The organism is Pseudomonas sp. GD03862, assembly GCF_029840855.1.
GTDB lineage: Bacteria > Pseudomonadota > Gammaproteobacteria > Pseudomonadales > Pseudomonadaceae > Aquipseudomonas > Aquipseudomonas alloputida.
Window position 1 is genome coordinate 1 of the sequence record NZ_JAOCDI010000039.1, and the last position, 54,259, is coordinate 54,259.

At 59.7% G+C, this 54,259-nt stretch carries 42 protein-coding genes, 4 pseudogenes and 1 riboswitch; of the genes and pseudogenes, 29 read left to right on the forward strand and 17 right to left on the reverse strand.

Annotation, left to right across the window (positions count from 1 at the left end; translation table 11 throughout):
• The 4 genes and pseudogenes from N5D53_RS21370 to N5D53_RS21385 all read left to right on the forward strand — a co-directional run.
• A partial coding sequence (locus N5D53_RS21370) for a LysR family transcriptional regulator (RefSeq protein WP_279840751.1) occupies positions 1-814 on the forward strand: 814 nt, incomplete at its 5' end.
• Positions 815-904: 90 nt separating this feature from the next.
• Positions 905-1,715 (forward strand): annotated as a pseudogene (locus N5D53_RS21375) (alpha/beta hydrolase).
• Positions 1,716-1,798: 83 nt separating this feature from the next.
• Positions 1,799-3,235 carry an alanine/glycine:cation symporter family protein gene (locus tag N5D53_RS21380; protein ID WP_279840752.1) on the forward strand — a complete coding sequence of 479 codons (1,437 nt, stop codon included), beginning with the start codon at positions 1,799-1,801 and terminating at the stop codon, positions 3,233-3,235.
• 64 nt (positions 3,236-3,299) lie between these two features.
• Positions 3,300-3,557, forward strand: coding sequence for a hypothetical protein (locus N5D53_RS21385; protein ID WP_279840754.1), 258 nt, complete (start codon positions 3,300-3,302; stop codon positions 3,555-3,557).
• Positions 3,558-3,752: 195 nt separating this feature from the next.
• Here the strand turns inward: N5D53_RS21385 and N5D53_RS21390 are convergent, their stop codons facing one another.
• Positions 3,753-4,382 (reverse strand): nitroreductase, encoded by a 630-nt coding sequence (locus N5D53_RS21390; protein WP_279840755.1) that lies wholly within the window; start codon positions 4,380-4,382, stop codon positions 3,753-3,755.
• A gap of 18 nt (positions 4,383-4,400) precedes the next feature.
• Here N5D53_RS21390 and N5D53_RS21395 point away from each other — a divergent pair.
• Positions 4,401-5,177 (forward strand): annotated as a pseudogene (locus tag N5D53_RS21395) (MFS transporter); the annotation flags it as partial.
• 90 nt (positions 5,178-5,267) lie between these two features.
• Here N5D53_RS21395 and atzF read toward each other — a convergent pair.
• The 7 genes from atzF to N5D53_RS21430 all read right to left on the reverse strand — a co-directional run bounded on the left by atzF (position 5,268) and on the right by N5D53_RS21430 (position 14,873).
• Entirely contained in the window at positions 5,268-7,031 is a 1,764-nt protein-coding gene (gene atzF, locus N5D53_RS21400; protein ID WP_104887659.1) for an allophanate hydrolase, read from the reverse strand.
• Positions 7,028-10,636 (reverse strand): urea carboxylase, encoded by a 3,609-nt coding sequence (gene uca / locus N5D53_RS21405; RefSeq protein WP_279840758.1) that lies wholly within the window; start codon positions 10,634-10,636, stop codon positions 7,028-7,030. The genes atzF and uca overlap by 4 nt, the downstream gene beginning before the upstream one ends.
• Positions 10,637-10,838: 202 nt before the next feature.
• Positions 10,839-11,465 carry an urea amidolyase associated protein UAAP2 gene (locus N5D53_RS21410; RefSeq protein ID WP_064492079.1) on the reverse strand — a complete coding sequence of 209 codons (627 nt, stop codon included), beginning with the start codon at positions 11,463-11,465 and terminating at the stop codon, positions 10,839-10,841.
• 9 nt (positions 11,466-11,474) lie between these two features.
• Entirely contained in the window at positions 11,475-12,188 is a 714-nt protein-coding gene (locus N5D53_RS21415; protein WP_064492080.1) for an urea amidolyase associated protein UAAP1, read from the reverse strand.
• Positions 12,185-12,979 carry an ABC transporter ATP-binding protein gene (locus N5D53_RS21420; protein ID WP_020193057.1) on the reverse strand — a complete coding sequence of 265 codons (795 nt, stop codon included), beginning with the start codon at positions 12,977-12,979 and terminating at the stop codon, positions 12,185-12,187. Before N5D53_RS21420 ends, N5D53_RS21415 begins: the two co-directional genes overlap by 4 nt.
• Entirely contained in the window at positions 12,976-13,791 is an 816-nt protein-coding gene (locus N5D53_RS21425) for an ABC transporter permease (protein ID WP_064492081.1), read from the reverse strand. Before N5D53_RS21425 ends, N5D53_RS21420 begins: the two co-directional genes overlap by 4 nt.
• Before the next feature lie 14 nt (positions 13,792-13,805).
• Positions 13,806-14,873 (reverse strand): putative urea ABC transporter substrate-binding protein, encoded by a 1,068-nt coding sequence (locus N5D53_RS21430; protein WP_198747008.1) that lies wholly within the window; start codon positions 14,871-14,873, stop codon positions 13,806-13,808.
• 62 nt (positions 14,874-14,935) lie between these two features.
• Positions 14,936-15,036, reverse strand: a riboswitch (guanidine-I (ykkC/yxkD leader).
• 330 nt (positions 15,037-15,366) lie between these two features.
• Here N5D53_RS21430 and N5D53_RS21435 point away from each other — a divergent pair.
• Positions 15,367-15,768 carry an ACT domain-containing protein gene (locus N5D53_RS21435; protein ID WP_064492083.1) on the forward strand — a complete coding sequence of 134 codons (402 nt, stop codon included), beginning with the start codon at positions 15,367-15,369 and terminating at the stop codon, positions 15,766-15,768.
• Between the two features lie 45 nt (positions 15,769-15,813).
• Here the strand turns inward: N5D53_RS21435 and N5D53_RS21440 are convergent, their stop codons facing one another.
• Positions 15,814-17,265 carry a TolC family protein gene (locus N5D53_RS21440; RefSeq protein WP_274141598.1) on the reverse strand — a complete coding sequence of 484 codons (1,452 nt, stop codon included), beginning with the start codon at positions 17,263-17,265 and terminating at the stop codon, positions 15,814-15,816.
• Between the two features lie 83 nt (positions 17,266-17,348).
• Between N5D53_RS21440 and N5D53_RS21445 the strand changes: the two genes are divergently transcribed.
• From N5D53_RS21445 to N5D53_RS21465, 5 genes are all read left to right on the forward strand, one after another.
• Entirely contained in the window at positions 17,349-17,963 is a 615-nt protein-coding gene (locus N5D53_RS21445) for a TetR/AcrR family transcriptional regulator (protein ID WP_010954179.1), read from the forward strand.
• Between the two features lie 77 nt (positions 17,964-18,040).
• A complete protein-coding gene (locus N5D53_RS21450; protein ID WP_274141599.1) occupies positions 18,041-19,144 on the forward strand; it encodes an efflux RND transporter periplasmic adaptor subunit in 1,104 nt (367 codons plus the stop codon).
• Positions 19,141-22,233 (forward strand): efflux RND transporter permease subunit, encoded by a 3,093-nt coding sequence (locus N5D53_RS21455; protein WP_274141600.1) that lies wholly within the window; start codon positions 19,141-19,143, stop codon positions 22,231-22,233. Before N5D53_RS21450 ends, N5D53_RS21455 begins: the two co-directional genes overlap by 4 nt.
• 72 nt (positions 22,234-22,305) lie before the next feature.
• Positions 22,306-23,598, forward strand: a complete 1,293-nt coding sequence (fabF, locus tag N5D53_RS21460) for a beta-ketoacyl-ACP synthase II (RefSeq protein ID WP_064492099.1) — start codon at positions 22,306-22,308, stop codon at positions 23,596-23,598.
• Positions 23,595-24,833 carry a multidrug effflux MFS transporter gene (locus N5D53_RS21465; RefSeq protein ID WP_279840762.1) on the forward strand — a complete coding sequence of 413 codons (1,239 nt, stop codon included), beginning with the start codon at positions 23,595-23,597 and terminating at the stop codon, positions 24,831-24,833. The genes fabF and N5D53_RS21465 overlap by 4 nt, the downstream gene beginning before the upstream one ends.
• 152 nt (positions 24,834-24,985) lie before the next feature.
• On the opposite strand, the gene N5D53_RS21470 is transcribed toward N5D53_RS21465, so the two are convergent.
• A complete protein-coding gene (locus tag N5D53_RS21470; RefSeq protein ID WP_064492088.1) occupies positions 24,986-25,969 on the reverse strand; it encodes a TerC family protein in 984 nt (327 codons plus the stop codon).
• Positions 25,970-26,771: 802 nt separating this feature from the next.
• On the opposite strand from N5D53_RS21470, the gene N5D53_RS21475 reads away from it, so the two are divergent.
• The 4 genes from N5D53_RS21475 (at position 26,772) to N5D53_RS21490 (ending at position 30,984) form a co-directional block, all read left to right on the forward strand.
• On the forward strand, positions 26,772-27,152 hold the full coding sequence (locus N5D53_RS21475; protein ID WP_010954186.1) for a hypothetical protein: 381 nt from the start codon (positions 26,772-26,774) through the stop codon (positions 27,150-27,152).
• Between the two features lie 111 nt (positions 27,153-27,263).
• Positions 27,264-27,791: a (2Fe-2S)-binding protein gene (locus N5D53_RS21480; protein WP_010954187.1), complete on the forward strand. Its 528-nt coding sequence runs from the start codon at positions 27,264-27,266 to the stop codon at positions 27,789-27,791.
• Positions 27,788-28,789, forward strand: a complete 1,002-nt coding sequence (locus tag N5D53_RS21485; protein WP_190869214.1) for a xanthine dehydrogenase family protein subunit M — start codon at positions 27,788-27,790, stop codon at positions 28,787-28,789. Before N5D53_RS21480 ends, N5D53_RS21485 begins: the two co-directional genes overlap by 4 nt.
• Positions 28,786-30,984, forward strand: a complete 2,199-nt coding sequence (locus tag N5D53_RS21490; RefSeq protein ID WP_279840766.1) for a xanthine dehydrogenase family protein molybdopterin-binding subunit — start codon at positions 28,786-28,788, stop codon at positions 30,982-30,984. The genes N5D53_RS21485 and N5D53_RS21490 overlap by 4 nt, the downstream gene beginning before the upstream one ends.
• 115 nt (positions 30,985-31,099) lie before the next feature.
• Here the strand turns inward: N5D53_RS21490 and N5D53_RS21495 are convergent.
• Together N5D53_RS21495 and N5D53_RS21500 are read right to left on the reverse strand one after the other, a co-directional pair.
• Positions 31,100-31,363, reverse strand: a pseudogene (locus tag N5D53_RS21495) (cation-transporting P-type ATPase); the annotation flags it as partial.
• A 16-nt stretch (positions 31,364-31,379) separates the two neighbouring features.
• The gene (locus tag N5D53_RS21500) at positions 31,380-32,162 is read right to left on the reverse strand and encodes an N-acetylmuramoyl-L-alanine amidase (RefSeq protein ID WP_158682561.1); all 783 of its coding nucleotides are present in this window, start codon (positions 32,160-32,162) and stop codon (positions 31,380-31,382) included.
• A gap of 129 nt (positions 32,163-32,291) precedes the next feature.
• On the opposite strand from N5D53_RS21500, the gene N5D53_RS21505 reads away from it, so the two are divergent.
• The 5 genes from N5D53_RS21505 to N5D53_RS21525 all read left to right on the forward strand — a co-directional run bounded on the left by N5D53_RS21505 (position 32,292) and on the right by N5D53_RS21525 (position 38,090).
• Complete coding sequence (locus tag N5D53_RS21505; RefSeq protein WP_104961614.1) at positions 32,292-32,693, forward strand: Fur family transcriptional regulator; 402 nt, start codon at positions 32,292-32,294, stop codon at positions 32,691-32,693.
• Between the two features lie 46 nt (positions 32,694-32,739).
• The gene (zigA, locus tag N5D53_RS21510) at positions 32,740-33,957 is read left to right on the forward strand and encodes a zinc metallochaperone GTPase ZigA (protein WP_104961613.1); all 1,218 of its coding nucleotides are present in this window, start codon (positions 32,740-32,742) and stop codon (positions 33,955-33,957) included.
• 50 nt (positions 33,958-34,007) lie between these two features.
• Positions 34,008-34,952, forward strand: coding sequence for a GTP cyclohydrolase FolE2 (folE2, locus tag N5D53_RS21515; protein ID WP_104961612.1), 945 nt, complete (start codon positions 34,008-34,010; stop codon positions 34,950-34,952).
• Between the two features lie 310 nt (positions 34,953-35,262).
• Complete coding sequence (locus tag N5D53_RS21520) at positions 35,263-37,353, forward strand: TonB-dependent siderophore receptor (protein WP_279840772.1); 2,091 nt, start codon at positions 35,263-35,265, stop codon at positions 37,351-37,353.
• A 14-nt stretch (positions 37,354-37,367) separates the two neighbouring features.
• Positions 37,368-38,090: a DUF4198 domain-containing protein gene (locus tag N5D53_RS21525; protein ID WP_104887674.1), complete on the forward strand. Its 723-nt coding sequence runs from the start codon at positions 37,368-37,370 to the stop codon at positions 38,088-38,090.
• A 42-nt stretch (positions 38,091-38,132) separates the two neighbouring features.
• Here N5D53_RS21525 and N5D53_RS21530 read toward each other — a convergent pair whose 3' ends face one another.
• The 3 genes from N5D53_RS21530 to N5D53_RS21540 form a co-directional block, all read right to left on the reverse strand.
• Positions 38,133-38,291: a hypothetical protein gene (locus tag N5D53_RS21530; protein ID WP_162497224.1), complete on the reverse strand. Its 159-nt coding sequence runs from the start codon at positions 38,289-38,291 to the stop codon at positions 38,133-38,135.
• 1 nt (position 38,292) lies between these two features.
• Positions 38,293-39,609: a cation:dicarboxylase symporter family transporter gene (locus tag N5D53_RS21535; RefSeq protein WP_190869212.1), complete on the reverse strand. Its 1,317-nt coding sequence runs from the start codon at positions 39,607-39,609 to the stop codon at positions 38,293-38,295.
• Between the two features lie 158 nt (positions 39,610-39,767).
• Positions 39,768-40,181: a VOC family protein gene (locus N5D53_RS21540; RefSeq protein ID WP_190869211.1), complete on the reverse strand. Its 414-nt coding sequence runs from the start codon at positions 40,179-40,181 to the stop codon at positions 39,768-39,770.
• Between the two features lie 101 nt (positions 40,182-40,282).
• Here N5D53_RS21540 and N5D53_RS21545 point away from each other — a divergent pair, with 101 nt between their 5' ends.
• The 8 genes and pseudogenes from N5D53_RS21545 (at position 40,283) to N5D53_RS21580 (ending at position 49,655) form a co-directional block, all read left to right on the forward strand.
• Complete coding sequence (locus N5D53_RS21545) at positions 40,283-41,155, forward strand: LysR family transcriptional regulator (protein WP_104961610.1); 873 nt, start codon at positions 40,283-40,285, stop codon at positions 41,153-41,155.
• A gap of 31 nt (positions 41,156-41,186) precedes the next feature.
• Positions 41,187-42,470: a DUF2254 domain-containing protein gene (locus N5D53_RS21550; protein ID WP_190869210.1), complete on the forward strand. Its 1,284-nt coding sequence runs from the start codon at positions 41,187-41,189 to the stop codon at positions 42,468-42,470.
• A 128-nt stretch (positions 42,471-42,598) separates the two neighbouring features.
• The gene (locus N5D53_RS21555; RefSeq protein ID WP_104961608.1) at positions 42,599-42,988 is read left to right on the forward strand and encodes a DUF2946 family protein; all 390 of its coding nucleotides are present in this window, start codon (positions 42,599-42,601) and stop codon (positions 42,986-42,988) included.
• Positions 42,989-43,059: 71 nt separating this feature from the next.
• The gene (locus N5D53_RS21560) at positions 43,060-45,213 is read left to right on the forward strand and encodes a TonB-dependent receptor (protein WP_190869209.1); all 2,154 of its coding nucleotides are present in this window, start codon (positions 43,060-43,062) and stop codon (positions 45,211-45,213) included.
• 5 nt (positions 45,214-45,218) lie between these two features.
• Positions 45,219-45,380 (forward strand): annotated as a pseudogene (locus N5D53_RS21565) (PepSY domain-containing protein); the annotation flags it as partial.
• 209 nt (positions 45,381-45,589) lie between these two features.
• Positions 45,590-45,997 carry a DUF2946 family protein gene (locus N5D53_RS21570; RefSeq protein ID WP_104961606.1) on the forward strand — a complete coding sequence of 136 codons (408 nt, stop codon included), beginning with the start codon at positions 45,590-45,592 and terminating at the stop codon, positions 45,995-45,997.
• 81 nt (positions 45,998-46,078) lie between these two features.
• The gene (locus N5D53_RS21575; protein ID WP_190869208.1) at positions 46,079-48,130 is read left to right on the forward strand and encodes a TonB-dependent receptor; all 2,052 of its coding nucleotides are present in this window, start codon (positions 46,079-46,081) and stop codon (positions 48,128-48,130) included.
• A 466-nt stretch (positions 48,131-48,596) separates the two neighbouring features.
• Positions 48,597-49,655: a GGDEF domain-containing protein gene (locus tag N5D53_RS21580; RefSeq protein WP_104962874.1), complete on the forward strand. Its 1,059-nt coding sequence runs from the start codon at positions 48,597-48,599 to the stop codon at positions 49,653-49,655.
• Between the two features lie 14 nt (positions 49,656-49,669).
• On the opposite strand, the gene mhpT is transcribed toward N5D53_RS21580, so the two are convergent.
• Complete coding sequence (mhpT, locus tag N5D53_RS21585) at positions 49,670-50,911, reverse strand: 3-(3-hydroxy-phenyl)propionate transporter MhpT (protein ID WP_020191847.1); 1,242 nt, start codon at positions 50,909-50,911, stop codon at positions 49,670-49,672.
• A gap of 34 nt (positions 50,912-50,945) precedes the next feature.
• Positions 50,946-52,337 carry an alginate export family protein gene (locus tag N5D53_RS21590; protein ID WP_119713572.1) on the reverse strand — a complete coding sequence of 464 codons (1,392 nt, stop codon included), beginning with the start codon at positions 52,335-52,337 and terminating at the stop codon, positions 50,946-50,948.
• A gap of 262 nt (positions 52,338-52,599) precedes the next feature.
• On the opposite strand from N5D53_RS21590, the gene N5D53_RS21595 reads away from it, so the two are divergent.
• A partial coding sequence (locus tag N5D53_RS21595; protein ID WP_279840779.1) for an arylsulfatase occupies positions 52,600-54,259 on the forward strand: 1,660 nt, incomplete at its 3' end.

The window sequence follows — 54,259 nt, forward strand, 5'->3', positions numbered from 1 at the left end:
GGGTATGTCGCAACCGCCGTTGACCGAGCAGATCCAGGCGCTCGAACAGTCGCTACGCGTTCAACTTTTTACCCGTTCTCGCCGCGGTGCACAGCTGACCGCCGCCGGCGCCGCGATTCTTCCCGCGGTCCGGAAATTCGCTGATCAACTGGAGCGACTAGAGTTGGCGGTTCACGAAGCCGTCGCAGGCCATGCCGGCGTGGTGACCATCGGAGCGATTACATCGGCCATGATCGACGTGCTACCCCCGTTGATCGAGCGCTTCAAGCAGAATCATCCCTTGATTACGGTATCGGTTCGGGAGATAGATAGCGCGGAAGCCATACCCGCACTGGAGGCGGGTGATATCGACATTGCATTCGCACGCCTGGAAGGGAATCTCGGTCGACATATTCAATCATTGCCGTTGTCCGAAGATAGGCTGGCTGTCGCACTACCCAAAGACCATCCCTTAGCTGCAAGGGAGTCAATCTCTCTACAATCCCTCGCGGACGAAACCCTGGTCATGGCATCACGGGATGTGAGTCCTGTGTACTTCGACTACCTGGTTGGGCAGTGCAAAGCCAGCGGCTTCGCACCGCGCATCGTCCACCAGGTGCGGTCCGTATCGTCACAAGTCGCCTTTGTCAGTTGCGGTCAGGGCATCGCACTGGTACCGACGTCTATGGGTAAACTCGCGCCGGAGAACGTCGTCATCCGCCCTCTGCATCCCGAAGTAAAAGTGGTGATCACGGCCATGGCCTGGCATAGCGAACACAAAAATTCATTGGTGGAGGCAATGATCGACCATGCAAGACAAGATTTACTGTCATAGGCCGGGCGTATGACAGGGTTCGTGGCTTCGTATTTTACAAATCATTTAGCTCGTTCAAGATTGGGGACTCTGTTATAGGAGTTTGTATCCGTGTCCCATGCAGCTCGCTTCACGTACGAGAAAATCCCACTGAGCATCGATGGTGTGCAGCTCGATCTGGCTGTGATACACCGCACCGGGCCAAAAACGCCCATCCTGTTCCTCCACGGATTCGGTTCTACAAAAGAGGACTACGCCGATATCACCCTGCAGGCGTCTTTCGAAGGACACCCCTTCATCGCCTATGATGCGCCAGGCTGCGGTGAAACAGAGTGTGCCGACCTCTCGCGCATCAACATCCCATTCCTGGTGAAAACCGCGCACGCCGTGCTCAAACATTTCGGGATCGACAAGTTTCATCTGGTAGGCCATTCCATGGGGGGGGCTGACCGGCTTGGTATTGGCTCACGAAGAGCCTGATCGCATTCAAAGCTTTGTTGATATCGAAGGCAACATCGCCCCTGAGGATTGTTTCCTCAGTCGACAGATCCACGATCATGACCGTGATGACGACGCGGGCTTCTTCCGTGATTTTATCAATCGCACTCGGTTGGCTTCGGATCCTGCAAGTGCACTCTATGCCGCCAGCCTCGCACATAAAGTACGGACCGGCGCTGTGCGTGGCATTTTCGAATCGATGGTCAATTTGTCCGACAACGCTCAGTTGATGGACAAGTTTCTCGCACTACCATTCCCGCGCCAGTATATGTATGGGGTAACCAACTCACACCTCTCCTATCTCGACCATATCGCTGCACAAGGCGTGGAACTGGCGTGCATCCCTGATTGCGGTCACTTCCCGATGTATTCGAATCCCGCCCTGATGTGGAAGTACATCAAGGCTTTGCAAGACCGCGCCTGAGCGGTTCATGTGTTTACCACGCGGCTAAGTTAGCCGCGTGAAGCTCGCACTACCCCCAGTAATAATAACAATGAGGTTGCGCCATGCTCGAAGCCATCAATGGTTTTCTTTCGGGAAAGCTGCTCATCGTCCTGGTCGTCGGACTAGGTACTTATTTCACCATCAAGACACGCTTTGTGCAGCTTCGGTACTTCCTGCACATGTTTAAAGTTTTCAAAGACAGCCTCACCAGCAGCTCAGCGCAAATCAGCTCGTTTCAAGCGCTCATGTTAAGCCTCGCGGGTCGGGTGGGTGCAGGCAACATTGCCGGCGTTGGGGTTGCTGTAACAATGGGGGGTCCGGGTGCTGTTTTCTGGATGTGGGTCACAGCCCTGGTTGGAATGGCGACCACCCTTATGGAATGTAGCTTGGCCCAGTTGTACAAGCGTAAAGATGCCAGCGGCCAATTCTATGGCGGACCCTCCTTCTACATTGAATACGGGCTGAACAAGCGATGGCTCGGCGTACTGATGGCAATTTTGCTCATCGTCACCTTTGGCTTTTCATTCAACGGTCTGCAATCGCATGCCGTAACCCACTCCCTGCAAAATGCCTTCGGCATTGATCCTACTCATTCGGGCGTCGTCCTGGCAGTCGTGCTGGGGCTGGTGTTTGTAGGCGGTATCAAGCGTATCGCGAAGGTGGCAGACCTGTTGGTACCGGTGAAGACGCTAGCCTACGTAGCGGTAACACTCTACGTGATTGTTTTGCAGTTCGATCACGTGCCAATGATGCTGCTGACCATCATCAAAAGCGCCTTCGGCCTGGACCAGGCTTTCGGCGGCCTCATTGGCAGCGCCATCGTGATGGGAGTCAAACGCGGCGTGTTTGCCAATGAAGCCGGCCTGGGCAGTGCACCAAACGTGGCGGCAGTGGCCGATGTCAGACACCCAATTTCTCAAGGTGTGGTACAGGCGTTTAGCGTGTTCTTCGACACGTTCGTCATTTGTACCTGCACTGCTCTGCTGATCCTGCTGTCCGGCTTCTACACTGCTGGCTTTGCCGGTGACGGTCTCATTCTGACCCAGAACTCACTAGCTGCGGTTGTGGGCGACTGGGGGCGCATTTTCATTAGCGCTGCACTGGCATTGTTCGTGTTTACCTCGATCCTCTACAACTACTACCTCGGCGAGAACAACCTGAAGTTTATCCTTGGTGAAAGCCGCAAAGTCCTTCTGGGCTACCGCGCCGTCGTGCTAGCACTCATCCTCTGGGGCTCGATGGAAGACCTATCAACCGTATTCGCGTTTGCCGACATCACCATGACCCTTTCCGCCTTGGTAAACCTGATCGCCCTGACGCTACTGTGCAAGATTGGCCTCAGGCTGCTCGCAGACTACGACAAGCAACGTAAAGCGGGTGTTACCGAACCAGTCCTGACCGCTAGTGCTTTTCAGGATGTGAATATCGACCAGGGTATCTGGGCTGAACAGCCCCCAGCCCCCGTAGATAACCCAGCAGTTGTGGTTAGCCACCGATAAATCTGGCTGTGGCGATGGGGTCCCTTAAGAGACCCCATCGCTTGCATAACTTAGGAGGTTCAACATGAATGCGAGCCCGCTACCTACTCCGCAGATCTGCTTTCCCGGAGGGAACTATCTGCACTTCGACGTCACCGCGAAAAATTTCAACTTGCCGATTCAGGAGCGGCTCACGCGGATCAAAACAAAGGTCTTGAAAACAAACAAGGGTATTGAGGACATCCACCTCGGCCTGAACCACATGACGATCCTTTACAACCCCTATTTGATTTCCCCGATCAGCTTGGCTAACGATCTGCGGAAACACTGGCTTGTCACGTGATCACCGAAGATAACTCCGGCTCAAATTGTTCTAATGGCAGAATAAAGCTTATAGAGCGTACAATCACCCGTTAGCGCGTGCTCGATTTAAACTGGAAAATCCTCAGCGCTGTTGAGATATTGATCGCATCAGAAAAGTAACCTGCACTCGAAAGCGACGCCCGGAAAGAAGATCGGATGTCGAGAGGAGCCGATCTTAACCGTGGAAGGTTACGCTTTGCGAAATCGGAATTCGACCTACGGTAATGTCATTGGCAACTGCAGCTCGGTCCGCATAGCCGAAAGAAATACCAAAAAGCATTTTCATATCCGAGTCGATGCCCAGCACCTCGCGAACAGTATCGGCGTACATTCCCAAAAGCGTTTGCGGGATACCTGCCAGCCCATGAGCAGTCAATGACAACAAGAATGTCTGGCCGTACATGCCTAGGTCGCTGGCCACCCGAACGCTGTCCCCTAGCGCAGGCATGAACAGTAAGGCCACATGTGGCGCGCCGAAGAAACTCAGGTTCTGACGCATAGCTTTAGCACGGCCGTCGTTGTCTTCACGAGTGACATGGATGGCATCGTAACGCGCTTTAGCACTGGATTGAGCTCGCTTCGCATAGACTTCAGGGTATTCAGACATATCAAAGTAGTAGTCCGGCGTGAATTGGCCGGCATCATCTGCAGCCGACAATGCCATTGCAAGCTCGTCACGTTTAGCGCCAGACACTACGTGGACCTGCCACGGCTGAGTGTTGCAGTTGGAGGGTGCCTGCTGGGCGTCCTCTAGCACCGCCTGGATCAGTTCGGAAGGAAGCGCCTGCGGCAGGAACTCGCGCATGGATCGACGATGACGTACTACATGCTCGAAGGGATACCTGCAGTACTGCTTGGCATCGCCTGCCTGTTCGTGCTCACCGACCGCCCAGAGCAAGCCAGGTGGCTGAGCGACGAGCAGCGCGGCTGGCTCACTCGGCGCCTGGCTGATGAAGCCTCGAAAAAGACCGCCATCGGCCATATCTCGCTGTGGAAGCTGCTGCGCCACAAGGATATCTGGGTGTTGGCACTGATCTACTCGGGCGCTTCCGCCGCCGGGAGCACCATGAGCGTATGGGCCCCGCAGTTACTGAAAACCTTTGGCCTCAGTGCCCTGGAAATCGGCCTGGTCAACGCCATCCCTTACGGCATTGCCTCGGTGCTGATGATCTTCTGGGGCCGCAGTTCCGACCGTACCGGCGAGCGTCGCTGGCACACCGCGATGACCATGCTGCTGATCGCGGCGGGCCTGCTGATGACCTTGTTCACCGCTTCTCTGCCGGCAACGGTGGCGATGCTGACCATGGTACTGGTGGGCGCGTATTCGATGAAAGGGCCGTTCTGGGCACTGGTGTCCGGCTGGCTGTCTTCCTCGACCGCTGCCGCGGGCCTTGCCGCCGTAGGCGCCATGGCCAACCTGATCGGCGGAGGCCTTATGGTCAATGCCTACGGCGCCATTCACGATGCCACCGGCAGCTACTCCCTGGCGCTGATGCCCTTGGCCGCGCTGTGCACCGTGGCCGGTATCGCAGTACTGGTAATCGGCCGCAAACGCCAGCACGAGCAAGCTGAATCAGCCAGCGCCGTTAGCGCAAAATAAGCCACGCGAGTCGCACCTCGATGCCCACTTTCTTACTTCAGGAATGTGGGCATAGTCATTTCACAACGGCAAGAAGTGTCCGCCTCAACCTCAGCTCATCGAAGCCAACCAGGCCCTCCACCCTCCCCATTCGGTGATGTCTGCGGCACCATCGAGTCCCGCGCCTTCGCATATGAAACCTGTCTCCCAGCGACCATCGCTCAGTTCCACCTTGCCCAGCCCCAAAGGCGCAGGGATACCGGTCAGGAATGAGCCCAGCTCCGTGCTCGGCATCTCCCAAACCTCCACTGCGATGGCGACGCCCCCTTCCTGCACCCGCACCATCCCGGGTCGTTTCACAGGCCCGCCGGCAAGCGCGTAGAGCTTGTAATGGGGGGAGCTGCTTGTGGACTCCAGCAACCGAGCCCCACGATGCTGGAGCTGCCAATTGAGCGCGAGCCCATCCAGATGGGCACCACAAACGACCAGGCGGGCCATGTCATTGCGAGCATCGATCGCCGGTGCTTCGAACCCTTGGTAGGCGTTTGCGAGGCTCAGCAGGTAGTGGTCAGTGAATGCCCGACCGAATAGCGTGATCCCCCAAGGCAGGTCGTTCTTCATGACACCGCTGGGCACAGCAACGGCTGCGTAATCGAGCAGGTTCATGAAGTTGGTGTAATAGCCCAGCTCAGAGTTGCGCTTCACGGGTTCATCAGCGAGCTCGGCCAAGGTCACGGGGCGACCAATTGTGGGCGTAAGCACACAATGCAGGTCTTTCAGGACTTCATCACATTTGGCCTTGAGCATCTGCAACCGATACTGAGCACGGAACGTATCGACGCCGCTTACCTTCGGGCCTTTCTCAAGCACCGCATGAATGACTGGCAGCACGGCTTCTGGGTGTACCTGCGCGAGCTCTCCCACCACACTGTAACGCTCGGCAACCCACGGGCCTTCGTACAACAAGCGGGCAGCTTCAAGGAATGGCGAAAGGTCGATGGTGACCGGCTCTCCCCCCAGCGACTTCAGTCGCTGGATGGACGCTTCAAACAGGCCAGGCCCCTCGCTGCATCCAAAAAACTCCAGGTCGCACTCGCGTGGGATGCCAAACCGGAAGGAAGTGATGCGCCCGAACGCACTGCCATCATTCCAAGCAGGGTTGGCTCTGCTGTATTCGTCCGCAGGATCTTGCACAGCAAGCAAGGCCAACAATTGGCTGGCCTCCCGTGCTGTAGCCGTAAATGTAGTGACGCAATCCAGCGTTCGGCATGCAGGTACGACTCCAGCAGTCGAAATCAGCCCCCTTGTTGCCTTCAACCCTACAAGCCCATTGAGGGCTGCAGGTACGCGACCTGAACCTGCAGTATCGGTACCCAGGGCGAAACTGGTGATACCCAGCGCCACGGCCAAAGGTGATCCGGCGCTTGATCCACCTGAGGGGTAATCACGATTCACACTGTTCACGCATGCACCGTATGGTGATCTCGTGCCATTCAGCCCTGTCGCAAACTGATCGAGGTTGGTCTTGCCTAATGGAACGGCCCCGAGGTCGATCAGCCGCTGGACGACGCTGGCCGAGCGAACCGGGATGTAAGCATACGCAGGGCAAGCCGCCGTGGTCGGCACGCCTGCCAAATCGATGTTGTCCTTGATGGCGAAAGGCACCCCATACAAGGGCAAACGCTCAATAGGCGTCGACTCCAGCACCGCAAGGTACGGCTCAAGCTCCTCAGCGCTCAGAAGATGGATGAACGCGTTGAACTGGGGGTTGATGGCCTGGGCCTCGTCACGCAATGCCAGAATCAGTTGGCGAGGGCTCACGTCACCACGCACATAGCGTTCACGCAATACATCGATTCGCAGATCATTCTTCATGCTGCCGCCCCTTTTGCGATAGGCTCAATGACAACTACGCGCTGACCGGCACGAATGGCTGCCCCTGGCTCCACGTGAATCTCCCTGACGACACCTGCACAAGGCGCGCAGACCGGTATTTCCATCTTCATGGATTCAAGTACCACCAAGGTCGTGCCCGCCTCGACCTCATCACCAGCGGCAACCTGGACTTGCCACAAATTGCCGGCAATCGGGCTCTCTACGCCCAGCAAATGGCTGGGGATAGGGCTTTCCTCGCTCGTTGGGGCGGCCGCCTCGCTACTTTCGAAGTGCGCTTGTCCCGTATCAATCCAACGCTGCCGCTCGGCTGCAAACGCGCTCTGTTGCTGGCTACGGAAGGTTGCGATGCTGTCCGCCTCACCCGCCAGAAACTCTTGGTAATCCGCCAGTCGTAGTTGACTCTCCTCGATACGCAGGTCGTATCGGCCGAGCGGAAAGTCCCTACGGATGCGTTGCAACTCTTCAGCGGTCACGTGGTAGAAGCGAATTTGGTCAAAGAAGCGGAGCAGCCAAGGTTTGCCACCGAAAGCCTCTACTTCTCGATAGCGGTTCCACATCTGCAGGGTTCGCCCGACAAATTGATAACCTCCCGGCCCCTCCATGCCGTAAACGCACATGTAAGCACCACCGATGCCGACCGCGTTTTCTGCAGTCCACGTACGTGCGGGGTTGTACTTGGTGGTCACCAGGCGGTGCCGAGGATCGAGCGGAGTTGCCACGGGAGCTCCGAGGTATACGTCCCCAAGGCCCATGACCAGGTAACTGGCCTCAAACACCGTGCGCTGCACCTCCTCCAGGTTCGCAAGATCGTTGATGCGACGTATGAACTCCAGGTTGCTTGGGCACCAGGGGGCATCCTTGCGCACAGTGGTCATGTATTTTTCGATGGCCAGCTGGCACGCAGGATCGTCCCAAGACAGAGGTAGGTGAACGATTCGAGAAGGCACCGCAAGATCCTTAGCTGCGCAGACCGCATCCCACTCGCCGGCGATAGCTTCCAACAGGTGGCCTAAGGAAAGTCGCTCCGGCTGGTAGTGCACCTGAAGCGAGCGGATCCCGGGTGTCAGATCGATGACCCCTGGGAGTGCTTGAGCTTCGAGAGCCTGCATCAAAGCATGGCCACGGAACCGCAGCACCAGATCAAGCTCTGGTTCGCCAATCTCGAGCAATAAATGGGTATCACCAGCCAATCGGGCTACCAGTCGCATCTCGCCCTCCCCCAAGTCCATTACGATTGGGGACACAAGCTCGGACATTTTCACATCGGATGTGCTGCGCACCGGCACCTCCCCCAGCAACGGCGAAGTCGCCAGTGCTCGGGCACGCGCGACGTCTGTAGGTACAAACCTGACCTTATCGCCGGCTTTAAGCTGCCCCAGCTTCCACAGGTCGGCCTCGATCACTGTGACCGGACAGACGAAACCACCCAGGCTTGGGCCGTCCGGGCCCAGAATCACCGGCATGTCGCCCGTAAAATCCACGGCCCCGATCGCATAAGGATTGTCATGGATGTTGGAGGGATGCAGCCCAGCCTCCCCTCCGTCGGCGCGCACCCACTCGGGTTTTGGCCCGATCAACCGAACACCGGTGCGGCTCGAATTGAAATGCACTTCCCACTCTGTGGCGAAGAATGTCTCGATATAGGCCGGTGTGAAATACTCGGGCGCCCCATGGGGGCCGTAAATCACACGGATCTCTCGGCGCGCCCCCAGCGGTTCCTGCTCTGGCAGTTGCCTGCCTGCACTTGAGTCAGTCAAGCGGCTGATGTGCAGCACATCCCCCGCGCGCAAGGCTCGACCTGCGTGACCGCCAAACTGCCCCAGGGTGAAAGTGCTCTTGCTGCCCAGATACTCCGGCACCTGGATGCCTCCACGTACACACAGGTAGGCCCTGGCGCCAGCACCAACGATCGTGCCGATGCTGAGTACCGAACCAGCCTTGATCATCAGTGCAGTGTTCATCGGCACGACGTTGCCATCGATCAGTACCGGAATCTCCGCCCCCGTGACGGCTACCACGGCGTCAGCATTGAATCGCATGCTTGGCCCGGTCATGGTGATTTCGAGTCCAGCCTCACCTTCCGGGTTGCCGATCAGTTGATTGCCAAGGCGCAATGCTCGACTGTCCATTGGCCCAGACGGGGGCACTCCGACGGCCCAGTACCCCTGGCGTCCAGGGTAGTCCTGGACGCTAGTCTGAGTGCCGCCGCTGAGTATCTCGATGGTTGACGCTTTATACACCAACCCCTCAAGGCAGCGTGTCCAGGGCTTGCCGGTCGCGAATGGGGCATCCACCAGGATCTGCTTGAGGTACTCCCGGTTGGTTTCCACGCCGTAGATGACGCTGTTGTCGAGCGCAGCGTGCAATCGGGAACAAGCTTGGTCGCGATCCTCTGCCCAAGTGATGACCTTGGCGATCATGGGGTCGAAAAACGGAGGAATCTCACACCCCGCCTCTACCCATGTATCGATACGTAGGGTTTGGCCTTCTGCGTGCGGAAATTGAACGGCCGTGAGCAAACCAGGGCTGGGCTGGAATTCCTTACCTGGATCTTCTGCATAGAGGCGCGCCTGCACGGCATGGCCACGAGGCGTCAGGGTGCGCGCCAACTCCTTGAGTGGTGCCAGGGTTCCAGCCGCGAGCTCAACCATCCAGCGAACAAGATCAATACCCCACACCTGCTCGGTAACGCCATGCTCGACCTGCAGGCGGGTGTTGACCTCCAGGAAGTAGAATTGCTGCGCATCGCTGTCGAACACGAACTCAACAGTACCTGCGCTCCGATAGCTCACTGCCTTGGCCAGACGAATGGCAGCTTCACAAAGTGACTGGGAAATCCGGTCAGTGAGATCAGGAGCCGGGGTCTCTTCCAGCACCTTCTGGTTGCGGCGCTGGACTGAGCAATCACGCACACCCAGTGCGATGACATCCCCACACCCATCCCCGAAAATCTGGACTTCAAGATGACGCGCACGCTGGATGTACTTCTCGATGAAGACGCCTGCATCACTGAAGTTGTTCTGACCTAACCGCCTGACAGTCTCGAAGGCATCTGCGAGCTCTGTCGGTGACCAACATACCCGCATGCCGATTCCGCCGCCGCCGGCCGTGCTTTTGAGCATGACCGGATAGCCCACCGCCTGCGCAGCTGCAACAGCCTCCTCCACGCTGTCGAGCAGTTCGGTACCCTCAAGCATTGGGACGCCGTACTTGCGCGCCAAAGCGCGCGCAGTATGTTTGAGGCCAAACAGCTTCAACTGATCTGCAGTGGGGCCGACAAAGGCTATCCCAGCCGCCTCACAAGCCGCCGCGAAAGCCGCATTCTCTGAGAGGAAGCCGTAACCTGGGTGAATGGCGCCCGCGCCCGTTTCCTTGGCAGCAGCAAGGATCTTGTCGACGCAGAGATATGTGTTGGCAGCAGCTCCTTCTCCCAGGCTCACAGCTTGGGCTGCATCACGAACGTGAAGGCTGGCTACGTCAGCTTCTGCGTAGACAGCGACACCTTTTACATCCATTTGGCGAAGCGTACGCAGGATCCTGCAGGCGATAGCGCCACGGTTGGCAATCAACAATGAATCGAACATAAGAAGCCCCTTACGACGGTACATGTCCGTGCGGTTGGGTTGTGGGTCGTCCCACAGTGCTTATGAGGTCTTGGGGTCGTCCCCAGCCTGGATCAGGAGTGCTTGTCAGGACAGTCTGGCGGGTCGCTGCGGTATTGGATGCGCCCAGCACGGTAGTGGCAGTACACGAAGAACATGTACCTCAAACGCTTTACCCAGGTTTTCATGCCCATATGGTCAGCTCTGCGGGTGTTGGGTCGTAGCCGTTGCAGGGGTTGTTCAACTGCGGGCAGTTGGAGATGAGCACGATTACATCCATCTCTGCGCGCAGCAGCACATATTTACCTGCCGCCGAAATGCCGTCCTCAAAGGTCAGGCCGCCTTCCGGAGTGACCGGGACATTCATGAAGAAATTGATGTTCGGGCTGATGTCGCGCTTGCTCAACCGGCCATCATGGCTGCAGGCCCGAAGGTAATTGTCACGGCAGCTGTGCATGTGACGCTTGTCCAGGGCATAACGGACGGTATTGCTCTCCTGTGCACACGCACCGCCGAGTGTGTCGTGGCGCCCGCAGTTATCTTCGATGAGGGTGAGTAATGGTCGGCCCAGGTTTGAGTACAGAACGCTGCCTTTGCCCAGGTAAACATTGTTCTGCCGCCGCAACGTGCGCTGGACGTCGTAGCGCTCACGAGGATTCGCGGCACTGTAGAACAGGGTATCGATCGCCTGGTTACCTTCGAGATCCCGGATGCGTAGAATCTGGCCAGCCTTCACTTCGGTCAGCCATGGTTCTCCGGCTGGAATGGTGGCTTGGTATAAGGCATTTTCAAGGTGCAATGGTGCAGTCATGAGGCGTCCTCAGGCATGAATCCGTTGGGTGTTGATGAAACCGCGCTCGTTCTCTGGCCGCGAAGTTCGACAGTGTTCGGCGACCGCGTCCGCAGCCTTCATGAAGGTGAGCTCGACAGGCTTTGGCGAATAGGTCTTCGAAGGGTCCATCGGATGCTGAAGGGCTGTAATCACGAACAAGGTGTCCATCGGTGCGTAAAGCTCGATGCAGTCTCCGGCTTTGGAATTACCCTCGACAAACCGCAGCCCGCCATGGGCATCGACGTCGACGCGACTGAACAGATTGAGCACCATCGTCAGATCGCTCAAGCCCAGCCCCCACTTGCCCATTTCGACGAGCAGGTTGTCCGCGCCGTTGCGGAAGAAACCATTGCGCAACTCCTGGTAACGGCCGTTACCGTATTTCTCTACGACCTCCTGAGCGCAAAGCACGCCACCGATGCTGTCACTCCAACCACAGGTATCACGAGTGATTGCAGCGAGCACCCGCCCCATATCCGAGTAAAGGCAATGGCCTGCAGTGAGCTTTGCGGTGTGCTGACACTTCAAGCTGTCGGGCAGATTCAGGCGCTCGGTCTTCTCGTGGGCGTTGAACAGCATGGCGCTGACGTTCGCCCCGCCCTCCACGTCGGTCAGGCGCAACAACTCACCACGCTTGAGCACGAATGAGAGGTGTCCTCCTCCCGGTAGCAACTCATTGGAAAACACAGTTGTTTCGATCATGGGTAGCAGTCCTTGGTTGGTTGAATCGCACACGACAGCGATGCAGCAGCAGCCAGCCGCGAATCTGTGCGTTTACTGTTGAGTGGCAAGTCGTAGGTCACGCGCGCGCCATATGAGAGGGGCGCATGGGGGTCGACGCGAATCTTGTCGAACACCATCAGCCGAGTACCCAGGCTGAATCCTTCGCTAAGGTCGTGGGTCACCATGAAGACTGTCAGGCCCGTCTCCTTCCACAGCTCCAGCAGCAGCGCATGCATGTCCTTGCGAATGCCAGGGTCGAGCGCGCCAAACGGCTCATCAAGTAGCAGAACGCGAGGTTTCATGATCAACGCCTGCGCGATAGCCAGGCGTTGCTGCATCCCGCCAGAGAGCTGTGAAGGGTATTTCCCAAGTGCTGCCTGCAGACCCACTTTGCGCAAAAGCTCTGCCGCCTGATCCCGAGCAGCGCGTTTTCTCGCTCCGAATAGTCGACCAAGCAGAAACGCGTTCGGCAACTCAAGTCCCAGTGCGACATTGTCCAGCACCGTGAGATGTGGAAAGACGGAGTAGCGTTGGAACACGACGCCACGTGCAGGATCGGGCTCGGCGCAAAGCGGTTGGCCACCCAGAAGGATCTGACCTTTACTCGGGGTTTCCTGGCCCAGGAGCAGGCGCAAGAACGTGGATTTTCCGCATCCGGAAGTCCCGACCAGGGTGCAGAACTCGCCCTCCTCGATCGTGAGGTTCAAGCCCTCCAGCACCACATGCTCTGCGTACTGCTGCCATACATTCTTGACTTCGATGAAGCTCATGCTCGCGCGCCCTCATACCAGGGGAAGGCTCTACGTGTGAGCGTCCTCAGCCCCCAATCCATCAACCAGGCCAGAAGCGTGATCCAAACGACGTATGGAAGAATCACGTCCATCGCCAGGTAACGGCGCACCAGGAAAATCCGATAGCCCAAGCCGTTTTCAGAGGCGATGGCTTCGGCAGCGATCAGGAATAGCCATGCGGAGCCGAGCACCAGACGCAGTGAAATCAGCAGGCGCGGCAGTAACTGCGGCAGGACGACCCGCAGGATCAGCGTCCAGGTACTGGCCCCCAACGTCTGGGCCTTGATCAGCAGCTCCACCGGGATCTCTCGGGCCCGTTGTTCGAGGTCACGGGCCAGGATGGGGGTGATCCCGATGGCGATGAGCATCACCTTGGACAATTCGCCCAGCCCGAAGACAATGAACAGGATCGGCAGAATGGCCAGTGGCGGAATCATCGACAGCACGACGAGCATGGGTGACAGCGATGCGCCAACCAGCGGCAAGGTACCGGCAGCGATACCCAGGCACAGGCCGGCCCCTGCAGCGATGGCCAGGCCAGTACCCAGCCGTTGCAGGCTGGCGCCTGTGTCCTGCCACAGCAGGTAGGCACCACTGCGCTTGTCCTCGGTGAACGCCATGCGCTTCACAGCGTCGGACATTTGCATGGCGCTGGGCAGTAGCTTGTCGTTGGGGTTGTCAGCCAGGCGCTGCGCCGAACTCACGAAGTACGCGCACAGCACCAGGACCAGCGGGAGTATCACCAGCAACAGCCGTGAACTCCGATCGGGATGTCGGTTGATCAAGCGCATTGAGCACTCTCCGCTTACAGGGCGCCGTCGACGGCCATTTGCACGTAGGTCGGGTCAAAGCGCAGCTTCAAGTTGGCCTGGTCGCCCAGGGTGACATCGTTGGCGAAACTCATCCCCACCACATTGCTGTCGGGTGCTCCATCACCCAACAAACCGTGCTCGAACGAAAAGTTCGCGACCTTCGCCATGGTCTCCGGCAGATCCGGGCTCTTGGCGAATACCAGTGCATCGTGAGCGGTGAAGAACAGGTGGGTGGTTGCCAGTTGAGACCTGAAACCGGCAAGGTCAGTACCCGAAGCCTTGGCCATGTGCTCCTCGGCGGCTTCGGAGCTGGCGTCCTTGGCGTTCATCATGCTCATGACCTCAAACCACGCCCCTGTGAGCACCTTGCCAAGTGCGGGGTTGTCTTTGAGGGTTTCGGTGTTGACCACCATCATGTCCAGGATCTCGCCAGGTATCTGGCTGGAACTGAAGACTTCGGTTACACCGGGAGTGGCCTTGATGTCGGCGAGCATCGGATTCCAGGTGGTGACGGCCTGGACGCTCTCGGTGTTGAAAGCGGCGGAGATGTCCGCATCAGACGTATTGATCACCTTCAGATCTTTCTCTCGAAGGTTGGCCGTATCGAGTGCGCGGGCTAGCAGGTAATGCGACACCGATAGCTCGACCAGATTCACATCCATGCCTTTAAGGTCGGAAACGGTCTTGCCTGCCCCCTTGATGACAACACCGTCGTTGCCGTTGGAGTAGTCGCTGACGATCAATGCCGTGCTGTCGACACCGCCAGCAGCTGGGATCGTGAGCGCGTCCATATTGGTCATGGTGCAGCCGTCGAACTGGCCAGCGGTGTACTGGTTGATCGACTCCACGTAGTCGTTGAGCTGAGTCAGAGCGACATGGATACCGTACTTCTTCGCCCATTTGTCGACGATGCCTTGTGCCTGAGCAAACTCCCAAGGCATCCAGCCGGCATAGATCGTCCAGCAGACGTTGAAGTCTGTCTTGGCCGCAGCGTGTGATGAAGTGGCAGCCAACAGGCCAATGCCTGCTGCCATGAAAGCGGAGAGTAGGGGCTTTCGCATGGTGGGACTCCAGTTGACGGTGAGCGGACAGGAGCAGCGCATCACCCTCTACAAGGTGGTCTGTCTCCCGGGCTTTTATCCCGCCGTGTAACCTCAACTGGAGGTCGTAAGCTCTCGGTCCAGACACTCGTTTTTGCGAGCCGGAACCCTAGCCAACCATTTTTCAAATTGTGGTGCACTCAGCCAGCGCTGCTCCTGCACGGAATTACATGATGCGAGAGGCGTGCCAAGCTCGCGGGATCAATGCCATTGCCGCTGCGACCCCGCAGTTACGGCCAGTTGAGCGACAGGCACAAACTGATCGCCTAGCGATCTTTCATTGCTGTGCGCGCTGTGAGGCGCCTCTTTTAAGGGCGGCGATGCCCTTAAAGTGGGCAAAAAGGTGGTTCAGCAGAATCCGGCGCATCAGTTTCTCTAATCCGTCATGCTCGTTATTCATTGCACTGATCATCATTTCAGGCAGACTTCTGCCACTAATTATTGGAGGTGAGACGTGGCGGGTGAAAAATCTATCTCTGCCCTATTACGCGGTATGAGCCCAATCCTCAACGAAGGTGAGTACGTCTTCTGCACCGTCGCTGACTTCGCAGGGCTGAGCCCGGACGACCTGGTGGGTAGCTTCAAGGAGAAAGAAGGCTTGACCTTGATCATCGAGCGAAGCCGAGCAGAAACGCTCGGGCTGAAGTTTGATTTCGTCGCTGCGTGGATCACCCTGACCATCCATTCGGCCCTGGATGCAGTCGGCTTGACTGCGGCGTTCTCGACCGCTCTGGGCCAAGCAGGGATCAGCTGCAATGTGATCGCAGCCTATTTCCACGATCATGTCTTCGTAGGCAAAGATGATGCGCAAAAAGCGATGAAGGTGCTGAACACCCTTTCCCAGACTTCTGAGTGAGGCTGGTCGAGACGCTTTACCGCTCAAGGCATGTACGCAGTCCCATCATCGCAGTGCCACATCTGAGTCAGTTGACCACCCGCCACCCAGGGCGAGGTAGGCAGCAATAGCAGCACGCACCGCTTCAGTTTGCGCAACTGCTCGGGAATCCGATGTCCTGAGAAGCTGCTGATCTGCGTTCAGAACGTCTATCAAACTGGCTACGCCGTTCTTAAATGCTACGAAGGACGAACGTCGTGCTTGCTCCAGGGATACCTCACCGCGTTTGAGCGACTGTGCCTGCGCTTGCCGATTGATCAATGCAGACAAAGCTGTTTCAACATCTTCCGAAGCCTCCAGCACAGACTGCCGATAGATGGCCAGGGCTTCGGCTTCACGTCCTTTGGCCTGGTCTATCTGCGCGTTGATGCGGCCAAAATCAAAGAGTCGCCACCTCAAGCCGAGCAATACGGCTGATTGGTCGGCATCGCCCGTGAAAAATGTTCCGCCAGAGGTAGACGCACTGCCGATCAGCCCGCCTATCGAGAATTTTGGGTAATACTCACTGATCGCACTGCCGATCATGGCATTGGCAGCCATGAGCCTGCGCTCAGCGGCGATCAGGTCGGGCCGACGGCGGAGCAGATCGGAAGGTTTGCCGATTTGCGCAAGCGCAGGCACCTGAGGGATTGACGAGGCAATTGCCATCTGGGCGCGGTGGGTACCTGGCGCACTGCCAAGCATGACATCCAAGGCGTTGAGAGCCGCATCCAGGCCCGCACGCAAAACTGGCACGGTTGCCTCGACTTGAGACAGTTCGCCTTCGGTTTGACGAACCTCGTAGTCAGGCGCCAGACCTTTGCGGTTGAGCAGGTTGACTTTGGCCAGAAGGTCTTGCTGTGTCTGCACCTGGTTCTGAGCAATGGCCAGGCGCGCCTGCAGCCCCCTCACGGTGGTGTAGATATCGGCTGTTTGCGCGGCAACGGCAAGACGCGTCGCGATTGCCCCCGCCTCAGAAGCCTGGTACTCACCGACGGCGGCTTGCCGATCACGCCGCAGCCCACCAAACAAGTCGATTTCCCAGCTTGCTTGCAGATTGAGTTCATAGCTGTTGCCGTAGCGGTCATAGTCAGGCGTTGAGTTCAGCAGCTGGCCCAATGGCGTTTCAACGGATTGCCGTGAGCGTGCAGCTTGACCATTGATACCCGCGGACGGCACAAGCGCCGCGGTCGCTGAGCCCAGTGCTGCGCGAGCCTGAGCTACGCGGGCCTGTGCCTGCGCCAACTGCAGGTTTTGTCCCAGCGCCTCGGTCACAAGCCTGCTCAACAAAGGATCTCCAAATCCTTCCCACCAGACATCGAGGCTGCCGACCGATGTGTCGCTTGCGGTCAACGGCTGTGCATCCGTGACGTAATGATCGGCCAGCGCAACCTCTGGCTGTTTATAATCCGGGCCAACCATGCACCCTGCAGTGAGACTGGCGCTCAACAGCAGAGCAATCGTTCGGTAGGAAAGCATGATGATTCTCATAGACCAAGAGGAGGTGTGACCATATTATATTTTGGTCACACTCTGTCAATCAGTTCCAGGATGCTTCAAAAATGAGTAAATCTTCTCCACCCTCGCCGGCGCGCGGGCCAGCCGACCACGACGTGAGGGATCAGATCATCCAGGCTGCCATGGAGCACTTCGCCCATTATGGGTACGACAAAACCACTGTCTCTGACTTAGCCAAATCGATCGGCTTTTCAAAGGCCTACATCTACAAGTTCTTCGAATCCAAACAAGCGATCGGAGAGGTGATTTGCTCCAGTCGGCTTGCGCTCATCATGCAGCGCATTGCGACGGCCACCAGCGACGCCCCGACTGCATCGGAAAAGTTGAGACGTCTATTCCGAGCGATCGCTGAGGGCGGGGCTGACCTTTTCTTCCACGACCGGAAGCTCTATGACATAGCGGCAGTGGCATCGCGCGACCAATGGTCGTCGGTCAAGTCTCATGAGGCCAATATCAGTAAGGTCATTCTGGAGATCCTGACACAAGGCCGCGACGCAGGAGAATTTGAACGCAAGACCCCCCTGGACGAACTGACGCTGGCGATTTTTCTGATCATGAGGCCATACGTAAATGCCGCGCTCCTTCAGCACAACCTGGACACGCTTCAGGATGCGGTCGTCCAACTGCCGGCTTTGATACTCAGAAGTCTCGCCCCTTAGCAGAGTGTGACCATTGACAATATTGGTCACTGGTAGAAAAATGGGATTCCTATATCGCCTTTTGAGAAAGGGATCCCATGCGCCTGCGTCCTGCCGCCATAATCGGTTGCTTACTCCCACTCGCCCTTGTCGCTTGCGGGGACTCTTCACCTGGAAAAGACCCGAGAGACACACCGCCGGTCGTGAAAGCGGTCTCGGTACAGGACGCGTCAGGCCTTGCACGTTCGTTTTCCGGAGTAGTGGTCGCTCGCACACAGAGTGACCTCGGCTTCCGAGTATCCGGAAAAATCCTGCAGCGCCTGGTCGATACCGGGCAAACAGTCAAACGCGGTCAGCCCTTGATGCGCCTGGATCCGGTGGATCTGAATCTACAGGCACGCGCACAGCAAGAGGCCGTAACTGCCGCTCGGGCACGGGCCAAGCAGACCGGTGACGACGAAGCTCGATATCGAGGGCTGGTTGCCGAGGGCGCGGTCTCGGCCTCGTCCTACGACCAGATCAAAGCTGCGGCTGATGCTGCGAAGGCGCAACTCAGTGCCGCGCAAGCTCAGGCTGACGTTGCCAGGAACGCCACCGAATATGCGGTATTGCTAGCCGACGCCGATGGTGTGGTGATGGACACGCTGGCCGAACCGGGCCAGGTCGTCAGTGCTGGTCAAGCGGTTGTAAGGCTGGCCAGGGCCGGGCAACGAGAAGCTGTCGTCTACTTGCCAGAAACGCTTCGACCTGCACCTGGCTCGACTGCACTCGCCACGCTATTTGGCAAGCCTGCGCAGGCCGTACCCGCCAAACTGCGCTTGCTTTCAGATGCAGCAGACCCCATCACGCGCACATTCGAGGCCAGGTACGTGCTCACTGGGCCTCTGGCGAGCGCGCCATTGGGTGCAACCATTACGCTTGAGATTCCGGATACCGATACGAATTTCGAAGCGAAGCAGATACCCATCGGCGCACTCTTTGACCCGGGTAACGGAGCTGGGGTTTGGGTGATAGCAGGCCAGCCGGCCAAGGTGTCATGGCGCGCTGTGGAAGTGCTAAGTGTCAGTGACGAAAAAGCGGTCGTGAAGAGTGACCTGCACGCTGGCGATCGGATCGTGGCACTGGGTGCGCATCTGCTGCGCGATGGCGTCGAGGTCATGGAACAGGCTCAAACAGCTCAGGTCATGGGGCACCAACCATGAGCCAGCAGCGTTTCAACTTATCCGCGCTCGCGGTACGCGAGCGATCAATCACCCTCTTCCTGATTGTGCTGATCGCCTTCGCCGGCACGCTGGCCTTCTTCAAGCTGGGCCGTGCAGAGGATCCGCCCTTCACCGTCAAGCAGATGACGATTATCACTGCCTGGCCCGGCGCCACTGCGCAGGAAATGCAGGATCTGGTGGCCGAACCGTTGGAAAAACGCATGCAAGAGCTGCGTTGGTATGACCGTACCGAAACCTACACCCGGCCTGGGTTGGCGTTCACGATGGTGTCGCTGCAAGACAAGACCCCACCTTCGGCGGTTCAGGAGGAGTTCTACCAGGCCCGCAAGAAAGCGGGTGATCAGGCCAAGCTCATGCCAGCGGGCGTCATTGGCCCAATGCTCAATGATGAGTTCTCGGACGTGACATTTGCGGTCTACGCGCTCAAAGCCAAAGGCGAACCGCAGCGCCAGCTGGTACGCGACGCCGAAACACTGCGCCAGCAGCTGCTGCACGTCCCGGGCGTCAAGAAGGTCAACATCATCGGGGAACAGGCTGAACGGATATTCGTGTCCTTTTCCCATGACCGCCTGGCCACGCTCGGAATCACGCCACAGGACATCTTCTCGGCCCTTGACAACCAGAACGCCCTGTCACCGGCGGGCTCGGTCGAAACGCAGGGGCCACAAGTGGTGGTCAGGGTTGACGGCGCCTTCGATCAACTGGCAAAGATTCGCGAAACCCCTGTGGTCGCCCAGGGCCGCCCCCTGAAACTGTCGGATGTGGCCGACGTTGAACGCGGCTATGAAGACCCCGCGACGTTTCTGGTGCGTAACGATGGCGAGCCAGCCTTGCTGCTTGGCATTGTCATGCGCGAAGGCTGGAACGGCCTCGACCTTGGCAAAGCCCTGGAGGCCGAAACAGCCAAAATCAACGAAAGCATGCCCTTGGGCATGACGCTCAGCAAGGTCACCGATCAGGCGGTGAACATCACGTCCTCCGTCGACGAGTTCATGATCAAGTTTTTCGTTGCCCTGCTGGTCGTGATGCTTGTCTGCTTCCTCAGCATGGGCTGGCGTGTCGGCGTTGTCGTCGCAGCCGCGGTGCCATTGACACTGGCGATCGTATTCGTGGTGATGGCCGCAACAGGCAAGAATTTCGACCGGATTACGCTGGGTTCGCTCATCCTGGCCTTAGGGTTGCTGGTCGACGACGCGATCATCGCCATCGAAATGATGGTCGTGAAGATGGAAGAAGGTTACGACCGCATCAAGGCTTCGGCATATGCCTGGAGCCACACGGCAGCCCCCATGCTGTCCGGCACACTGGTTACCGCCATCGGATTCATGCCTAACGGTTTCGCCCAGTCCACTGCCGGCGAATACACCAGCAACATGTTCTGGATTGTCGGCATCGCCCTGATCGCATCCTGGGTGGTGGCGGTAGCGTTCACCCCCTACCTGGGCGTGAAGTTGTTGCCTCGGATCAAGACGATTGAAGGTGGTCATGCCGCTATTTACAACACCCGTCATTACAACCGATTCCGCGCTTTGTTGGGCTGGGTGATCGCACATAAATGGCTCGTGGCAGGCACCGTGGTTTCGACATTTGTGGCCGCCGTGCTTGGCATGGGATTGGTAAAGAAGCAGTTCTTCCCGACCTCCGACCGCCCCGAAGTGCTTGTGGAGCTGCAGATGCCTTATGGCACCTCCATCGAACAGACAAATGCCACTGCGATCAAGGTGGAGTCCTGGCTACGTCAGCAAGAGGAGGCAAAGATTGTCACCACTTACATCGGCCAAGGCCCGCCCCGCTTCTTCCTGGCAATGGCCCCTGAGTTGCCCGACCCGTCCTTTGCCAAGATTGTCGTCCTGACCGAAAACCAGGGCGCTCGTGAGGCCCTCAAGCATCGTCTTCGGGAGGCGGCCTCCGAAGGTCTGGCACCCGGCGCTCAAGTGCGGGTAACACAACTGGTATTCGGGCCCTACTCCCCCTACCCGGTCGCCTATCGGGTGATGGGCCCGGATGCCTCGCAACTGCGTCAGATTGCAGCAGGCGTCCAAAGCGTGCTGCAGGCGAGCCCCATGATGAAGACCGTCAATACCGACTGGGGCCCGCTTGTTCCCACGCTTCACTTCTCCCTGAATCAAGATCGCCTGCAGTCGGTTGGCCTGACGTCCGCCTCGGTGTCGCAGCAGCTTCAGTTCCTGCTCACCGGTGTGCCGATCACGTCGGTCAGGGAAGATATCCGCTCTGTGCAGGTTGTAGGGCGTGCCGCTGGCCAGATCAGACTCGATCCTGCCCAGATCGAGAATTTCACCCTGGTAGGCTCGAACGGTCAGCGCGTTCCGGTTTCGCAGATCGGTGATGTGAGCATTCGCATGGAGGACCCCATCCTCCGTCGCCGCGACCGAACGCCCACCATGACAGTGCGGGGTGACATCGCGGAAGGGCTGCAGCCGCCTGATGTATCCACGGCGATCTGGAAAGACCTCCAGCCCATCGTCACGCAGCTGCCTGCGGGCTACAAAATCGAAATGGCAGGCTCTATCGAGGAGTCGGCCAAGGCCAGCCAGGCTATCGTCCCCCTCCTGCCGATCATGATCGCCCTGACTTTGTTGATCATCATACTGCAGGTGCGCTCTATCTCGGCGATGGTCATGGTGTTTCTGACTTCACCGCTGGGGTTGATCGGTGTAGTACCCGTATTACTGCTGTTCGGCCAACCGTTCGGCATCAACGCGTTAGTCGGCTTGATCGCGCTCTCCGGGATTCTGATGCGCAACACCCTCATCCTGATCGGGCAGATTGACCACAACCAGCTTGAAGGACTTGCGCCCTTCGACGCCGTGGTCGAGGCCACAGTGCAACGCGCACGCCCAGTGTTGCTCACGGCATTGGCAGCCATCCTGGCCTTCATCCCCCTCACCCACTCGGTGTTCTGGGGCACCTTGGCCTACACCCTGATCGGAGGCACGTTCGTGGGCACGATCATGACCTTGGTGTTCCTGCCGGCGATGTATTCCATCTGGTTCAAGATCCGCCCCAATAGCCGCATTGCCAAGCCAGAAGCTGCACACCGCGCCTGAGTAGACATTGCCTTCAACCCGTGCGTGCCCGATGCAATTCGAGGTGCGCTCATGATCCAACGAGAGGTCGAAATGACTCACAACGTTAATCAAAAACGCATCGTGGTGACCGGCACCGGCGTTGTCAGCCCGCTGGGCTGCGGCGTAAAGGAAGTCTGGCGGCGATTGCTGGCTGGGCAGTCCGGGATTCGCGCGCTTGCTGGCGATGTCGTCGAAGGCACTGGCGTGTCAGTGGGCGGCAGCGTGCCCACATTGGCCGAGGATGCCGTGGCAGGCTATCAACCCGAGCGGGTCATCCACGCCAAGGAACGCAAGAAGATGGATCGGTTCATCGAGTTTGCGCTGGTAGCAGCGGATGAAGCATTGCAGCAAGCCGGCTGGCATCCCGAGCGTCAGGCTGAACGCGCGCGCACCGCCACCATCATCGCATCGGGCGTCGGCGGCTTCGGTGCCATCGCAGAGGCGGTGCGCACCACTGACGCACGTGGCCCTCGCAAGTTGTCGCCCTTCACGGCGCCATCGTTCCTGGCCAATATGGCAGCGGGTCATGTCTCCATACGCTATGGCTTCGAAGGCCCACTTGGGGCACCCGTCACAGCCTGCGCTGCGGGGGTGCAGGCCATTGGCGACGCCGCTCGGCTCATCAGAAGCGGCGAAGCGGATATTGCGATCTGCGGTGGCGCCGAAGCGGCAATCGATCGTGTGACGCTAGGCTGCTTTGCGGCTGCACGAGCGCTCAGCACGGGCTTTTCGGATAGCCCTGAGCAAGCCTCCCGTCCTTTCGATAGCCAACGGGACGGGTTTGTCATGGCTGAAGGGGCTGGCTTGCTGGTGATCGAGTCGCTGGAACATGCGCTGGCCCGTGGCGCCAAGCCCCTGGCCGAGCTGGTCGGCTACGGAACGAGCGCTGATGCCTACCATCTGACCGCTGGCCCCGAAGACGGAAGCGGTGCCAGGCGCGCCATGCAACTCGCGCTGCAACAGGCGTCGATAGCGCCTGGGGATGTGGACCATATCAATGCGCATGCGACTTCGACCCAGGTTGGCGACAAGGGTGAACTTGCAGCGATTCGCGCCGTATTCGGTAGCGGCAGCGGCGTGGCGATTACATCGACCAAATCGGCCACCGGCCACCTCCTGGGGGCGGCAGGCGGTGTCGAAGCCATTTTCACGGTGTTGGCGCTGCAAGATCAGATCGTTCCACCCACGCTCAACCTGACTCAGGTCGATGATGCTGCGCTTGGCCTTGACCTGGTTGCACGAATAGCCCGTGAAATGCCCATCGAATATGCCTTGTCCAATGGTTTCGGATTCGGTGGTGTGAACGCCAGCGTACTGTTCCGACGCTGGGAGGCCAACGTATGAACAGCCGACTCGAAACACACGCCAACGAAGCTGAAGGTGATGTTCAGAGGGCCAACGTCCTGACGGCCAAGGTCATCCTGTTACTGGCAGCACTCGCTGCCATCAGCAACTTGTCCACCAATATCATCCTGCCCGCTTTTCCTGAAATGGCTCGACAGTTCAACGTCTCATCCCAGCAACTCGGGCTGACGCTCTCCAGCTTTTTCATTACGTTCGCCTTCGCCCAATTACTGGTAGGGCCGCTTGCCGATCGCTATGGCCGCAAGCGCCTGGTAGTAGGTGGGCTGATGATTTTCGTGGTGGGTACGTTTTGGGCGGCTAACGCCGCCACACTCGACATGCTGATCCTCGGACGGGTAATCCAGGCCATTGGCGTGTGTGCCGCCGCGGTTCTGGCCAGAGCCATCGCTCGCGATCTTTATGAGGGTGAGAACCTGGCACGCGCGTTATCGCTGACGATGATCGCTGCCGCCACAGCGCCAGGCTTCTCACCTTTGATCGGCAGTATGCTGAACACCACTTTGGGTTGGCGCGCACTTTTCATAGCCGTCGGCATGTCGGCAATCCTTATCGCGCTGTTCTACCTCAGAGGGATAGGTGAAACCCTTCCTGCCCATCGTCGGGTGACTCAATCAGTACCTGCGATCCTGATCGCATACGGCAAACTGGCGTCCAACCGCCTCTTCATTTTGCCCGCACTCGCGACCAGCCTGCTGATGAGCGGCTTATTCGCCTCGTTCGCCGCTGCGCCGTCAATCTTGATGGAAGGCATGGGGCTCAACTCGCTCCAGGTGGGCCTGTATTTCGCGGCAACTGTCTTCGTGGTCTTTGCCGCTGGCTTGGCTGCTCCTCGCCTGGCTCACCGTTGGGGTAGCCGCGCCATCACCTTGTCAGGCCTCGCGACTGCGTGTACGGCAGGTGCATTGCTGCTGGTCGGCCCAAGCAATCCAAGCTTGGGCTGGTACTCATTGTCGATGGTGCTTTTCCTATGGGGTATGGGTATTGCCAATCCACTGGGAACGGCCTTGACCATGACACCGTTCGGGAAAGAAGCAGGACTGGCTTCAGCCCTTTTGGGATTCCTGACCATGGCGATCGGAGCAGTGTCGACCTGGATGGTTTCCACGCCGAAGTTCCCCACGATTGCCGTACTGGGTGCCACTCAAACCTCGGTGTGCTTTCTGGCAATGGTGCTTTTCGCTTGGTATGTCAAACGTAAGGCAATTGTCAGGTAGGAGTATCTCTGCATGAGGTTTGCTCCTGCTTCGCCTGGGATGTGCCAAATCAACTGCATGGCCCGGGCAGCAGCGGAGGCGACCGCTTTCACGCCTTGAATCCTAGGCGATCCGGTCATCGCGCTCACGCAGCAGCCAGCGGTCGTAATTATTCAAGAAGCATTAGCGGACGCTCGGGTTTTCCAAAGCGAAAGCAACACGCCGCCAATCAGCAGGCCGATTGTAATGCTCAACGATATTTCGGCTGGCACTTTACCCACAATATCATGAAGGAAAATTTTCGAGCCGATAAAGACAAGCACCAGAGCCAGCGCATATTTAAGGTAAACAAAGCGACTGATCATGGCAGCCAATGCAAAATAGAGCGCTCGCAAACCGAGAATGGCAAAGATGTTCGACGTATAAACGATGAACGGATCCTGTGTGATAGCAAAAATCGCAGGCACGCTGTCAACAGCAAACACCAAGTCGGCACACTCAATCAAAATAAGTGCAAGGAAGAGCGGTGTCACCCATAGAATTCTTTTTCCTGACGCATCGGGCAAGCGAACCACAAAGCGTTGACCGTGCAATTCTTTGGTGATGCGTAGGTGTGTGCGCAGGTAGTTGACGAAACGGTTGTTTTGCAAGTCAGGCGCATGATCGACGCGAGCGAATAGCATCTTGACCCCGGTGAAGACCAGGAACGCGCCGAAACAGTAAAGTATCCAACTGAACTGGGCGATGAGCGCAGCCCCAAGGCCAATCATGATAGCCCTCAGTACGATAACCCCCATGATCCCCCAAAATAATACTCGGTGCTGGAACTCCCGAGGAATGGCCAGGAAACTGAATATCAGGGCAATAACGAAAACGTTATCCATTGACAGGGATTTTTCAATCAAGAAACCCGTCACATAGTCCATGCTGGCATCGCCGCCTTTCTGGAAATACACCCAGACCGCGAACAGAAGGCCCATACTGATGTATCCTGCGGACAGCAACAAGCTCTCTTTGACTCCAATCTCCCGATTCCCGCGATGGAGCACACCTAAGTCAAGCGCCAACAGTGTTAGCACAACAGCGAAAAAGGAAAGCCAAAGCCAGAGGTCAGTACCAAGAACGTCTTGGTAGAGATACGTACTAAGGGCAGACATGAGCCCCTCCTGTATAGTCGTAGTTGAACAACTATGACTCCGACATGGCGGTATAACCGTCAGAGGGGCCCGGCGTCACGAATAAAGAATTTATCGAGCGCGAAGTAGGCTGCAAGTAGAAAACATTTACAAATTTTGTCCATGACAAGCTAAAACGCTTGCAGTGAAAAACTAACTTCGCACACCTGATTGCCAGCCTCATGGGTGCCCCGCACGTTATCAACGCCTTCATTGGAGCAAAGCGCCGCTCGCTCGTGTCGACCTGATGCAGCGCCTTCCGTCGGTCAGAAGGCACCCTCCCACGCACGCCAGGCCGAACATAGGGTGAACAATCCAATAAGGCATTTCACCATGACACCAGCAAAACCTTTTACGTTAATGCTTGCACTTTGCCTGGGCTGCGCTTCAGCACTAGCTTCGGCCGCCACAGACCTGAACCATCAGCGCGCCCCAGGCATGCAATCGAACGACAATGGACAAATGAACGGCCAAGGCGGAGCGACTGGCTCGGGAACACCCGGCGATGGCATGGGTACGGGTGATGGCGGCACTGACGACAATGGGACGGACAATACCGGCGGTGACGGTACCGACAGCGGCTCGGGAACCGGCAGTCATGGCTCTGGTAGTAGCGGCACAGGCGCGGGCGGTGGTGGCAGTGGCTCAGCCGGAAGTGGATCTGGCGCAGGTTCCGGCAGTTAGCTGAGAGGGCCGATCGACACGGATCACCCGTCCATCACCGGGCGCCTCAGTTCTGCCCTGGTTTTCAACCGTTCATGCAACCCATGCAGGAGGAAATACCATGCCACGCGGGGACAAAGACAAGTACACGGACAAGCAGAAACGCAAGGCCGAGCACATCGAGCAATCTTACGAGGACAAAGGCGTGGGCAAGGATGAAGCCGAAGCTCGCGCCTGGGCCACCGTCAACAAACAATCGGGGGGCGGTGAAAAACACGCAGGCTCGGGAAGCAGGACACCGTCGCACGTGAAGAAGACCGCACGCTCGGATTCGGCCAAGCGCGCCGCTGAATCTCGCCAGGGGCATTCGCGGACGTCGCATGCGTCGCTGGAATCGCAAAGCAAGGAAAGCCTTATGAAAGAGGCACGCAGCAAAGACATCAAGGGGCGCTCGACCATGACCAAGGCCCAGTTGATTGAAGCCCTGCAAAAACACGGGTGACGGCCAGATGTGATCGGCAACTTGGCAAGCCGGCTGAACGTTTGCTCAACCGGCCCGGTCGCACAACAGAGACGTAGCCGGCTGCGCGAACCCTGACCGTGAGGACCTACCATGAGCGCGATCTCTCCCAATGGGGCTGAAGAACACCCCATCGGCCTGACCCTGAATGGTCAGCGCCTGACACTGCAGGTGAATCCCTGGACCACCCTCCTCGACCTTTTGCGCGAGCAGTTGGACCTGGTCGGCACCAAGAAGGGTTGCGACCATGGCCAGTGCGGGGCCTGCACGGTGCTGCGCGATGGCAAGCGCGTCAATGCCTGCCTGACCTTGGCCATCATGTGCGACGGGGCCGAACTGGTGACCATCGAAGGGCTGGCCAGCGGCGACGTTCTGCACCCCATGCAGCGTGCATTCATCACCCACGATGCTTTCCAGTGCGGTTACTGCACCCCGGGGCAGATCTGCTCCGCAGTCGGGCTTGCCCGCGAAGGGCGCGCCTACACCCGCGAGGCCATTCGCGAACAGATGAGCGGCAACCTTTGCAGGTGTGGTGCATATAGCAACATCGTCGCTGCGGTGGAAGAAGCCCTACCGTTGATGACGGACCTGGCCCCGCCACAACGAGGGCCGAATCCATGATGCCTTTCAGCTACCACAAGCCCGCATCAATCAGCGAAGCCGTGAGCCTGGCTGACGCCAGCTCACACTTCATTGCCGGCGGCACCAACCTCGTCGACCTGATGAAAGAAAACGTGGTTCGCCCCAAGCGCCTGATCGACATTTCTGGCCTTGGGCTGAACGGCATCCACCCCACGTTGAACGGTGGCTTGTTGATCGGCGCATTGGTGAGCAATGCCGACCTGGCCTGGCACCCAATGATCGAGCAGCACTATCCATTGCTGTCGGACGCCATCCTGGCTGGGGCATCACCGCAGTTGAGGAACATGGCCAGCACCGGTGGCAACTTGCTGCAACGTACCCGTTGCTACTACTTCTACGACACCGGCACCCCCTGCAACAAACGTGAACCCGGCAGCGGATGCCCGGCGCGTACAGGCTCGAACCGTATCCACGCGATTCTTGGTGCCAGTGATGCCTGTGTCGCGACCCATCCCTCGGATATGTGCGTGGCATTGGCAGCGCTCGAAGCCGTGGTGCATGTGCAGGGGCCGCGCGGAGAGCGCCAAATACCTTTTGCGGCATTCCATCGCCTCCCTGAGGACACCCCGGAGCGAGACAATCAGCTGGCAATCGATGAGCTGGTGGTCGCCATCGAGCTGCCGCCCCCGGTGTTCGAAAAACATTACCGTTATCTGAAAATTCGCGACCGCGCCTCCTACGCGTTTGCGCTGGTGTCGGTCGCCGCAGCCTTGAGCTTCGATGGCCAGGTGATCCGGCAAGCTCGCCTGGCGCTGGGCGGCGTTGCTCACAAGCCGTGGCGAGACCCGGTTGTGGAACGCATGCTGGCCGGCCAGGCGCCTTGCGAAGCGCTGTTCACCCGGGCCGCAAAAACGTTGCTGCAAGGTGCAAAACCTCTGAGCCACAACGGCTTCAAGGTCACGCTCGCCCAGCGTGCAATTGTGCGGGCATTGGATGACGCGGCGCGCGGCGCCGCTGACGGGGGGCCACGACCATGATCAAATCCACACCGGTAGCCGGTACGTCCCTGGACCGCGTAGACGGCGTGGCGAAGGTCACCGGGCAGGCGCGTTACGCGGGCGAATACCCCGAAGTGGGCCTGCTCCATGGCAGCGTCGTGTCCAGTACCATCGCCCGAGGTCGGGTACTCAACATCGACAGTACGCAAGCGATGCGCGTGCCCGGGGTGATCGCCGTGCTTGATCATGGCCATCGTCCACATATTTCCAGTTATGACGACGACTACAGCGACGCCGACGCCGCGCAGGGGGCGCCGTTTAGGCCCTTGTTCGATGATCGAGTGCTCTACAACGGTCAACCGTTGGCGCTGGTGGTTGCCCAAACCCTCGAACTGGCCCGGTATGCAGGTTCGCTGATCAGGATCGAGTATGCCGAGGAGGCCCACCAGACCGACCTGGGCGCATGCCAACAGTCGCATGCAGCACCCGCCGAGACACCGGCGCCGCGTGGCGACTTTGCCGCGCAGTTTGCCGGGGCCCCGGTGCAGGTGGATGCCACCTACCTGACAGCCAACGAGTACCACAACCCGATGGAGCCCCATGCGTCAACCGTACTCTACAAAGGCGACGGCACGCTGGAAATCCACGACAAGACCCAAGGCACGCAAAACTGCCAGGACTACCTGCACAAGGTGTTTGGCCTGCCCAAGGCAAACATCCGCGTGCGCGCGGCATTCGTCGGCGGTGCCTTCGGCTCGGGCTTGCGCCCGCAGTACCAGTTGCCACTGGCAGTGATGGCGGCGTTGCACCTGAAGCGCTCGGTGCGCGTCACGCTGACTCGCCAGCAGATGTTCACCTTTGGCTACCGGCCCCGCACCGAGCAGCGCCTGCGCCTGGGTGCTGACGCAAACGGGCAGTTGCTGGCGATCGCCCACGATGCGCTTGGCCAGACCTCCCGCTTCGAGGATTTCACCGAGCACGTGGTGGAATGGAGTGGCATGCTCTACCAGTGCGACAACGTTGCCCTCAGCTATCGCCTGGCCTCGCTCGATGTGTACACCCCGCTGGACATGCGTGCGCCTGGCGCCGCGTCGGGGATGATTGCCCTGGAATGCGCCATGGATGAGCTTGCCTGTGCAGCGCAGATTGACCCGCTTGACCTGCGCCGGCGCAATTTTGCCGCCAGCAATGCCAACGAGGGTAAGCCCTACTCCAGCAAGGAACTGCTGGCGTGCTACCGCCAAGGTGCCGAACGTTTTGGCTGGCAGAACCGTAATCCGCAACCGCGCAGCATGCGCCATGGCAACCAGCTGGTCGGCTGGGGGATGGCCGGCGGCGTCTGGGAAGCCATGCAGATGAAGGCCAGCGCCAAAGCGCGCTTCGATGCCCAAGGCCACCTCACCGTCTGCAGTGCCACCACCGATATCGGGACCGGCACCTATACCGTCATGACGCAGATCGCAGCCGACGCGGCTGGCGCCAGGGTCCAGGATGTCACCTTCGTGCTGGGTGACTCTTCACTGCCCACCGCCCCCCTTCAGGGCGGATCGTTCACGGTGTCGTCGGTCGGCTCGGCCGTGCGCCAGGCCTGCCAGGTACTGCGCACCAAAGTGCTGGAACATGCGCGCAAGATGTACCCCCAAGTGGCCAGCACGGCCCGGGAGCAGATCATTTTCGCCGATGGCTACCTGCACGCGGGTAGCCATCGCCTGGCCTTGGCGGACATCATCGCCAGCGCCCCCGAAGGTGAGTTCGAAGTGCAGATCGACGCCGAGCCCGGCGCCAGACGCCAACCGTTCTCCACCGCCACGCATTCGGCGGTATTCGTGGAAGTCCACGTCGACGAGGACCTTGGCACAATCAAGGTAGTACGGGTAGTCAGCGCCGTTGCGGCGGGACGGGTAATCAACCCGAAAACCGCGCGCAGCCAGATTTTGGGAGGCGTGGTGTGGGGGGTGGGTATGGCCCTCCACGAAGCCGCGCTGACCGACCATCGGTTGGGCCGCATCGTCAACCACAACCTCGCGGAATACCACATCCCGGTGAACGCAGACAGCGGGGATATCGAAGTCATCTTCGTTGAAGAGCACGACGACATCGTCAACGAGCTGGGGTCCAAGGGCGTGGGCGAAATCGGCGTCGTCGGGGTGGCAGCCGCGGTGGCCAACGCGGTCTACCATGCCACGGGCAAGCGTGTGAGGGAGTTTCCGATCACGCTCGACAAGGTGCTGTGACTGGGCGGGGGGGAGCCCTCCCCCCACCCGCATGCCTGCGTTATATGCGTCAACGACAGCACGCATTGGGTTTGCGCCCCTTTGAAAAAACACTGACGATGCAGTTAGATCCTCATCAGCGTTGGATGCCAGCACGATATGCTGACATTTCCCTCTTCTCCACATCCCGTTCTTCATAACGTAACAAGCGCCCGGAGTTGCTGAGCACCAGCAATGTACTGAAATTGTGCAACAGCGCTGCGACCATGGCCCCCGCCGCTCCCAATAAACCGAAAGCTGCTGCCCCCACGATAGCCAAGGTCCAGCCCAAGCCAATCAGCACGTTCACCTGGAGCGTGCGACGGCAAAGACGGCTGAGACGGATGCAGGTGCCCAAGCGCCCGCGATCGTCGAGTTCATCGACATATCCAGCAGCACGCTGGCGACCATGGGGTCGCGCCCCCTTGCGACAAGGCGAACACCGATGCCCCAGACGCCGTGAGTCGCGGTGCAGCATCGGCATGTACCGACACGAACAAGTCCGCGTTCATCCGCTGAGCGAGTTCGGCGCGCTTGCGCAGCGGAATGAACACATCGTCACTGCGTACCAAGCGTGCCTTGTAGCCTTTCTGTGCATCGATGCGCTTGGCCAGCAACTTGGCGATCTGTAACGCAACGTGCTTTTCCTGCTCGCCCTTGGGCCCTACTGCACCGGGATCTTTGCCGCCATGCCCGGCATCGACCACGATCAACAGGTCGCGCTGTCGCGCCAAGGGCTTGGCAACTTCCGGCGCAACGCCCACCGGTGGCTCACTGAGTACCAACTCCAGGCCATGCCGCCCGGTGTTGAGCGAGCGGACTTCGCCGCGCACTGCCGAGTCGGCCAGGTCCAGCACGATACGCAAGTCACCGGACGCGGTGATGCCACTGCGTACGGCTGTGACGGCAGTGCCGTCCAGGGCAAGATCGTTCAGTGACGCCTGCAGACTGGCCTGAGGAAGATCAAGAACCAACCGCGGTGGCGCCGCGAGGCTGAAATGCTTCGCCGCCACCGGCCCGGTCAGCTCCAGCGACACCTTGGTGACGCTGCCCGACCGGCTCACCCAAACCCGTTTAACCGCCTGCCCGGCTTGTGCCGCAAGAGGCAGCGGCAATGCCAGGCATGCAAGCAGTAGTTTCAGCACTCGTCGACCATCCATATGGACTCCCATTGACCTGCGAACCAGCGAAGCCTCGGGCAATTTCGCTAGCCATTTTATTATTGTTACTTTATAACATCCCAAACCCAGAACAAAATGAAGACTGCCCGCCAACGGAAGGAGACCTGCATGCAACTGACCAGCAATCAGCAACGTGTCCTGACGGCGCTTCAGCAAGCCGACAAGCCGCTCAGTGCCTACGCCATTCTGGACAGCCTGCGCAATGAAGGTGTCAGGGCGCCGACGCAGATCTACCGCGCGCTGGGCCACCTGGCCGAGCAAGGGTTGATTCATCGGCTGGAGTCTTTGAACGCTTATGTCAGCTGCACCTGCTCAAGCCAGTGCGAAGCAGGTTTCAGAGCGTTCGCCATCTGCGACAGCTGCGGCCATGTCGATGAGTTCAACGTACCGTACCTGAACCAGGCCCTGGGGCACTGGATGAAACAGAACGTGTTTTCGCTGTGCAGCTCGGTCATCGAGCTGCACGGTAAATGCGCCGCCTGTACTCGCCGTGATGCAGGCGAGGACTGAGCAGAGCCGCACGCATGCGCACCACCCTTTATCATGAGGCCTCCCGATGAGCACCCCTGTCCCCCATACCAACGAAGCCGCGCGGCTGCCCGTCACTGTACTTTCCGGCTTCCTCGGAGCCGGCAAGACTACCCTGCTCAACCATATTCTGAACAACCGCGAAGGCCGGCGAGTCGCGGTGATCGTCAACGACATGAGCGATGTGAACATCGATGCCGCACTGATACGCGAGGGTGGCGCCGAGCTGTCACGCACCGACGAAAAGCTGGTGGAGATGAGCAATGGCTGCATTTGCTGCACCTTGCGCGAAGACCTCCTGCTCGAGGTGGACCGTCTAGCCAAAGAGGGTCGTTTCGACCAATTGGTCATCGAATCGACGGGCATCTCCGAGCCACTGCCGGTGGCGGAAACCTTCACCTTCGAAGGCGAGGATGGCCGTAGCCTCAGCGAAGTGGCACGCCTCGACACCATGGTCACCGTGGTCGATGCCTTCAATTTCCTGCGCGACTACAGCTCGCGCGACAGCCTGCAGGCACGCGGTGAATCGCTGGGCGAGGAAGACGTGCGCGCCGTGGTCGACCTGCTGATCGAGCAAATCGAGTTCTGCGACGTCATCGTACTGAACAAGACCGACCTGATCAGTGGCGAAGAGCGCGATCGCCTGATGGCCATCCTCAATACCCTCAATCCAAGGGCGAAAGTCGAAATCGCCGAGTTCGGCAAGGTCGCGCTTGATCGCGTGCTGGACACCGGCCTGTTCGACTTCGACGAGGCCTCACGAGCGCCTGGCTGGCTACAGGAAATGCGCGGCACCCACACACCCGAAACGGAAGAATATGGCATCACCAGCTTCGTCTACCGTGCCCGCCGACCTTTCCACCCTGACCGCTTCCATGCGCTGGTGGAAAGCGAATGGCCTGGGGTGGTGCGCTCCAAGGGTTACTTCTGGCTCGCCTGCGAGCCGTCCATGGCCGGCAACTGGTCCCAGGCCGGGGCCGTCGCGCGCCATGGCCCAGCAGGCTATTGGTGGGCGGCTGTTCCCGAGGAACATTGGCCGACCGACAGCGAATCGGTCCTGCACATCAGGTCGAAATGGCACGAGGACGTTGGCGATGCCCGCCAGGAGCTGGTGCTGATCGGTATGGAAATGGACGAGGCAGCGCTGCGGGCGCGTTTCGATGCCTGCCTGCTGACCGATGAGGAAATGGCCCAGGGACCGGAAGGCTGGATGAAGCTGACCAACCCCTTCCCCGGCTGGAACTGATTCAAACGCCTTGCTGCCACGTGCAAGGCTCCCACCACTGGATATACATGATGAGCTCAGCATTACCCGACGTTTCCGTCACCGACCTGGCCCCCAGCCTCAGCCCGCTGCAATGGGTCGGCATGCAGGGTATCGACCTGCCGGTAAGGATCCAAGAACCGACCTACCAGCGTGAGCTGCACGCCCGGGCGGATGTCCAGGTCGACCTGCCGGCACCGCATGTCAAAGGCATTCACATGTCCAGGCTGTATCGCCTGCTGGACGCCTGGGGGCAGGCTGCGGCGGTGTCGCCGGCAAGCCTCTTTGCGCTGTTGCAGGAGATGATCGACAGCCATCAGGATTGCGAAAGCCGCAATGCCAGGTTGCGCCTGGATTTCGACTTGCTGGTTCGCCGCCCTGCACTGGTGACCGAGGGCCTCTCTGGCTGGAAGTCGTACCCGGTTCACGTGCTCGCGACGAAGGTCGGCGGGGCGCTGAACCTGAGTATCGAGGTCAGGATCGGCTACTCCTCGACCTGCCCGTGCTCGGCCGCTCTCTCTCGGCAGTTGATTGAGGACGGCTTCCTGCGAACCTTCAAGGACCAGCCACTGCTCGAAGCCAGCGCCGTCGCGCAGTGGCTGCGCAGCAACGCGTCGCTGGCGACGCCACATAGCCAACGCAGCGAAGCTCGAGTGCGCGTCACGGTACCTGCCGATGCCCCGGATCTCGGGTTGCTGGCCCTGATCGACCACATCGAAGGCGCCTTGCGCACGCCGGTTCAGACCGCCGTAAAACGGGCTGACGAACAGGCTTTCGCAGCGCTCAACGGGCAGAACCTGATGTTCGTCGAAGACGCTGCGCGGCGTATTCAGGCAAACCTGCACGGTTACCGCGATAGCCAAGTGCACGTTCGCCATCTGGAAAGCCTGCACCCGCACGATGCTTCGGCCTGGTCCGCCCCGCAGGCCGCTGCGCCTGACCAACAAGAATCATTTGCAACCGGTAATGAACGCTAACCACTGGTGTTACGTTATTACATCTAATAACATGCGCATCCCAACACATGAACATTTCCTCATCAGGATTCATTTGTCAGGTCTGACGCAAGGCGGGCCGCTCTACTCGCAAGGGTTTCTTGTCATCTGTGATGCAGCACCGCCCGAAGCAGGGCGCGGCATCGATGTTGGCATTGAGTGCAGCCTGCACAGCCTACACCGTGGAGCCTGATGGTGTATCCGTTGTGATCCCCTTCGAGCTCGTGGACAGTGCCCAAGTCAGGACGTATCCAACAATGCAACGTTATAGCGTGAAAAACGGAGACTTTACGTGAACCCTCGTGCCCCCCTTCTGGCCGGCCTGACGCTGGGCTTGTTCGGCCAGCCGATTTCAGCGGCACAACCCTTGCTGCTGAACGAAACCTCCATCACCGACGCCTACCTCGAAGAGCGCGCCGACGGGCCGGTGCAAGGCTATCGTGCCAACCGCTCTGCCACGGCCACCCGCACCGATACCGACATCCGCGACACGCCGCAGAGTATCGACGTCGTGCCCGCGCAGGTGATCAAGGACCTCAACACCACCCGCATCGACCGCGCCCTGGACTTTGCTGGCGGCGTGTCGCGGCAGAACAACTTCGGCGGCCTGACTTTCCTCAACTACAGTGTGCGCGGCTTCACCACGGGCGAGCTGTACAAGAACGGTTTCGCCATCAACCGCGGCAGCTACAGCTCGCCGGACACCTCCAACATCGAGCGCATCGAAGTGCTCAAAGGCCCGGCTGCCAGCCTGTATGGCCGTGGCGACCCTGGCGGACTGGTCAACATCGTCACCAAGCGCCCCCAGGCCGAAGCCTTCAGTACCCTCACCCTCAGCGCAGGCAGCTGGGATCGCTACCGCACCGCCCTGGACGCCAACTCGCCGCTGGACAGCGAAGGGAATCTGCTGGGCCGGATCAACCTCGCTGTCGAAGACAACGACAGCTTCCGCGATCATGTCGGCAGCGAGCGCCGTATCGTCAGCCCCTCCCTGAGCTGGCAACTGTCACCCGACACCCGACTGATGATCGACACCGAGTTCTCCCGCACCGAGTCGGTGTTCGATCGCGGCATTCCGGCAGTCAACGGCGAAATGGGTTCGGTCAAGCGCTCGACCTTCCTTGGCGAGCCGAATGACGGCGAGATCCGCAACGACAACCAGACCCTCGACGTGGCGCTGGAACACGTGCTCAACGACAACTGGAAGCTGCGCCTGGCCAACCACTACACCCAGGGCACGCTCAAGGGCAACAGCTCCGAGCCCCAGGCCCTGGTGGGCACCACCATCACGCGCTTCTATCGCGAACGCGACTTCGAATGGAACGACAGCATCACCCAGGCCGAGCTGCACGGGCAGTTCGAGCTGGGTGGCTGGCAGCATCAGACCCTGGTCGGGCTGGAGTACGAAAACTACCGCAACAGCCAGAAGTACCCGCAAAGCGCCACTTCCGCAGCGTATGGGCTGGAGATCTACAACCCGGTATACGGCAAGCCGAAGCCAGCCATCACCCGTGCCAACGACTTCTTCGAGCACACTGAAAGCTACGCGATCAACCTGCAAGACCAGATCGCTTTCACCGAGCGCCTGCGCGGGTTGCTGGGCGTACGCCTGGAGCGCTTCGAGCAGACCTCGCAGAACCGCACCACGGGCCTCAGCGACAGCCAGGAAAAGGACGTTGCCACACCGCGCATCGGGGTGTTGTACCAACTGACCCCGCAAGTCGGCGTGTTCGCCAACGCATCCACTTCGTTCAAACCCAACACCATCGGCACCCAGGGCCAGGTGTACAAGCCTGAAAAGGGCTTGGGTTACGAGACCGGGGTCAAACTCGACCTTCTCGACAGCCGCCTGGGCGCGACCATCGCCCTTTTCCATATCGACAAGGAGAACGTCATCACCACCGACGCCCTTGGCGAGAGCGTAGCGGCGGGCGAAGCGCGCAGCCAAGGCCTGGACCTGCAGTTCAGCGGCCAACTGACCGACGCGTTGCGAGTGATCGGCGCCTACGCCTACATCGACGCCGAGGTCACCAAGGGCGACGCAGCCCTGCCCAAAGGCAGCGACTTGCTCGGCATCGCCCGTAACAGCGGCAGCCTGATGGGCGTGTACGAATTCCAGGACGGGGCCCTGCGCGGTTCGGATGTGGGCGCAGCGGTGAACTACGTCGGCGAACGCTCCGGCCAGGCTGGCAGCGACTTCACCCTGGACGCCTACAGCACGGTCGACCTGCTGGCGCACTACAAGGCCAGCGAACAGGTCACCGTCGGCCTTAACCTCAACAACCTGTTCGACCGCAAGTACTACGAACGCTCGTACAACAGCGCTTGGGTGCTGCCCGGGGAGCCACGCAACTTCAGTGTCAGCCTGACCCTTAGCCTTTGAACCGAGGAACCATCATGCATCCATCGTTGAAAGTCGCTTCCCTGTTGACCCTGATGGTCAGCGTCAACGCAGGCGCCCACGGCCTGTGGACCGAGGAGCGACGTGGCAATATCGAGGCCGTGTACGGCCACGGCGCCGAGGATAACGCCTACAAGGCGGAAAAGATCAAGCGCGCCTGGGCGTTCGACGCGACAGGGAACATGGTCCCGGTCACGGTCGAGCGCCTGGCGGATCATGCCGTGCTGCAACCACTTACCCCGCCTGCGGCACTTGCCGTGCTGCTGGACAACGGGCCTTGGTCGCAGCGCCCGGACAAGCAATGGGTCAATCAGGATCGCACCCATGTCAAGGATGCGATCGCCTCCACCCACAGCTTGAAATACAGCCTGGCGATCTACCAGAGCGGCGCCCGCCTGCCGAAACTGGACATGCTGCGTTTAGCGATCGTTCCCCTGAGCGACCCTCTGCAAGTCGGGCCAGGCAAGACGCTGGAAGTGCAGGTACTGCTCGATGGCAAACCGGCTGCTGATATCCCGCTGCAGGGCGATTACCGGGGCGCCCCTCACCAGGTCAGCGCCACCACCGACAAGCAAGGCCGGGCACGTATCACCGTACGCAATGAAGGACTCAACATCATCGCGGCCCAGGCTACCCTGCCAATGGCAGACGGCAGCCCCGTGGCCCAGCAGAGTCTGTTCAGTTCACTGACGTTCCTGGGTGAGCCGCACCACGAGTAACATAAGCGACCTACCTCGGCCGTGTCGGCCGAGGTATGGCAGCTATAGACGTTCGGAATGAGTGCCTGCAACCAGCATCCGCACCATGACCATCGGCACAAGCCCGGCTGCGGCCACACGGCAATCGAACACGATGGGCATGTCGATTACCTGCATGATGGGCACTTGCATCACATGCAGGGCGATCATGTCGATGAACACACTAGGTCGTTTTTGCCGAGCCCCCAGCGCTAATCGAACAGGTCAACACTTGCGGGCGCTCCCCGGGCGCTACCACCGGGGCAGCAGGCATCCGGTATTGGTTCTCCCACTTCGCCACAACCAGAGGCGCCAGTGCGTTGCCCAAGACATTCAGCGCCGTGATCGGCATGTCCATCAAGCGATAGACTCCGGCGATGAATGCAATACCTTCCACAGGCAGACCGGCACTGGTCAGCGTAGCGGTCAAGATCACGAACATGGCCCCCGGGACGCCGGCTGCGCCCTTGGAGGTCAGCACCATGATGATGATCAGCATCGCCTGGTCAGCCAAGCTCAGGGGAATTTCATACAGCTGCGCGATGAACAGCGTGCCGATGCCCACGAACAGCGATGCGCCATCCAGATTGAAGGAATAACCCGTAGGAATCACCAACGTAGCAATCGAACGCGGCGCACCGTAGGCCTCGACCTTTTCAATCAGCTGGGGCATGACAGTCGCCGAGGCGGCAGTACTGAACGCCAGGATCAACTCATCCTTGATCGCCTTGATCAGGTCGAAGATGTTGATCCCGGCAACCTTCGCGATGCCGCCCAGCACGACCACGCCGAACAGAATGACCGCGACGTAGGTGACGGCAATCAGTTTTGCCAGAGGCAGCAACGCGGAAAGCCCGAAGTTGGCGACCGTCACGCCGATCAGGCCAAAGATCCCGATGGGTGAGTAGTGCATCACGATATGCGTCACCTTGAACATCGTCGCGGAAATGGCATTGACTACCGCGATCAACGGCATTTTCTTCTCTTTGTCCAGAGCACTTAGCCCAAAGCCGAACATGACCGAGAAGAACAGGACAGGCAGCAGCTTTCCTTGCGCCATTGCACCGACGATATTGTCCGGGATGATATTGAGGATGACTTGAGCAAACCCTGTGCTCTCCGAGGTAGAGGGAAGCGAGAGCGATTGGGTGTTTGCCAGCGTCGTCAAGTTGGCACCTACGCCTGGCTGCGCAAGATTGCCAACCAACAGGCCGCACACAATTGCGATGCTGGTCACGACAGAGAAGTAGAACAAGGCTTTCACCCCCACCCGCCCTATCGCCTTGCTATCACCATTGCCTGCGATCGCGCCGACCATGCACGCGAATACAAGAGGTATGACAATCATCTTCATCATCTTGATGAAAATATCGCCGACGGGTTGCAAAAAGCTGCTGATTATCCAGGCTTTGTACTCGGGAAAGAAATTAAGAAGTGCCCCGACTACAACCCCGAGCACAAGACCTGCAATAATTCTAGTCACCAGACTAGTCTTTGCCATACGTCCTCCAGTTATTATAATTTGGACTGTACATTGGCCGGCAAAAATGCCAAACACATCGTTGGAGCCTGTTATTTTTGTTGAGTGGCCACTCACCGATACACGCCTCTTATCTTACGCAGACAAAGCGGGCGGCGCGTCCCGGACGTTTTTGCCAATCAGGTGGCAAATACACCTTCGAAGTTCTTGAACCCTTTGATTTCGATCGGGTTGCCACTGGGGTCCAGGAAAAACATCGTTCGCTGCTCCCCAGGTTGGCCCGGGAATCGTACAACCGGCGGTATGTCGAACTGCACACCATGAAGCGCCAGGCGGTCTGCCATCGCGAACCAGTCATCCAGATGCAGCACCAAGCCGATATGCGGCATCAACACTTCATGGTCGCCGACTTTGCCGGTGCGGGTCGTTGGAAAAGGAACACCTTTGTGAAGCGAAATCTGGTGACCGAAGAAATCGTAATCCACATAAGTGTCACTCGTGCGGCCTTCTTTGCAGCCGAGAATATTACCGTAAAAGTTACGAGATGCTTCGAGGTCTGTAACATGGTATGAAACATGAAATAACGATTTCATAACTACCCTCTTTGGTTTCTGATAGAACTTTCGGGGAGGTTAGCGTAGCCTCGCGCAAGTGCTAAAGCGCATTTTTCCATCTCTCAGCGAAAGGAAATGTTTTGGACACTCGATTTCTCGAAAGCCTGATGGCGGTGATAGAGACTGGCTCGATTGCAGCGGCGGCTCGACGGGAAAACCTGACAGCACCTGCAGTCAGCCAGCGTATACAAGCACTCGAGAAATCGCTGGCGTGCGAACTCCTGAACCGAAGCGCACATGCTGTCGAACCTACCGAGAAATGCCTGTCGTTGCTGCCGAAGATTCGAGATCTGATCCAGGGGGCAGCAGAGCTGAAAGAGGATCTGGACACCGGTAGCCTGTCGGGGTATCTCAAGATCGGTGCGATCTCTACAGCGTTGACAGGCATAGTGCCAGAGGCCATGAATCAGCTATCAAGCATTGCCCCGCAACTGAGGTTACGCATCACGCCAGGGGACTCGCGCAGTCTTTACGAACAAGTAGCCTGCGGAGAGCTCGATGCGGGAATCATGGTATGTCCGCCCTTCAGCGTCCCCAAAAGCATTCGTGTACAGGTTCTTCGAGAAGAACCCCTGATGCTTTTGACCAAAGACCCCGTTGACAAGCGCGACATCCGCTCGACGATTCTTGGTCGAAACCTGATTCGATATGACTCACATGCCTGGGGTGGGCAGATTGCCCAGCAGTACTTGAATGACAATGACCTGCAGCCCGATGTCCTCTGTAATCTGGATGCGCTGGATGCTATCTACATCATGGTCGCAAAAGGCATGGGGGCGTCTGTTGTCCCACTCTGGGCGGGATTGAAGACTGACGACGTACAGGCAACGCCAGTGTCGGACGCTGACAGCTACATGCGCAAGGTAGTCCTGCTTCACAAGGCCAACCCCAGAAGGCCCAAGGCGGTGGAGGTTTTGAAGGCACAGCTTATGAATAACTGCAGCTTTCCATAAGGGCCTACACTCTCGGCAACAGGAGGTGTTCATGATAGCTCGCTGGCGTTGGATGGCTACGCGAATTGCCAAGCGTCTCTGGTTCAGAGCAACGCTTTTCTCCCTGTTGGGGGTGGTTACCGCGCTACTGGCCATGGTGTTCAAGGATGCAGTGCCGGTCAGCTTGCCTGCACGTATCGGTGCAGATGCCGTTGACAAGATATTGGGCATCATCGCCTCGAGCATGCTTGCCGTCACGACGTTTTCGCTCAGTACAATGGTCTCGGCCTACAGTGCCGCCAGCAGTGGCGTAACCCCGCGCGCCACTTCGTTGGTCATGGAGGACGCCACGACCCAGAACGCTCTGGCGACCTTCATCGGGTCCTTTCTCTTCAGCCTCGTCGGCATCATTGCACTGAGCACCGGAGCCTACGGTACACAAGGTCGTGTAGTGCTTTTCACCGTGACGATTGCAGTGGTGGTCCTGATCATCTACACCTTGCTGCGCTGGATTGATCACCTCTCCAAACTAGGGCGCGTAGGCGAGACGATCGACCGTGTCGAAAAAGCAGTGATCAAAGCCATCGAGCAGCGTGTTGAACACCCGTTTCTGGGCGCTGCAGCCTACCCGCCTGACCTCAAGCTTCCTGGGATAACCCATGAAGTGAAAAGCCGCCAGACCGGCTATGTCCAGCACATCGATGTCCTCACGTTGAGCAAGATTGCAACGCGCACCGAGATTCGAATTTTCCTCGAAGTCCTGCCTGGCACCTTTGTACATGAGGGTATGGTGGTGGCACGGGCCTTGGCCGTGGATGGCGAGCCGCTCGATGACAATGGCGCGCTGGACATCGAGATGCTCGCTGCCGTGACCATCGGCCTCAGGAGAACGTTCGAGCATGACCCGCGCTTCGGGCTTTCGGTGTTGTCAGAGATCGCCTCGCGAGCGCTTTCTCCAGCGGTAAATGATCCCGGTACAGCCATCGACATCATTGGCCGCGGCATTCGCTGCCTGACGTGTTGGGGGAAACTGCATCCCGTGGCGCAAAGCACGGATAACGAATGCCCGCAGGTCTATGTTCGTGCACTGCTGGCGGATGACCTGTTTGACGATTTTTTTGCGCCGATCAGCCGGGACGGCGCGGCTTTGCACGAGGTCAATCTGCGCTTGATCAAAGCCCTGGTCAGCCTGGCGCGCATCAATCCCCGCGCATTTCAACCCGCCTGCAGCCGGCATGCCGCGCGCTTGCTTGCACACGCGGGCAGTGGGCTTGTACTTCAACAGGACAAGGACGAACTCCGCGCGCTTGCTGCCGAACTCATCGGTGTTCAATAAGTCTCGTGCGCCTGTACCCGATTGAATATTCGTGCTTGAAAAATCACACTATTCAGATGCATCAGAAGATGTAGAATCCCTCGCCAACCTCCTAACCTGATAATTCAGTTTTCGCGCCGAGTTCCGCCATGAAGCTGGCCCACCACACACGATCGCATGTCGCCTGGGTGCTGTATTTCAGCATCCTGTTCGGCTCGTTGCTGTGCGCCATGGGCCATGGGCAAATGGCCGGGTTGCGCCTGGCTGGCATGGATGATGCCGCCTGGTGCACGGCAGACAGCAGCGGCATGGTCCAAGGTGAGCAAGACTTCAGCGATCCGACCCTGCCTGCCGGCGGTGACTGCGTGATCGCCAGCCTGTTCAGCGCCACACTGCTGGCCGTATTTTTCGGCCTGCTGACCCTGCTCGCCGGCGAGCCGGGCAGCCCCTTACCCAACCAACCTCCGCCACGCCTGCCCAAGCAGCGTTGGCCACTGGTCAATCCCCGCGCCTCTCCTGCTTCGCTTCTCGCGTTCTGACATCGCCACGTCCCCGTGCCGCCTGATCGGCAGCGGGCGTGTGCTCACCGATTTCAGCCAGGAAGCCTTGCATGTTCCGCATGACCACTTTGGCGCTGCTCGTTGGCAGCGCAACCTGTGCCTGGGCGCAGGATGACACCCTGACCCTGCCGGCCAGCAATGTCACGGCCACAGCCAATCAACCCAAGGAGGCAACCAGCCTTGACCTTGATCGCCCCATCGAAAGCGGCTCGCGGCTGAACCTCAGCGCCAGGGAGAACCCCGCCTCCGTCAGCGTTGCCGACCGCAAGACCATGGAGCGCATCGGCGCACGTAACTTCCAGGACGCCGCCAATGCACTGCCCGGGGTTAACGCCTCGGCTCCGCCCGGCTGGGGCGGATATGTGTCGTACCGAGGGTTCAACGGTGCCCAGATCAGCCAGTTGTTCAATGGCATCAATTTGCAGTATGGCGGCGCGGCGCGCCCGGTGGGCGCCTGGATCTACGACCGCGTCGAATTGCTCGGCGGGCCATCCTCCTTCCTCAACGGCAGCGGCGCTGTCGGTGGCAGCCTCAATTTCATCACCCGGCTGGCAAGCCGTGACGAAGACACCTTCGAAGGGCGCGTCAGTTATGCACGCTACGACACCATGGAAACGTCGGTCGCCTTCAACAAGGCGCTGAACACGGGCGACGGCCCGCGCCACTATGCCCGCCTCGACTACAGCCGCACCAGTACCAACGGCTATATCGATCGGCAGGAGAATGGGGCCGGCAACCTGGCTTTCTCGCTGCTTAGCGACATCAACGATCAGCTCTCGCACACGCTGGCCATCGAATACCTGGAAGAGCAAGAGGACAGCCCCTACTGGGGCACACCGGTATTGCAGCCATTGGTCGGTACCTTGCACATCGACAAGCACAACCGTTTCAACAACTACAACGTCGAAGACGGTCGCTACGAGCAGCGCACCCGGTGGCTGCGCTCGATTACCGACTATCGCTTCGATGACAACACCCAACTGCGTAACACCTTCTACCACTACAACGGCCAGCGCGATTACCGCAATCTCGAGGTGTATCGCTACAACGCCGACAACAGCGTCATCGCTCGCTCGGGCGGCTATCGCCAGCGGCACGACCAGGAGGTCAACGGCGACAGGCTCGAGCTGACCCATCAGGGCCAGTTGTTCGGCCTTGCCAGCGACTGGGCGTTCGGCATGGACTACAGCACCAACCAGCAAACCAACTACCCGCTGTCCAAGGGGGCGTTCGACACGGTTGACCCGAACGGCTTCGAACCCGGGCACTTCCTCGATATCCCCGGTATGGACGCGCCCATGACCAAGGGCAGAACCACCACCACCGACACCACCTCGGCCTTCGTCGAGAACCGTACCCGCCTGACCGATCAACTTTCGTTGATCACCGCGTTGCGCTACGACCATATCGACTTCGACGTGGTCGACCATGTGGCGCGAGCCAGGCTGGACCGACGCTGGGACGCCATCACCGGTCGCCTGGGGCTGGTCTATGACCTGACCTCCAACGTCAGCCTGTACACCCAATACAGCACCTCGGCCGAACCACCAGGCGGTACCCTGACCAGCGCCTCGATCAGCCAGGTCGGCGACTTCGACCTGAGCACCGGCCGTCAGGTCGAAGTAGGCAGCAAGTTCGACTTCCTCGACGGCCGCGGCTCGGCGACGGCAGCGGCGTATCGCATCGTGCGCAAGGATATCTCCGTGCCCTCCTCGACCGTGCCCAACACCACCGAGCAGGCGGGCCAGCAGACCTCCACTGGTATCGAGCTGGCAGCCTCGTTCAAGGTCACGCCCAAGCTGCTGGCGGCGGGCAACTTCAGTTGGGTAAATGCCGAATACGATGAATTCAACGAGACCATCGGCGGCGTGGTGTACTCGCGCAAGGGCAAGAACCCGGTCAACATCCCCGACCGCGTGGCCAACCTCTGGTTGACCTACGACCTGGCGCCCGGCTGGCAGGTCGGGGCCGATGCCCGCTATGTCTCATCGGTGTACGCCAACACCGCCAATACCGCATGGGTACCGTCATACACCGTCTACGGGCTGTCCATGACCCACGACCTGGACAAACACGTGCAAGTCAGCGCGCGGCTGCGCAACCTCACCGACGAGGTTTATGCCCGCTTCATCCACCAGACCAACACCCAGTACTACCTGGGTGAACCGCGCAGCCTGGAAGTCGCTGTGCAGTGGCGCTACTGATGAGCGTGAAGCGCCAGCTGTACCTGTGGCACCGCTGGCTGGGCATCGTCGCCTGCCTGTTCATGGCGCTGTGGTTCGTCTCCGGGGTTGTCATGCTGTACGTCGGCTACCCCAAGCTGACACCGGCCGAGCGCCTGGCCCACCTGCCGGCTTTGCCGGCGGGGTGCTGCGCCGAGTTGCCCGAGCATTGGGCGCAACAGCCGCTGAAGGCGCTGCCCCTGTTCGCCTGGCTGATGCGGGTGTTCAGGGTGGCCGCCAGCATGCGCAGTCATTGAGCCCTCAGCGTGGTGCACCTGCGACAAAATGGCATGCCACGCAACGTATACAGCCCGCAACGGATGCGGCTTAATTCGCGCCACGTTCGGTCGGGTGACTCATGCTTTCACGTGCACGTGCACAACTTTGTCTGTTCGCCTGCTTCGCCCTGCTGTTCAACCTGCTGGCGATGCCGCTCGACCGTGCCTTGCAGGCACCCCGCATCGACAGCCAGTCGTTGATATTTGGCAGCTTCTGCAGCCTTCACGGTGCCCAGAGCCTGCCCAAGTCACTGTTGACCCAGCTCAAGGCAGACCTGCCGCAACTCGACCACTCCCCTGAACCCAAGCACCAGAGTGGTGACTGCTGTTGTGGCCATGCCGGCCATGCCTTGGCAGGCGGTGATTACTACCGCCATCTGTTCCCCCGCTACTGGCCGGCCGACCTTCTACTGGGAGACCGTCATGCCTTGCCGCTGCCACGAGAACAGTGGCCTCGGCTGAATCCCCGCGCCTCACCCCTGGCCTAAACCGTCGCTGCTGTCTTGTGGTCATGGCGTGCGCTGCACGACGCCTGACCTTGCCCGACCGTTTTTGCCAGGAAACCACCCATGCCTGCGTTCCGTTGTACCGCACGCGCCGTACTGCCCGTGCTCGCCTTGTTCGGCCTCAACCCACTGTCACTTGCCATCGCTGAGACACTGCCTGCCGAAAACTCGGTACTCACCCTCGGCGCGGTCAATGTAACCGGCACCGACAGCGGCCCCCTGGCCACAACCAGCGTGCTCAGTTCGGTGGATATTCTGGGCGGTGACATCCTCGAGAAGATGCCAGTTGCCTACAGCTGGGAGCTGTTCCGCCGGGCACCGGGGGTGATGCTCACCGAGTTCAACCAAGGCACCACCTCCGGCAAGCTTTCGTTCCGCGGTTTCAATGGCGAAGGCGAAATCAACGCCGTGAAACTGTTGATCGACGGCATTCCCAGCAACACCAATGACGGCAACATGCCCTTCATCGACTCGGTGTTCCCCATGGACATCGACAGCATCGAGGTGGTGCGCGGCACCAGCGACCCGCGCTATGGCCTGAACAACATTGCGGGCAACGTCAACATCAATACCCGTACCGGCGGCAACTACAACAAAGCGCGCATGCGTTATGGCAGCTTCAACACCCGCGAGGTGCAACTGGCCAAGGGCATCGAGACCAGTAACTGGACGCAGAACTACTTCTTCGCCCGCCAGCAGGTCGACGGCTACCGCGACCATGCCGACACCGAACGCTACAGCTTCGGCGGTAAATGGTTCTACACCCCGGACGATGGCAACTACCGCGTGGGCCTGATCGCCCGCCATTACGAGTCCGAAGCGCAGGAGGCCGGCTACCTCACCGAGGAAAACGCCCGCCATCACCCGCGCATGAGCAACGACTACAACGCCACGGACAAGGGCACGCGGCGGATGAACCAAGTCAGCCTGCATTTCGATACCGAACTGGCGCAGACCCTGTCCTGGTCCGCCAGGACCTACGTCAACACCTTTGACGACCGGCGCTGGACCCAGTACTGGAGCAGCAGTTCGCAGCAGGAACGCGACACGTACGAAACCCAGTACGGCGCCATTACCTCGCTCACCTGGCGCCCGCAGGTCGACTGGCTGCATGCCTTCGCCCTGGAAGGCGGCAGCGATATCCAGAAGCAGGAAAACCGCAGCGAACGTTACCGCACGCTCAACCGCGTGCGGCAGGCGCAAACCCGCGACCAGCGTTACGACTTCAACACCGTGGGGGCCTATGTGCAGGCGGAGATCGAACCGGTCGAATCGCTGAAGATTGTCCCGGCGTACCGTGTGGACAGGATCAGCGGTGACTTCACCAACGAGATGACCGGCCAGGATTACGACATCAACGACTACGGCCTGATCAAACAGCCCAAGCTCAGCGTGGTCTATTCACCCTGGAAGGTCGCCAGCGTCTATGCCAATTGGGGCAGAACGTTCCAGGTGGGTACGGGCGCGGCCGCCTACAAAGTACCACCGCGCAACGAAGACCTTTCTCCGTCGATCAACGAAGGCTGGGAAACCGGTGTCAAGTTCACGCCAGCCGGTTGGGTCGATGGCCGCTTCGCCTATTGGCGCCAGGACGCCACGGGCGAGGTCAGCCGCCGTCTGAACGACCCCAGCGGCGAGTCGGACAACGTCGGCGAGACACGCCGCTGGGGCTATGACCTGCAGGTTAACCTGCACCCGGACGCACGCACCGAGATGTGGATGTCGTATTCCTGGCAGTACTCGAAAATCCTTGAGCCCAGCAGTGCCTTGCCAGCCAGCAAAGGCAAGGAAATCGACCACGTGCCGCATCACCTGTGGAACACCGGCATCAGCTACCAGGCCACCCCTGCCCTGCAATTGACGGCCTGGATGAATGGCCAGACCCACTACTACCTGGAACGCGAGAATACCCAGGGCCGGTATGGCGGTTACGTACTCACGAACCTTGGCGCGACGTACAAGGTCACCGAAGCGATGAGTGTCGACCTGCAGTTGAAGAACCTCACCAACCGCTACTATGAGTACGTGTGGTACGACCCGGATAGTGCGGAGGCTTCCCTGCACGCCCCGGGTGACGGTCGAGCGCTGTATGCCGGCGTGACGTTCGACTTCTGAAAGCCTGCACGTTGGTCGGCGCCAGTGGTTCGGGCAACACCCTCAGCTGCCTTGGCTTGCTCGACCACTTGTTGGCCGTGGTGATCGATTGGCTTTCGAATTGCGGGAAAACAGGCTATGTTCGTGATACGGAACTTGCGAGGGAAAACTGGCCTTCGGTCAAGGAAGGGATCCGCGCAACGACATGAAATGCGGAAAACGTCGCAGGTGCCGTAGCCGTGGTGATAGCCAGTTCTGCACTGCCACTACCTACCGCAACGCTTTCTGAATCCAGCAATCAAACATGGTGAAGGGCATCACATGTGAACGCCAGGAGGCTTTTCCAAGACGCCAGCAACGTGCCAGTATCCGCTACCGGTCACGAGTGGCGTCACCAGCCATGACAAACCTTGATCCCCGCGATGAAATAGCGCGCTCCGTACGGACGGATCGGCTCGAACAGCTGTTCGTCCAGTCAGCGCCTGCGGTGCTTGGCAGCTTCCTGGCCGCCGTAATGCTGTGCTGGTTGGGCTGGGAGCGTTTCGACCCGCACAGGGTCATGGTCTGGATGACGCTATTGGGCCTGTCGACCGGCGTGCGTACCGCCATGTTCTTCGCCTATCTGCGAGCACCCGCCAACCAGCGCACGGCCGAACGCTGGGAGTGGCGTTACTGGGTCACGCTGATGCTGTCGGCGGCTATCTGGGGCTGGGGCGCCTTTGCCGTAATGCCCGCCAACGACGCGCTGGGGCAGACGCTGATCATGCTGTTTGCCGTCGGCATGTCTGTCAGCGCGGTGTCGTGCTACTCCTCTTACCGCAACATGACCCTGGTGTCGATGGGCCTGGTCTTGCTGCCTTCTACGGGCTGGCTACTGCTGCAACCTTCCACGCTGCAACAAGGGATAGCCTTGGCGGTATTGGTGTTTGCCTGGTTCGTGGTCAGCGCGACGCGAAGCCTGTCCTCGGCATTGACGACGGCCTGGCGCCTGAAACACGAAATGCAACGCGCGCATCGGCTGGCCATGGTGGCCTCGTGCACGGACGAACTGACTGGCCTGAACAACCGACGTGCTTTTTTCGACAACGCGTCGACGCAACACGCCCAGTGCAAGGACGCAGGTGCATTCATGGCCGTGTTGATGCTGGACGTCGACCATTTCAAACAGATCAACGACACGTTCGGGCATGCCGCGGGCGACCAGGTGCTGCAGCGCATCGGTGCAGCGATCAGTGCCAGCCTGCGTGACAACGACATTGCCGGCAGGCTGGGCGGCGAGGAGTTCGCCATCCTGCTGCCCAATACGCCGCCAGACACGGCGATTGAGGTTGCCGAGCGCCTGCGGGCCCTGATAGCCAAACTGCGTGTGAATGATGAACACCCGGTCACCGCAAGCATAGGTTTAGCGTTCGCGAAGGCCCCTGCCTCTGAGCTCGGCGCCTTGCTCAGCAGTGCAGACAGCGCCATGTACCTTTCCAAGGTATCGGGCCGTAACCGGGTCACGGTCGCCAAACCGGAGCAGGAGGCATTGCGCAAGCAGCACTAGCCCCCAAGGAAGCGCTATGCAGGGTCCTGAGCCGCAGCCTCACCCGGCTCCGGGCGTTGCGTGCGGGTTCGGTGTTTCAGCAGCGCACGTGCCGCCAACGCCGCGAGCACCAGGCCCGGAGCCGCGGCCATCAGCAGCCCCCCCGCACCTGCGCCTGCTGCAAGGATCTGCCCAGCCGCCAGAGGGCCGGCCATGGAACCCAGGCGCCCCACCGCCACCGAAGCGCCCAAGCCCGTTGCGCGCACCTGGGTCGAATACAGCGTCGGCGCCAGCGCGTACAGCACCAACTGGCCACCAATGGCGCAATACCCTGCAGTGAACCCGGCCAGCAACATCAGCCCGAAACTGCTCGACAGCCCCAGCCCCGCCAACGACGCCAGCATGCCGGCGTAGGCGATCAATACCGCCCGCCCGGCAAACCCGCGGTCCATCATCCGACCGGTCAGGAACGATCCAGCCGCCCCACCCAGGTTGAACAGAATCTGCACGGCGCCCGCCTGCGGTCGGCTGAAGCCTTGGCCGATCAACAGCGACGGCAGCCAGTTGAGCAACATGTACAACACTGTCAGGGTGAAGAAACATGCCACCCACAGCAACAGCGTGCGGCTTGCCTGCTGCGGCCCGAACAGTTGGGCAAGCACACCTTCACTGCCAGCCTTGGCAACGCCTTGGGCACGGAATGCCTGGGACTCTTTCAGCCAGATCATCAGCACAAAGGCGATCACGATCGGTGCGATGCCGCCGACGTAGAACACCGTACGCCAACCGTCGCCCACGCCGGCCATGCCGATCAGCGACGCAACCGCCCCGCCCAGCGGCACACCACAGTAAGTCAGGCTGACCGCTGTGCTGCGCAGACGCTCGGGCGCCGCCTCGCTGGCCAGGGCGATCAGGATTGGCAACGCCGCCCCCAGCCCGAGCCCTGTCATCAGCCGCGCGATCAACAGCGAATCGTAGGTCTGGGCATGGGCGGTCCCTAGCGAGAAGCCGCCAAACAGCAGCACCGCCACGATCAGGATCGCTTTGCGGCCAAAGCGGTCTGCCAGCCAACCGCCGATCAGCGCGCCGGGCAGCAACCCCAGCAACCCAGCACTGAATACCCAACCGAGCATGGCAGGGGTCAGGTTGAATGCCTTGGCCATGTGCGGCGCGGCGATGCCGGTGGCCTGCAGGTCCAGCCCTTCCAGCAAGGCAACGAGAAAACACAAGCCGATGGTGAGCACGGCCTTGCCCGATGACGCGGATGAATGATGCATGTGTGGCCCTCTGTTGTTGTTATCGGTCGGGTGGTCAAAGGCGGAACGTGGCACGTACTGAGACGAACGACGAATCTTCGCCGCCAGCCTCCTTGATGGCCGTGCCCACGTCGTAGTACTTCAGGTCAAGGTCCAGGGTCAGGTTGGGAGTGGCAAGCCAGCGCGTGCTGGCGCGGTAGATGGTACCGACATGGCGACCCGTGCCGCGGGTGTTGGCCAACATGCTCATGCCGGGCATGTACACGCCGTCTTCCTCACGCTGTTTCCACACTTCGAAGATGCCGGGCTCGATGCGCAGCGTGCGCCAGGGCGAGAAGCCGAAGGTCGGCCCCACCACGATGATGTTGCTCAGGGTGGTGAGGCTGGCTTCGCCATAGACACCATTGCGTGGGTAAAGCGGGTCGAAGGTGCCGACTTTTCCGTCGCCCAGGTCACTGTCGCCGCTTGCGGCATCGATGCGCATGGCCAGGCGCGGTTGCCAGGGGTGGGTGAAGGTGAAGCCGCTGTCGCTCGACAGCGCCCAGGCGCGGATCGACGCGTTGCCCAGGTGGCCGGTCTGCCCGACGAGGTTCCAGCTCCAGTCCAGTGCCTGATGGCGGCCGAACAGCCGCGTGCCGAAAGTGTAGCGCTGCTCGTCACCCGACTCGCCGGCCAGGCTGCGGTCGTCGGTTTCCAGGCCAAAGGCTAGCAGGTCCATGTTCCACGACGCCGACAGCGGCAAGGTGCCGTAAAGGCCGTAGAACTTGATGTTGTTGTTGCTGCCATCGTCCCAACTGTCTTCACCGGTTTTCAGCGGGCGCACAGCGAATGCATCCAGCTTGCGTCCGTCCTTGAGGTTGAGGCTGGCGCGCACGCCGTCGAAGCTCAGGCGGATGTTCGGCGCGTCGCGGTAGGTGACCAACACCTGGTCGCCGAAGCCCATCTCCTGGCGACCTATGCGTGTGGTATAGCGCCCGGCGGCGAAATCGTGGTTGAAATCGACGAAGGCCTGTCGCACTTCATTGCGGCTTTCATCATTGGGCGAGTACAAGTCCTTGCCGAAGGCGCGGGTATTCTCGACCTGGACGAAAGTACGCACGGCATCGTCGAACAGGTGCAGGTCGGCATGGGCCTGCAGCCGTTGCTGCAGATAGGAATCGTCGTTCAGCCCGCGCAGGCCAAAGAAGGGTTTGTCCGAAGCATCGGCCCGGTAGCGGGCCTCAGCCCCGAGTTGCAGCCAGGCCGACTCTGACAGCCGATGGTAGCGCAGGCCATCGAAGGGGGCAGTGGCCTTGGCGGGGTCGTCGAGAAAGCGGTAGTCCTCGATCCAGCGAGGGGCCCCTGGCCTCCCCGGCCGGCTCTCTTCAAGCGGGCTGGCCGCGTAGGCGGACTGGCACAGCGAAAGCACCATGAGGGGCAGGCATACCCCGTTCAACGGCTTGATCATCAGAATTTCCCTTCACTTGTTTTTATAATTGTTCTTACAAACTGGATAACTCTATTAACGATTATTTTTGTTAACCATATGCGCCGTCAATAGCGTTTTGCCCGTGTACAAGGAATGATCAGCATCAAGCGTTCGCTAATCGCACACTTCTGCAGCGAGCGGCTGCGGCATTCATTCATCCGTCGCTAGAATCCAGTGGCGTGCTGTCTATTCAGAGGCCATGCGCAAAATTCGAGTCCATTACAAAAACAAGAGTCCCCCCATGAATTGCCTCCGCCCCCTTGCCGCCCTCGGCGTGCTCATGCTCGGTGCCAGCCACGCCATGGCCGCACCAACCGTTAAACAACCAAACATTCTGCTGGTGGTCGCTGATGACCTCGGCTTCTCCGACCTGTCGGCCCTGGGCAGCGAAATCCAGACGCCCAACCTGGACAAACTGTTGGCCGACGGCCGCCTGATGCTCGATTTCCATGCCGCGCCCAGTTGCTCGCCGACGCGGGCGATGCTGATGTCCGGCAACGATCCACACCTGGTCGGGCTGGGCATGATGTCGGAGACGCGCAAGCGCCTGCCGGCCGGCGCAGAGGTACGCGCCGGCTACGAAGGCGTGCTCGGTGCCAATGTCGCGACCCTCGCCGAACTGCTGCACGACGCCGGCTACCGCACCTACATCGCCGGCAAATGGCACCTGGGCATGCAACCGGCCCAGCAGCCACACAACCGCGGCTTCGACCAGGCCTACGTGCTGCTCGAAGGCGGCGCGGCGCACTTCAAGCAGGCCAACATGGACCTGCAGTCGAACTACAGCGCCACCTATCGCCACAACGGCGAGCCGATCACGCTGCCCGACGACTTCTATTCCACCACCTGGTACACCGACCGCCTGATCGACGCGATCGACCAAGGCAAGGCCAGCAACAAACCGTTCTTCGCCTTTGCCGCCTACACCGCGCCGCACTGGCCGCTGCAGGCGCCGGATGCGTACCTGGCGCAGTACCGAGGCCGCTACGACCAAGGCTACGAAGTCATCGCCCACGAGCGCCTGAAGCGCCAGCGCGAAGCCGGCCTGGTGCCCACCGACTTCCCCCTGCAAGCACAACTGGAAGGCGTGCCGAGCTGGGCATCGCTGAGCGATGAACAAAAACGCCAGTCCGCGCGCACCATGGAGGTATACGCCGCCATGGTCACGGCGCTGGACGCCGAGGTGGGGCGCCTGGTGGAACACCTGCGCAAGACCGGCGAGCTGGAAAACACAATGATCCTGTTCATGTCCGACAACGGTCCGGAGAACGCCACCCGAGTCGACCCCGAGTGGATCAAGGCAAACTTCGATAACCGCCTGGACAACTACGGCCGCCGCGATTCGTTCCTGATGATCGGCTCGGCCTGGGCCCAGGTCAGCGCCCTGCCCAGCCGTCGCTACAAGATGACCACCTACCAGGGCGGCATCCGCGTACCGGCCTTCGTCTACTACCCGGCCACCATCAAGGCCGGCCGCAGCGAAGAGCTGGCCAGCGTCCGCGACATCATGCCGACCCTGCTGCAACTGGCCGGTGCGCCGATGCCCGGCGTCAAGTACCGAGACCGCGATATCGTGCCGCCGCAAGGCACATCGGCGCTGAACTACCTGCAAGGCAAGGACAGCCAGATCCACGCCCATGACGAAGCCCTGGGGTGGGAAATCAACGGCAGCGCCTCGTTGCGCAAGGGCCCGCTGAAGCTGGTGTGGGATGCCACCGACAGCAAGCCGAGCTGGCACTTGTATGACCTGCGCAAGGACCCTGGCGAGCACCATGACATCGGCGCAGGGCACCCCGAGCAGGTGGCGCTGATGCTGCGCGACTGGAAGGCTTATGCCCAACGCGGCAATATCGCGGTCGATGCCGACGGCCGTCCGGCCAGCCCGATCCTGGTCAAGCCGC

Excerpts from the sequence above, each read along its gene's own strand:
- N5D53_RS21420 (WP_020193057.1), bottom strand. The coding sequence starts at position 12,979 with ATGAGCTTCATCGAAGTCAAGAATGTATGGCAGCAGTACGCAGAGCAT.
- N5D53_RS21550 (WP_190869210.1), top strand. The coding sequence starts at position 41,187 with ATGATAGCTCGCTGGCGTTGGATGGCTACGCGAATTGCCAAGCGTCTC.
- N5D53_RS21430 (WP_198747008.1), bottom strand. The coding sequence starts at position 14,873 with ATGCGAAAGCCCCTACTCTCCGCTTTCATGGCAGCAGGCATTGGCCTG.
- N5D53_RS21445 (WP_010954179.1), top strand. The coding sequence starts at position 17,349 with ATGAGTAAATCTTCTCCACCCTCGCCGGCGCGCGGGCCAGCCGACCAC.
- N5D53_RS21440 (WP_274141598.1), bottom strand. The coding sequence starts at position 17,265 with ATGCTTTCCTACCGAACGATTGCTCTGCTGTTGAGCGCCAGTCTCACT.
- N5D53_RS21505 (WP_104961614.1), top strand. The coding sequence starts at position 32,292 with ATGCAACTGACCAGCAATCAGCAACGTGTCCTGACGGCGCTTCAGCAA.
- N5D53_RS21410 (WP_064492079.1), bottom strand. The coding sequence starts at position 11,465 with ATGACTGCACCATTGCACCTTGAAAATGCCTTATACCAAGCCACCATT.
- folE2 (WP_104961612.1), top strand. The coding sequence starts at position 34,008 with ATGAGCTCAGCATTACCCGACGTTTCCGTCACCGACCTGGCCCCCAGC.
- N5D53_RS21575 (WP_190869208.1), top strand. The coding sequence starts at position 46,079 with ATGCCTGCGTTCCGTTGTACCGCACGCGCCGTACTGCCCGTGCTCGCC.
- fabF (WP_064492099.1), top strand. The coding sequence starts at position 22,306 with ATGACTCACAACGTTAATCAAAAACGCATCGTGGTGACCGGCACCGGC.
- N5D53_RS21470 (WP_064492088.1), bottom strand. The coding sequence starts at position 25,969 with ATGTCTGCCCTTAGTACGTATCTCTACCAAGACGTTCTTGGTACTGAC.
- N5D53_RS21455 (WP_274141600.1), top strand. The coding sequence starts at position 19,141 with ATGAGCCAGCAGCGTTTCAACTTATCCGCGCTCGCGGTACGCGAGCGA.
- N5D53_RS21475 (WP_010954186.1), top strand. The coding sequence starts at position 26,772 with ATGCCACGCGGGGACAAAGACAAGTACACGGACAAGCAGAAACGCAAG.
- N5D53_RS21465 (WP_279840762.1), top strand. The coding sequence starts at position 23,595 with ATGAACAGCCGACTCGAAACACACGCCAACGAAGCTGAAGGTGATGTT.
- zigA (WP_104961613.1), top strand. The coding sequence starts at position 32,740 with ATGAGCACCCCTGTCCCCCATACCAACGAAGCCGCGCGGCTGCCCGTC.
- N5D53_RS21560 (WP_190869209.1), top strand. The coding sequence starts at position 43,060 with ATGTTCCGCATGACCACTTTGGCGCTGCTCGTTGGCAGCGCAACCTGT.
- mhpT (WP_020191847.1), bottom strand. The coding sequence starts at position 50,911 with ATGCATCATTCATCCGCGTCATCGGGCAAGGCCGTGCTCACCATCGGC.
- N5D53_RS21540 (WP_190869211.1), bottom strand. The coding sequence starts at position 40,181 with ATGAAATCGTTATTTCATGTTTCATACCATGTTACAGACCTCGAAGCA.
- N5D53_RS21415 (WP_064492080.1), bottom strand. The coding sequence starts at position 12,188 with ATGATCGAAACAACTGTGTTTTCCAATGAGTTGCTACCGGGAGGAGGA.
- N5D53_RS21490 (WP_279840766.1), top strand. The coding sequence starts at position 28,786 with ATGATCAAATCCACACCGGTAGCCGGTACGTCCCTGGACCGCGTAGAC.
- N5D53_RS21480 (WP_010954187.1), top strand. The coding sequence starts at position 27,264 with ATGAGCGCGATCTCTCCCAATGGGGCTGAAGAACACCCCATCGGCCTG.
- N5D53_RS21390 (WP_279840755.1), bottom strand. The coding sequence starts at position 4,382 with ATGCGCGAGTTCCTGCCGCAGGCGCTTCCTTCCGAACTGATCCAGGCG.
- atzF (WP_104887659.1), bottom strand. The coding sequence starts at position 7,031 with ATGAAGAATGATCTGCGAATCGATGTATTGCGTGAACGCTATGTGCGT.
- N5D53_RS21385 (WP_279840754.1), top strand. The coding sequence starts at position 3,300 with ATGAATGCGAGCCCGCTACCTACTCCGCAGATCTGCTTTCCCGGAGGG.
- N5D53_RS21485 (WP_190869214.1), top strand. The coding sequence starts at position 27,788 with ATGATGCCTTTCAGCTACCACAAGCCCGCATCAATCAGCGAAGCCGTG.
- N5D53_RS21525 (WP_104887674.1), top strand. The coding sequence starts at position 37,368 with ATGCATCCATCGTTGAAAGTCGCTTCCCTGTTGACCCTGATGGTCAGC.
- N5D53_RS21555 (WP_104961608.1), top strand. The coding sequence starts at position 42,599 with ATGAAGCTGGCCCACCACACACGATCGCATGTCGCCTGGGTGCTGTAT.
- N5D53_RS21590 (WP_119713572.1), bottom strand. The coding sequence starts at position 52,337 with ATGATCAAGCCGTTGAACGGGGTATGCCTGCCCCTCATGGTGCTTTCG.
- N5D53_RS21500 (WP_158682561.1), bottom strand. The coding sequence starts at position 32,162 with ATGGATGGTCGACGAGTGCTGAAACTACTGCTTGCATGCCTGGCATTG.
- N5D53_RS21450 (WP_274141599.1), top strand. The coding sequence starts at position 18,041 with ATGCGCCTGCGTCCTGCCGCCATAATCGGTTGCTTACTCCCACTCGCC.
- N5D53_RS21535 (WP_190869212.1), bottom strand. The coding sequence starts at position 39,609 with ATGGCAAAGACTAGTCTGGTGACTAGAATTATTGCAGGTCTTGTGCTC.
- N5D53_RS21380 (WP_279840752.1), top strand. The coding sequence starts at position 1,799 with ATGCTCGAAGCCATCAATGGTTTTCTTTCGGGAAAGCTGCTCATCGTC.
- uca (WP_279840758.1), bottom strand. The coding sequence starts at position 10,636 with ATGTTCGATTCATTGTTGATTGCCAACCGTGGCGCTATCGCCTGCAGG.
- N5D53_RS21425 (WP_064492081.1), bottom strand. The coding sequence starts at position 13,791 with ATGCGCTTGATCAACCGACATCCCGATCGGAGTTCACGGCTGTTGCTG.
- N5D53_RS21570 (WP_104961606.1), top strand. The coding sequence starts at position 45,590 with ATGCTTTCACGTGCACGTGCACAACTTTGTCTGTTCGCCTGCTTCGCC.